General features: G+C 68.0%; 33 protein-coding genes. 14 read left to right on the forward strand and 19 right to left on the reverse strand.

Features of this window, described 5'->3' with window-relative positions; genetic code table 11:
- On the reverse strand, window positions 1-1,330 hold a 1,330-nt coding region (locus tag FJ386_06690), incomplete at its 3' end, for a hypothetical protein (GenBank protein MBM3876390.1).
- Between the two features lie 99 nt (window positions 1,331-1,429).
- Between FJ386_06690 and FJ386_06695 the strand changes: the two genes are divergently transcribed.
- The 4 genes from FJ386_06695 (at window position 1,430) to FJ386_06710 (ending at window position 4,088) form a co-directional block, all read left to right on the forward strand.
- Window positions 1,430-2,044, forward strand: coding sequence for a hypothetical protein (locus FJ386_06695; protein MBM3876391.1), 615 nt, complete (start codon window positions 1,430-1,432; stop codon window positions 2,042-2,044).
- 10 nt (window positions 2,045-2,054) lie between these two features.
- Window positions 2,055-2,540, forward strand: coding sequence for a metallophosphoesterase family protein (locus tag FJ386_06700; protein ID MBM3876392.1), 486 nt, complete (start codon window positions 2,055-2,057; stop codon window positions 2,538-2,540).
- A 64-nt stretch (window positions 2,541-2,604) separates the two neighbouring features.
- Window positions 2,605-2,919, forward strand: a complete 315-nt coding sequence (locus FJ386_06705; GenBank protein MBM3876393.1) for a hypothetical protein — start codon at window positions 2,605-2,607, stop codon at window positions 2,917-2,919.
- 329 nt (window positions 2,920-3,248) lie between these two features.
- On the forward strand, window positions 3,249-4,088 hold the full coding sequence (locus tag FJ386_06710; GenBank protein MBM3876394.1) for a hypothetical protein: 840 nt from the start codon (window positions 3,249-3,251) through the stop codon (window positions 4,086-4,088).
- Window positions 4,089-4,130: 42 nt separating this feature from the next.
- Here the strand turns inward: FJ386_06710 and FJ386_06715 are convergent, their stop codons facing one another.
- Both FJ386_06715 and FJ386_06720 read right to left on the reverse strand, forming a co-directional pair.
- Window positions 4,131-5,069: a response regulator gene (locus tag FJ386_06715; GenBank protein MBM3876395.1), complete on the reverse strand. Its 939-nt coding sequence runs from the start codon at window positions 5,067-5,069 to the stop codon at window positions 4,131-4,133.
- Between the two features lie 9 nt (window positions 5,070-5,078).
- Entirely contained in the window at window positions 5,079-8,780 is a 3,702-nt protein-coding gene (locus FJ386_06720; protein ID MBM3876396.1) for a PAS domain S-box protein, read from the reverse strand.
- Between the two features lie 152 nt (window positions 8,781-8,932).
- Between FJ386_06720 and FJ386_06725 the strand changes: the two genes are divergently transcribed.
- The 4 genes from FJ386_06725 to FJ386_06740 all read left to right on the forward strand — a co-directional run bounded on the left by FJ386_06725 (window position 8,933) and on the right by FJ386_06740 (window position 12,487).
- On the forward strand, window positions 8,933-9,544 hold the full coding sequence (locus tag FJ386_06725; protein ID MBM3876397.1) for a hypothetical protein: 612 nt from the start codon (window positions 8,933-8,935) through the stop codon (window positions 9,542-9,544).
- A gap of 43 nt (window positions 9,545-9,587) precedes the next feature.
- Window positions 9,588-10,046, forward strand: a complete 459-nt coding sequence (locus tag FJ386_06730; protein MBM3876398.1) for an acetolactate synthase — start codon at window positions 9,588-9,590, stop codon at window positions 10,044-10,046.
- Window positions 10,047-10,061: 15 nt separating this feature from the next.
- Complete coding sequence (locus tag FJ386_06735) at window positions 10,062-11,276, forward strand: cysteine desulfurase (GenBank protein MBM3876399.1); 1,215 nt, start codon at window positions 10,062-10,064, stop codon at window positions 11,274-11,276.
- A gap of 131 nt (window positions 11,277-11,407) precedes the next feature.
- The gene (locus FJ386_06740) at window positions 11,408-12,487 is read left to right on the forward strand and encodes a hypothetical protein (GenBank protein ID MBM3876400.1); all 1,080 of its coding nucleotides are present in this window, start codon (window positions 11,408-11,410) and stop codon (window positions 12,485-12,487) included.
- A 38-nt stretch (window positions 12,488-12,525) separates the two neighbouring features.
- On the opposite strand, the gene FJ386_06745 is transcribed toward FJ386_06740, so the two are convergent.
- The 4 genes from FJ386_06745 to FJ386_06760 all read right to left on the reverse strand — a co-directional run bounded on the left by FJ386_06745 (window position 12,526) and on the right by FJ386_06760 (window position 19,608).
- Complete coding sequence (locus tag FJ386_06745; GenBank protein ID MBM3876401.1) at window positions 12,526-13,881, reverse strand: preprotein translocase subunit TatC; 1,356 nt, start codon at window positions 13,879-13,881, stop codon at window positions 12,526-12,528.
- Window positions 13,882-14,186: 305 nt separating this feature from the next.
- Window positions 14,187-14,474 (reverse strand): twin-arginine translocase TatA/TatE family subunit, encoded by a 288-nt coding sequence (locus FJ386_06750; GenBank protein ID MBM3876402.1) that lies wholly within the window; start codon window positions 14,472-14,474, stop codon window positions 14,187-14,189.
- 135 nt (window positions 14,475-14,609) lie between these two features.
- Window positions 14,610-17,708 carry a vitamin B12-dependent ribonucleotide reductase gene (locus FJ386_06755; GenBank protein MBM3876403.1) on the reverse strand — a complete coding sequence of 1,033 codons (3,099 nt, stop codon included), beginning with the start codon at window positions 17,706-17,708 and terminating at the stop codon, window positions 14,610-14,612.
- Between the two features lie 355 nt (window positions 17,709-18,063).
- Window positions 18,064-19,608 (reverse strand): thymidine phosphorylase, encoded by a 1,545-nt coding sequence (locus tag FJ386_06760; GenBank protein MBM3876404.1) that lies wholly within the window; start codon window positions 19,606-19,608, stop codon window positions 18,064-18,066.
- On the opposite strand from FJ386_06760, the gene FJ386_06765 reads away from it, so the two are divergent.
- A complete protein-coding gene (locus FJ386_06765; GenBank protein ID MBM3876405.1) occupies window positions 19,349-21,802 on the forward strand; it encodes a DUF1549 domain-containing protein in 2,454 nt (817 codons plus the stop codon). The two genes, FJ386_06760 and FJ386_06765, sit on opposite strands and share 260 nt — an antisense overlap.
- A 13-nt stretch (window positions 21,803-21,815) precedes the next feature.
- On the opposite strand, the gene FJ386_06770 is transcribed toward FJ386_06765, so the two are convergent.
- From FJ386_06770 to FJ386_06780, 3 genes are all read right to left on the reverse strand, one after another.
- The gene (locus FJ386_06770) at window positions 21,816-22,781 is read right to left on the reverse strand and encodes an FAD:protein FMN transferase (GenBank protein ID MBM3876406.1); all 966 of its coding nucleotides are present in this window, start codon (window positions 22,779-22,781) and stop codon (window positions 21,816-21,818) included.
- Window positions 22,782-22,935: 154 nt separating this feature from the next.
- Window positions 22,936-24,312 (reverse strand): Gfo/Idh/MocA family oxidoreductase, encoded by a 1,377-nt coding sequence (locus FJ386_06775; protein ID MBM3876407.1) that lies wholly within the window; start codon window positions 24,310-24,312, stop codon window positions 22,936-22,938.
- Window positions 24,313-24,438: 126 nt separating this feature from the next.
- Window positions 24,439-25,785, reverse strand: a complete 1,347-nt coding sequence (locus tag FJ386_06780) for a pyrrolo-quinoline quinone (GenBank protein ID MBM3876408.1) — start codon at window positions 25,783-25,785, stop codon at window positions 24,439-24,441.
- Between the two features lie 94 nt (window positions 25,786-25,879).
- Between FJ386_06780 and FJ386_06785 the strand changes: the two genes are divergently transcribed.
- Window positions 25,880-26,641: an SDR family oxidoreductase gene (locus tag FJ386_06785; GenBank protein ID MBM3876409.1), complete on the forward strand. Its 762-nt coding sequence runs from the start codon at window positions 25,880-25,882 to the stop codon at window positions 26,639-26,641.
- 100 nt (window positions 26,642-26,741) lie between these two features.
- On the forward strand, window positions 26,742-28,271 hold the full coding sequence (locus FJ386_06790; protein MBM3876410.1) for an acyl CoA:acetate/3-ketoacid CoA transferase: 1,530 nt from the start codon (window positions 26,742-26,744) through the stop codon (window positions 28,269-28,271).
- A 282-nt stretch (window positions 28,272-28,553) separates the two neighbouring features.
- Here the strand turns inward: FJ386_06790 and FJ386_06795 are convergent, their stop codons facing one another.
- From FJ386_06795 to FJ386_06805, 3 genes are all read right to left on the reverse strand, one after another.
- Window positions 28,554-29,945 (reverse strand): DUF1501 domain-containing protein, encoded by a 1,392-nt coding sequence (locus FJ386_06795; GenBank protein MBM3876411.1) that lies wholly within the window; start codon window positions 29,943-29,945, stop codon window positions 28,554-28,556.
- 42 nt (window positions 29,946-29,987) lie between these two features.
- Window positions 29,988-32,939 (reverse strand): DUF1549 domain-containing protein, encoded by a 2,952-nt coding sequence (locus FJ386_06800; GenBank protein ID MBM3876412.1) that lies wholly within the window; start codon window positions 32,937-32,939, stop codon window positions 29,988-29,990.
- 220 nt (window positions 32,940-33,159) lie between these two features.
- The gene (locus FJ386_06805; GenBank protein MBM3876413.1) at window positions 33,160-37,401 is read right to left on the reverse strand and encodes a hypothetical protein; all 4,242 of its coding nucleotides are present in this window, start codon (window positions 37,399-37,401) and stop codon (window positions 33,160-33,162) included.
- 98 nt (window positions 37,402-37,499) lie between these two features.
- On the opposite strand from FJ386_06805, the gene FJ386_06810 reads away from it, so the two are divergent.
- Window positions 37,500-38,279 carry a class I SAM-dependent methyltransferase gene (locus FJ386_06810; protein ID MBM3876414.1) on the forward strand — a complete coding sequence of 260 codons (780 nt, stop codon included), beginning with the start codon at window positions 37,500-37,502 and terminating at the stop codon, window positions 38,277-38,279.
- Window positions 38,280-38,289: 10 nt separating this feature from the next.
- Here FJ386_06810 and FJ386_06815 read toward each other — a convergent pair whose 3' ends face one another.
- From FJ386_06815 to FJ386_06825, 3 genes are all read right to left on the reverse strand, one after another.
- Window positions 38,290-39,660 (reverse strand): hypothetical protein, encoded by a 1,371-nt coding sequence (locus FJ386_06815; GenBank protein ID MBM3876415.1) that lies wholly within the window; start codon window positions 39,658-39,660, stop codon window positions 38,290-38,292.
- Between the two features lie 290 nt (window positions 39,661-39,950).
- Window positions 39,951-42,365, reverse strand: coding sequence for a DUF4131 domain-containing protein (locus FJ386_06820; GenBank protein MBM3876416.1), 2,415 nt, complete (start codon window positions 42,363-42,365; stop codon window positions 39,951-39,953).
- The gene (locus FJ386_06825; protein MBM3876417.1) at window positions 42,362-43,042 is read right to left on the reverse strand and encodes a VanZ family protein; all 681 of its coding nucleotides are present in this window, start codon (window positions 43,040-43,042) and stop codon (window positions 42,362-42,364) included. Before FJ386_06825 ends, FJ386_06820 begins: the two co-directional genes overlap by 4 nt.
- Between FJ386_06825 and FJ386_06830 the strand changes: the two genes are divergently transcribed.
- Window positions 42,882-43,658: a leucyl/phenylalanyl-tRNA--protein transferase gene (locus FJ386_06830; GenBank protein MBM3876418.1), complete on the forward strand. Its 777-nt coding sequence runs from the start codon at window positions 42,882-42,884 to the stop codon at window positions 43,656-43,658. The two genes, FJ386_06825 and FJ386_06830, sit on opposite strands and share 161 nt — an antisense overlap.
- A gap of 9 nt (window positions 43,659-43,667) precedes the next feature.
- Here FJ386_06830 and ald read toward each other — a convergent pair whose 3' ends face one another.
- From ald to FJ386_06845, 3 genes are read right to left on the reverse strand one after another with little or no spacing between them, the layout of a single operon-like run.
- Entirely contained in the window at window positions 43,668-44,771 is a 1,104-nt protein-coding gene (gene ald, locus FJ386_06835; protein ID MBM3876419.1) for an alanine dehydrogenase, read from the reverse strand.
- Between the two features lie 50 nt (window positions 44,772-44,821).
- Window positions 44,822-45,547 (reverse strand): hypothetical protein, encoded by a 726-nt coding sequence (locus FJ386_06840; GenBank protein ID MBM3876420.1) that lies wholly within the window; start codon window positions 45,545-45,547, stop codon window positions 44,822-44,824.
- Between the two features lie 39 nt (window positions 45,548-45,586).
- Entirely contained in the window at window positions 45,587-47,833 is a 2,247-nt protein-coding gene (locus FJ386_06845) for a tail-specific protease (GenBank protein MBM3876421.1), read from the reverse strand.
- Window positions 47,834-47,953: 120 nt separating this feature from the next.
- Between FJ386_06845 and FJ386_06850 the strand changes: the two genes are divergently transcribed.
- A partial coding sequence (locus tag FJ386_06850; GenBank protein ID MBM3876422.1) for a hypothetical protein occupies window positions 47,954-48,236 on the forward strand: 283 nt, incomplete at its 3' end.

Genomic DNA, 48,236 nt, shown 5'->3' on the forward strand with positions numbered 1-48,236 from the left:
AGCAGGGATAGCGGTCGCACCAGTCCATCACCCACAGCGCGCCGTCGGGACCGGTCTGCACGCTCACCGGCCGGAACCACGGGTCGCCGCTCACGAGGAAGTTGCCGGGGCCGACGTGCCGCCATTCCTCGCCCTGCTTGATGGTCGCGCCGGTCTTCGCGCGCAACGCCTCGCCCGCGGGCCCGAGCAGCGTGCTTTCCTTCTCCGCGCGATAGGTCGAGCCGAGCGGCGTGAGGCGGTCGCAGTTGAGGGCGTTCTGGTGGATGTTGCCGAGCATCACGAGCCCGCGCCACTCGGGCGGAAACTGGTCGCCCTGATAGATGCAGATGCCCGCGTGCGCCGCGCGGTAATGCCGCCAGTCCACGACCGCGGGCAGGCCCTTGGTGGGCAGGTCGCCGACGTAGCCGAAGGGATTGGCCCACGTGCCGCCCTGCCGGTTGTATTGGCCGCCAGGCGCCATGTGGAAGAGGTGCTGGATGACGCACGCGCTCACGAACGCGTCGCCGCGTTCGTTCCAGTCCACGCCCCACGGATTGCTCGTGCCGTCGGCGAAGACTTCGAACTTCTTCGTGCGCGGATGAAAGCGCGCGAGCGCGGCGTCCATCTGCACGCCGAAGCCGTCGGGGTCGTGCGCGTCGCGGACCTTCGAGCGAGTGAAGACGCCGTGCGTCATGTAGAGCCAGCCGTCCGGGCCCCACGCGAAGCCGTTGAGCAGCTCGTGCCGGTCCTCGAGGCCGAAGCCCGTGAGCAGCACGGTTTGTTTGTTCGCCTTCTGCAACGCGCCCGCGCCGGAGCCTGCGGGCGCGTTCGTGTCTTGAAGAAAATAGAGGTTCGGCGCTGCGCCGAGATACACGCCGCCGTTGCCGAGCGCGAGCCCGGTGGCGAGGTTGAAGCCGTCCGCGAACACGGTGACCTTGTCCGCCACGCCGTCGGCGTCGGTGTCTTCGAGAATCTTGATGCGGTCGCGGGGCTTCTCGCCGGGCTTGGCGCCGCGTGGGTATTCGTAAAGTTCGAGCACCCACAGACGGCCGCGCTCGTCCCACGTCATCGCGACGGGGTTGACGACCATCGGCTCGCTGGCAAACACGCGCACCTCGAAGCCGGGCGGCACCTGGATGAGCTTGCGCGTCTCGTCCGGATGCAGCGGCGGCGTGGTGGCCCCGCGGCGGACGGGGTCATTGGGAAGCGTGTTGCCGGGCGGGTGGTTGGTGTAGATGGGGAAGTCGAAGCCGGACTTCGCGGGCGAGTAGGGCGCGGGAGTCTGCGCGGACGATTGCGAAGCAGAGAATGCAATGGCGAGCGCGGGCAGAAGGGAAATCGCGGGGCCCATACGAGCCGACAATAGGCTCGCGGCCCGGAGGGTCAATCCGAAGTCCGTCCGCACTTGGCGATTGGCAACGGGAATTCCGCGGCGGTAGAGTGCGACGCGTTGAAGGCCCGACTCAAACAACACTGGCCTGCGGCGGCGCTGCTCACGCTGTTCGCGCTCCTGCGGTGGCCGGACCTGCTCAAGCTGCCGAACTTCAGCATGGCTTACGCGCTGGTATTCTGCGCGGCGGCGTTCCCGCGCCGGCTGCCGTGGTGGCTCGTGCTCGGCGTGATGGTCGGCACGGACCTCGCGCTGAATCGCTTCCACTATCGCACCGAGTCGCTGTTCAGTGATTATCAGGCGGTCAACTACCTCGCGTATGCGGGCATCTTTCTGCTCGGCCGCTGCTTTGACCCGCGGGCGCACCCCGGCAAACTCATCGGCGGCGGCGTGCTCGGCGCGCTGATTTTTTATCTCGTCACGAACACCGCGGCGTGGCTGCAGAATCCGGAATACGCGAAGACGCTCGGCGACTGGATTCGCGCGCTCACGACGGGCACGACAGGCTGGCCGGAGACGTGGACGTTCCTGCGCAACACGCTGCTTGGCGGCGGGCTGTTCACCGCGTTGATCGCCTCGACGCTGCAAGCCACCGAAGCCGAGGCGCCCGAACCCGAGGAAGCCGAGGAATCCGCGCCCGAAGGCGAGCCGGCGAAGGAGGAACAGAAGGCGTGAGGGTTGCCTGATGTTGATCGGCGTCATCTCGGACACGCACGGCTACCTCGATCCCGCGGTGGCGGGGCTCTTCGAGGGCGTCGAGCACATCCTCCACGGCGGCGACATCGGCTCCCCCGCAGTCATCGCAGAGCTGGAGCCCATCGCACCGGTCACGGCCGTCCTCGGCAACACCGACACCGATGGCGGCTGGCGGGAGACGGAAATCCTCGCGCTCGCCGGGCGGAAATTCTTCGTGCATCACATCGTGGACCTCGCGGACGCGGGCGCCGCGGTCCATGGCCGCATCGCGAAGCTCCGGCCCGATGTCGTCGTCTTCGGCCACACGCACACGCCGCTGAACGAAGCGCGCGACGGCCGCCTCTATCTGAATCCCGGCTACGCAGGCAGGCCGCGTTTCAACATGCCGCGCTCGGTCGCGTTGCTGCGCGTGTCCGCCGACGGTGTGCGGGCCGAGTTCAAGGAACTGCCCAACCGCGGGCCTGCCCGGGATTGACCGGAATCGATCCATCCCATCGGATCGCATACGCCCCACAGTCCGCGCGTCGAAGGCTCCGATGATGTCCCGGCTCACGATCCACGGCGCGCTCGCGCTCGCGTGCTGCGTGTTCACCGCGCGCGGGGGCGAAGTGTCGTTCCGCCATGACGTGATGGCCGTGCTCTCGAAGGCCGGCTGCAACGCCGGCACCTGCCACGGCAACGCGAACGTCAAGGGCGGCTTCAAGCTCTCGCTCCGCGGGCAGGACCCCGACCTCGACTTTGCCGCGCTCACCCGCGACCAGTTCGCGCGCCGCCTCAATCCCTCCGCGCCCGACGTGAGCCTCATGCTGCTCAAGGCCACGCAGGGCATCGCGCACGAAGGCGTCCGTCGCTGAACGAACTTGTCGCGCGCAAGGACAACCGCATCGGCCGGCTGCTCGCTGCAGGCCGGTCCGGCCGCGAGATTCTCGTCGAGCTGTGCTGGTCGGCACCATCGCGCGCCCCGGAGGCTGCGGAGCTCGACGGGACGCTCGCTCGCGTCGCCCGCGCAAAGGACCGCCGCGGCGCGCTGGAAGATGTGTTGTGGGGTCTGCTGAACGCGAAGGAATTCGTGCTGCGGAGGCAGGCGCACGTCCCCGAACTCCCGGTCCATCCTGATTCAGCGCCGGCGTGAGCGGTCGGCGCTTTACGATTCCAGCGGGCCACTTCACGATGGCGTCGATTCATGGGACTGATCGACTTCCTGCTGAACCTGGCCTGCCTCTGCCTCTGGATCGGATTCCGGGCGTCGTGGTTTCCCGCCGGTCCCGAGGCGGCGTCGGTTTCGCTGCGCTCGACGCTGCGCCGGGCGGACGCGCCCGACCGGCGGCGGTGGTCGTGGCTGATCGCGCTGGCGGCGGTGCTTTTCTCTCGCGCGTATCTTTACTCGCAGCTCGGCGGCGCGGTGAACTGGACACCGCAACTCCAGCTCGGCGTGATCGTGGTGAACCTGCGCGTGGACTCGTTGTCCGCGGCGCTCGGCTGCTCGTGGCTCGGGTTCGCCGCGTTCTGGCTCGTGTTCCATTTCTGGCTCGTGCTGTTCTCGCTCGTGAACGGCCCGGCGCCACCGCACGACCCTGTGCAGCGGCTCGTGCGGCTGCATCTCGGCTGGGTGGACCGCCTGCCGTCCGTGGCGAAGTTCGCGGCGGCGCTGGCGGCGGTGGCGGTGGCATGGTGGCTCGCGCACGGCGCGCTCGCGGGGGCGGGCGCCATCCCGGCGGCGGCGGGTTCGCGCGTGTGGCTGCAGGGGCTGGTGCTGGGCGGCGGCGCGGTGCTCTCGTGGAAGATTCCCATCGTGGCGGTGCTGTCCGCCTCGGTGGTGAGTTCCTACATTTACTTTGGCGAGGCGGCGGTGTGGAAATGGGTCGAGTCGAGCGCGAAGCATCTGCTCGGTCCGCTGCATCGCGCGCCGCTGCGGGCGGGCCGGGTGGATTTCGCGCCGGTGGCGGGGATGGCGCTGGTGTGGCTGGCGGCACACTACGCGGAGCGCTGGTTGACGGATCTATTCCAGAAGCTCGTGGCGTGAGCGAAGGAGGGGGCGGAGTTGAACCGGACCCGCCGGAAGGACTCAGGTCGCCGGGGTGCGGACGCGGGCGGAGAGGAGGTCGTTGATCGTGACGAGGAGCTTCTCGGTGGTGAAGGGTTTCTGCATGAACACAATCTGGCCGGGGCGGCCGAGTCCGGCGACCTTCTCGTTCTCGATGAGGCCGCTGATGGCCACAAGCTTGGTCGCGGGGTCCACCTTGAGCAGGGCGCGGATGAGCGCGGCGCCGTCCATGATGGGCATCATCATGTCGGTGATGATGACGCTGATCTCGGCGCGGTGGCGCATGAAGGCGGAGAGGCCCTCGGTGCCGTCGTGGGCGGTGAGGATGCGGTAGCCGTGTTTCTCGAGCGTGGCCTGGATGATCTCGCGCATGGCGACCTCGTCGGCCACGACGAGCACGCATTCGCCGTGGCCCCACGGACGTTTGGCCTTGTGCGGCAGGGCGGGTTCGCCGGGCGCCGGAGCGCCCGCGACGGGCGGCGGCGGTTCGTTGAGCACGGCCCAGAAACGGCCGAGGTCCTTCACGGTGCGGACGTATTCTGTGAAGTCCACGGGCTTGACGATGTAGGCGTTGGCGCCGAGCTCGTAACTCCGGGCGAGGTCACGTTCCTCGCGCGAGGAGGTGAGCATGACGACCGGCACGCGGCACAATTCCGGGTCGCTCTTGAGATGCCCGAGCACCTCGAGTCCATCCATGCGCGGCATCTTCAAATCGAGCAGCACCACGGCGGGCAGCGCACTGCCGTCTCCTTCGAAGCGCCCGCGGCCGTGCAAATAATCCAGCGCGTCCACGCCGTCGTGCGTCACCGCGACCTGCGAGTTGAGGCGCTGCTCCTCGAGCGCGGCGAGGGCGAGTTCCACGTCGTAGGGATTGTCCTCGACCAAGAGGATGCGCTTCAACCCGGCCCGTGTGTGCGGACTGGGTGCGGTGGTGTGCCGGCGTTCCCTCAACGGAATCATGCTGCGCGATCAAGCCGCGGACTTCACGAACAATTCTTCCGCGACGGGCTGCTGCCTGGGCAACGTGAAGGTGATGGTCGCGCCGTGGTCCACCGCGCCCTCGGCCCACGTGCGGCCGCCGTGGCGGGCGATGATGCGGCGCACGTTGGCCAGCCCGATGCCCGTGCCCTCGAACTGGTCGGCCCGGTGCAGCCGCTGAAACACGCCGAACAACTTGTCCGCGTAGCGCATGTCGAATCCCACCCCGTTGTCGCGCACGAACAGCACGTGCTCGGTCGCCGTGTCCGGCATCGCGCCGACTTCGATCACGGCCCGCGCCCGGGTGCGCGTGTATTTCACGGCGTTGCCGACGAGGTTGATGAGCACCAGCCGCAGCAACGCCGGGTCGGCCTGCACGTCGGGCAGCACGCCGACGCGCCATTCGATGTCGCGCGTGCGCGTCTCCAGCTCGAACTCCCGCCGCGCCGCCTCGACGAGCTCGGCCACGCGCACACGCGTGGCGCGCATCTCCGCGCGGCCCATCCGGCTGAAGGCCAGCAGGTCGTCGATGAGCTTGCCCATCTGCTGCGTGCTCTCGGCGATGACAGTCAGGTAACGGCGGCTCCGGTCGTCCAGCGCCGGGCCGGCCCCGCGTTGCAGCAGGTCGATGAAGCCGTCGATGTGCCGCAGCGGCGCGCGCAGGTCGTGCGAGACAGAATACGAGAAGGCCTCGAGCTCCTTGTTCGCGGACTCGAGCTCGCCGGTGCGCGTGGTGACGCGGGCCTCAAGGTCCTCGTTGAGCTGCTTGAGGTCGGCCTCGGCGCGCTTGCGCTCGATGGCGATGGCCGCGAGCCGGATCGCCATGTCCATCAGGTGGAAGTCCGCCGGGTCGGGCGAGCGCGGCTCGCGGTAGTAGCACGCGAAGGTGCCGAGCACCTTGCCCGCGCCGGAGAAGATGGGCGACGACCAGCACGCGCGCAGGCCGGCCTTGAGCGCGAGGTCCTTGAAGTCCACCCACAGCGGGTCGGTGGCGATGTCGCTGACGACGACGAGCTTTTCACAATGGGCCGCGGTGCCGCACGAGCCGACGTGCTCGCCGATGGCCAGCCCGTCGAGGGCGTCCGAGTAGTCCTTCGGCAGGCTCGGCGCCGCGCCGTGATGGAGGCGGCGCGGGTCGCCCTCAAGCAACAGCACCGAGCAGAGCATCCCGTTGGAGTGTTCCTCGATGACGCGGCAGAGGCCGTCGAGGATGTAGTTGAGCGAGTAGCCGGTGGCGATCATCTCGAGCACGCGCTTCTGGCCGCTGAGCAGCGCCTCGGCGTGCTTGCGCTCGGTGATTTCCTCGACGAGCGACTGGTTCACCCGCTGGAGCTGCGCCGTGCGGTCGCGGACGCGCTGGTCGAGTTCGTCGTGCGCGCGTTGCAACGCGTCCTCGGCGAGCTTGCGGGTGGTGATGTCCGTGGAGACGCCGCCCACGGCGTAAATGCGGCCCGCGGCGTCGTGCAGCGGGAACCTGATGGAGATATAAGTGTGGGGTCCATCCTCGTGCGGCGCGGTTTCCTCGAACTCCATGACGGACTCGGTCTCGATCACCTTGAGGTCGTTCGTGCGGAAGGCGTCCGCCACGTCCTTCGGGAACCACGCGGTGTCGGTGGTGCCGACGATCTTGCGGCGGGTGACGTTGAAGAGGCGCTCAAACCGCTGGTTGATGAGCAGGTAGCGGCCCTCGGTGTCCTTGAGGTAGATGACGGCCGACGAGTTGTCGAGCACGGCCTGCAGGCGCTCCTGGCTTTCGCGCAGCGCCTCCTGCGCGAGCTTGTGGTCGTGGATGTCGATGAGCGAGCCGGCCATGCGGACGGGTTTGCCGTCGGCGTTGCGGGTGGCCTCGGCGCGGGCGCGATACCAGCGGAACTCGCCCGACCGCGTGCGCAGCCGGTGCTCGACATCGTAGGCAGTCGAGCGGTCGAAGTGCCCGCGCAACGCGAGCAGCACCCGCTCGCGGTCGTCGGGATGCAGCCGTGTCTCGAGCGCGGCGAAGTCGTTCGCCATCTCGTTGTCGGCGAAGCCCAGCAGTTCCTTGAACCGCGGCGAGAAATAGACCGACCCGCGCGCGAGGTCCCAATCCCACAGCCCGTCGCTCGAGCCGCGCACCGCGAGCTGGAAGTGCTCCTCGCTCGCGCGCAACGCCTCCTCGATTCGCCGACGCTCGAGAATCTGCGATTCGAGCGCGCGGTTGCTTGCCTCGCTTTCCCGCGCGCGCAGCCGGGCGGTGCGGCCGAACTGCACCGCGAGGCCCATCAGCAACGCCAGCAACGCGCCGGCCACGAGCACCATCGCCGGCAGGCCGGACCGCGCGACCTCGAGCGTTTCCGGCTTGGGGCAGACGTGCAGCGTCCAGGCGAAGCCCTGCATGCCGCGCAGCGACAGGTCGATGATGTTCGTCCAGTCCTCCAGGTCGCGGTCGGATTGCGTGCGGCGGTAAACTGCCTCGGCGCCGTCCCACAACACGACGGAGTAACCGCGGAGCGCCTCGGCGAGCGTGGTGTCGAGCAGTTCGCCCCAGCGGAACGCCGCCACGATCGAGCCGCGGGGCTGGTCCTCCACGAACACCGGCACGATGGCGTAGAAGCCGCGGCCGCCGTGCATCAGGTCGAGCGTCCGCGTGAGCACGAGCGAGCGCTGGATTTGCGCGCGGTTCAGGCCCGTCTTGAGCGTGCGGTCGGCGTCGATCTGCAGGTTTTGCAGCGCCTCGTTGCCCTCGCCCGGGACGATCCATTGGACGCGGTTCCCCACGTCCAGCCACGCGATGCTCTGGCAGTCCGGATAGTGGTTTTGAAGCAGCAGCGAGTCGTATTCCCAGTCTTGGCGGTTGGCGCCGGCTTGCGTCTCCCAACGGCGCGCGAGGCGCTCGACGGATTGCAGGCGCACCTGCGCCTGCGACTTGATTTGCGTCTGCGTGTTGCGGGCGACGAGCGAGACCGTGCCCTGGATGTGGCGCAGGTCTTCCGTGCTCAAGCCCTGCCACAGCAACAGCGTGGCGAGCAGCACCGCGAACGCGACGAGGAACGGCAGCCAGCCAAACACGTCCGATGTCTGCTCGCGGCTTTCCCTGTAGGCGATGGCCATCACGCCGAAGGCGAGCACCATGAAGCACACGGACGTGTGCACGGTCATCCGTGTGAGGCTTCCCCAGCCGGCCGCCCCGGGGACTTCCATCACGAAGCCCGCGAACGCCACCGCGCCGAGCGCCAAAACGGCCGCCGCCAGAAATCCTGCGATCACCGGGCGCATCCGGAACCGCGCCACTTCGCCCAGCAGCAGGATCGCCGCGCCGCTCAACATCAGGCCCACGGCCGAGCTGAGCGACATCCGGCCGGGAGGCAGCTTGTCCTCCGGGTCTGTGTCGCGGAAGAACAACTGGTCAATCCGCAGGTCCACGTCGAACAGGTGCTCCGCGAGCGTGAGGCTGCCGAGCGCGAAGACACCGAGGGCGAGCACGAGCGCCGATTGACGGCGGCGCGAGTCCACCGGCTGCTGTTGCAGGAGCCACAGGGACAGCCCGGCGAAGATGAAGCCGACGGCGGTGTTGGCCTTCATCGTCACGAGCCCCGGAAGCAGCGTCTTGAGCGCCGTGATGTCCAGGAACCACCCTGTCAGCACGAGGACGGCGACGAGGACAAGGAAGACCAGCCCGATGCCGGCGAGCGAACCGCTTTTGACGTCCAGCTTCATCGTGGTGAATGGACCGGGTTGCTGCGACGGCACCGACCCGCGCCGTCGCGTGCGGCACCTTGGTAAAGCGAGGCGCGGTTTCCCGCAATTCCAAACACCGCGCGCCGCCTCGCGAGCCTCGCATTCTGGCGCCGCGCGCCTACGCTTGGGCCGTGAGCGCTTTCGAGAATCCCGCACTCGCCGCCTTCGTCGCCCGGCTTGGCGGTGAACGCGTCGTCGCGCAGGTGCGCGTCCGGCGCGAGGCCACCGGGTTCGAGGTGCGTCACGCCGACGACCGGGACACGCCTGCGGAAGCCCTTGAACGGGTGTCCGCGTGGAATGCCCGCGACCTCGCGCAGGCCGCGGTCGGCGGCGATTTCCGCCCGCTCAAGTCCGCGCCCACGCTGCGTCGCGGCTGGAGGATTCTTGTGCGCGACGCGGGCGAACTCGGCGTCGCGCTCGACCGGCTCTATCCGGGGGCGGTTGCGGACTGGTTTGCGTCCACGGCGGCGGACGTGCCGGTCACGAACTGGACAGAGTTCACCGCGCGGCAGAGCGGGATGTATCGCATCACGACCCTGCTGGGAGGGCCGTCACTCGCGGCGTTGGTGGCGGAGACTTGCGCCCCGGCCCGCTGTCTCAAGCGCCGGCTTTGGTGCGCTCCATCCGCGCCGGCCGATGGTGACGCGGGCAAGAGCCTGATTCCCTGCCTCGAACCCTGCGCGCTCATGCTCGAAGCCGCGCGGGCGCGGGTCCGCGTCGAGCAGGACAGTGCGCGCGGCTAGATTTCGGCGTGCAAACGGCCCGCGTTTCGCCGAAGCTTGCGCCATGGCGACCGAGACCCTCCGGCTGCGGCCGAGCGAGCCGGTGGTGCAGTTTTCGGTGTTCACCGCGAACAAACTGGGCCGGCTCCACGACCTCATCCAGCACTTCGCCGAGCATCACGTGCACGTCCTCGCCATCACGGTGCTGGACACCACCGACAGCGCCATCCTCCGGCTCATCGTGGACGATCCCGCCAAGGCGCGGTCCGTCCTGCGCGAGGACGGCTTTGCGTTCACCGAGAGCGAGGTGCTGGTGTTCGAGATGGACGCGGTGACGCAATTGCACGAGGCGCTGCAGGTCCTGCTCGAGACCGAGATCAACATCAACTATCTCTATGCGTTCCTCGCGCGGCCCGGCGGCAAGACCACGCTGGCGTTGAGCCTCGAGGATCGCGAGCTCGCCGAGTCCGCGCTCGCGCGCCACCAGTTCCGCGTGCTGCATCAGGGCGAAATCTCCCGCTAACGCCGCCGCCGAGCGATGAGCGAGCCGACCTCCCCGCCGCCGACCGTGGGGCCGCGCGTGGTGCTGGATCACCAGTCCGCGACGCCGTTGCTGCCCGAGGTGCGCGCGGCCATGGAGCCGTTCCTCGGCGCGGACTTCGGCAATCCTTCCTCACTCCACCGGCTTGGCCTCTGGGCGCGCGACGCGCTCGACACCGCGCGCGAGCAGGTCGCCGCGTTCGTCAACGCCCGTTCGCCGGGCGACGTTCTCTTCACGAGCGACGGCACGGAGTCGGCGAACCTCGCCGTGAAAGGCGTTGCGTGGGCGGTCCGCCGGCGCGCAGGGCATTTGGTGGTTTCCGCGACCGAGCATCCGGCCGTGATCCAGTCGGTCGCGTTCCTCGAATCCCACGGGTTCACCGCGACACGCGTCGGGACGGATGCCGAGGGGATCGTCGACCCGGCCGCGGTCGGCGCCGCGATCACGCGGGAAACTGTGCTCGTGGCGTTGCACCACGCGAACCACGACACGGGAGCGATCCAACCGTGCGCCGAGGTCGGCCGCCTCGCGGCAAAGGCGGGCGCGCCGTTCTTCGTGGATGCCGAGTCGAGCGCGGGCTGGCTGCCGCTCGACGTGCAGGCGATGGGCGCGGGCTTGATGTCGTTTTCGCCGCACCGCTTCGGCGGGCCGCGCGGCGTCGGCGTGCTCGTGCGCGATGCGCGGGTGAAACTCGCGAGCCTCATCCACGGGGGCGCGCAGGAGGGCGGTTTGCGCGCGGGGGTTGAAAATGTCGCGGCCATCGTCGGCGCGGGCGTGGCCTGCGAAATCGCCTCGAAACAACGCTCGAACCGGGCTGCGAACGCGGCGCGGTTGCAGGAGAAGTTGTGGCGCGGCGTGCAATCCGCGGTGGCCCGCGTGCAGCTCAACGGGCCCGCGCCCGGTCCGGGGCGGCTGCCCTCGAATCTCAACGTCAGCGTCGAGGCGACGGAGGGCGAGGGGCTCATGTTGCTGCTGGATTTCCAGGGCGTCGCGGTGTCGGGCGGGACGATTTGCGCAAGCAAGGAACTGCGGACATCGCCTGTATTGCAGGCGATGGGCATCGGGCACGCCCGGGCGCAGGCGGCGGTGATCGTATCGTTCGGCCCGCCGAGCACCGAGGCGGACGTGGACAGGTTTCTCGAGGTCTTCCCCGGCGTGGTGGCGAAGCTGCGCGCGATGTCACCGCAGTGGGACGAGGGGCGGATGGGTTGAAGCGGGCGCGTCTGTCGCGTTCGGTTTGAACGGCCCTGACGGTCCACAGTCCAACGCCGCGGATGCCGGCGACCCGCAACCCGCCACTTCCCCGCTTGTCGCGCGGGCGGACTTTGCTACGCTGGCCGCACATGGCTCGATACTTGTCCGCCGGGTTCATTGTTTTCGCCGCGCTCGCCGCGGGTGCTGCGGAGCTGGAGTTTGATTTCTCCCGCATGGCCGTGGGCGCGCCGGTCCGGGGGTTCCGCAGCGGCGTGCCCAGCATCGGCAAGCCGGGAGACTGGCGCATCGTGTCGGACATCGTCCCGCCGGAGCAGAAGCGATTCTCCCCCGCGGACAACGTGACCGACCGCCGCCCGGTGCTCGCGCAGACGTCGCGCGACACGACGGGCGAGGGTCCGCCGGACCGCGAGCGCTTCTGCGTGTTGCTGCGCGAAGGCGCGTCGTTTGGCGATTTCAAGTTCACCACGCGCTTCAAGCTCGTGGAGGGCGACAAGGAACGGATGGCGGGCATCGTCTTCCGCGCGCAGGACGAGAAGAACTTCTATTGCCTCCGCGCGAGCGGGCTTGGGAACACGATCCGGTTGCTCGTCTTCCAGAACGGCGACTACATCCCGGACGTGGTGACGAACATGCCGGTGGCCTCCGGCGTGTGGCACTCGTTGAGCGTGGAGTGCAAGGGCAACCAGATCCGGTGCTCCTTCAACGGCCAGCAGGTGTTTCCCGACCTCTTCAACTCGAAGTTCTCCTCGGGCGCGCTCGGCTTCTGGACCAAGTCCGACGCGGTCAGCCACTTCACGGACGCGACGGTGAGCTACACGCCGCGCGAATCCGTGGCCCAGGTCGCATTGCGGGACATTGTGAAGGACAACCCGCGGCTCGTCGGGCTCAAGCTCTTCGCGCCGCCCGTGCCCGGGTCAGACGACGTGCGGCTCATCGCGAGCAACGACGAAACGGAACTCGGCCGCGGGGCGGACCAGCTCGAGCGCGACGTGATCGCGAAGGACGTCATCCTGTTCGGGCGCGGCCGCAAGTTCGTGCAGGTGACGCTGCCCTTGCACGACCGCAACGGCGAGGCGATGGCGGCCGTGCGCGTGATGCTTTCGGATTTTCCGGGGCAATCCGAGCAGGGCGCCATCCAGCGGGCGATGCCCTACGTGAAGCTGATGCAGACGCGCGTGCGCTCGCCGCGCGACCTCTACGCGCATTGAGGCTGCCGTGGCCCCGTTTGGCAGCGCCGCGGGTGGCGCTACGACTGAGCCTTCAGCCACGGCAGGCCGAATTGGATGAACAGCCAGACCAGTTCAGCCAGCAGGAGGATTCCGCCGACGACCATCACGGCGCGCTTGCGGGCCTTGCCGCGGTCTTTCTGCTCCATGAACCACGCGGCCCAGATCGTCAGCTCGTAGAGGAGTTGGAGTGGGAAAAAGATGATGATTTGTGTGACCACCTCGGGCGCGAGCATCGCGGCCAGGACGAAGTTCACCACGATCATGTAGCGCCGGAACGCGGCGAGCTTGCCGTAGTCGAGGACGCCGATCTTCACCAGCGCGAGCAGCACCACCGGCATCTCGAAGCCCAGCCCCATCGCGAGCAGGAATTTCACCACGAAGCCGAAGTAATCCTCCGCGCGCCAGAACAGGAACTCCGCGCCCATCCAGTTGGCGTAGCTCTCGGCGGCCTTGAGACCGAGCGGCAGCAGCAGGAAGTAGCACAGCGTGACGCCAATGATGAACAGCGCCACGCTCACCCAGAAGGCGCGCAGGAAATACTTCTTCTCCTTCACCCGCAGCGCGGGCATCACGAAGTCGATGATCACGAACAGCACGAACGGGCACGCGAGGAGGAACCCGCCGAAGAACGCGATCTTGAGCGAGGAGAAGAACGGCTCCATCGGCGACTGGAACACGATGGGCAGCGGCTTGAGCGGCGGAAGGTCCGCGCGCGGCTTGAGCGCGAGCACCTGGTTGGTGCCGACGGTCACCGTGATCAGTTCGAAGGCGACGTGCTTGTTGGTGCCGAGGGGCAGTCCGGCGGGTTCGCCACCCTTCAAACGGAATGACCAGAGGCGCTGGTCGCCCGCCATCACGTCCACCAGCTTGCCGGAGCTGGTGGGCAGGAACGCGAGTTCGAGCTGGGCCGCGCGGTCGAGCGGCCACGACATGAGCGCGACAATCTGCGGCACCGCCAGCAGGCACACGACCATCGCGACGGCGACGGACGTGACGCACTTGATGATGACCCACCGCATGTCCTCGAGGTGTTCGAGGAAGGACTTGACCGGTCCGCCGCCCTCCTCGGTCTCGGGACCGTGCAGCGGGTCGGGTTCGTCCGCGGGCGCGGGCGCGTCACTGCCACCGCTGCCGCCACCCGAACCACCGTCGTTGGCGTGATAATCGTGGTGGTATTCGTCGTGGTGATACTGGTCGTGGTAGGGGTCGTGATGCGGGTCGTGATGCGGGTCGTGATGCGGGTCGTGATGCGGGTCGTGATGCGGGTCGAGATGATGATAATCGGTGGTTGCGGTGTCGGCGGTTTGGGCGGTCGCGAGTTCCCCACCGTCGACGACGGCGGCGGCGGGTGAAGTATCTTGCGGCGAATCCAAGGGGGCCGCTGCCGAAGTTTCGGCGGGCGGGGTCGCGGTGGCTTCTGCGGTTGGCTGCGCCGCGCCGGGTTCCGCCGGGATGGGGGACAGAGGTTCCGCCGCAGGCATCGCGTCGGCGGGGGGCGACACGTCACCTGTTCGCGGAACCGCCGTTGGGGCGGTCGTTTCCGAGGGAAGAACCGGCGCGGGCGAGGACGATGCGTTGTCTAGGCCTCGCGCAGGTTGGATCGGATCCCGTTCAGTCGACTGAGGGTTCGCCTCGTCGTGAGCCATGGCACACTACTATCCTGTTACTGACGCGTGCCTCAGGCTTTGGGCGCAGGAGTCGAAGGCTGGCTCGGTGCAGCACCCGGGGGCGCTGACGAGGCAGTCGGACTCGAGGGCGGGCTGCGCCGTGGAGGTTCCTCGTGCATGGAGCGCTCCAGTTCGCTTTGAACGTCGCTGGAGGCCTTCTTGAACTCCTTGATGCCCTGGCCTAGCCCCTTCATGAACGTGGGGATTTTGTTGGCGCCGAATATGACCAGCGCCACGACGGCGATGACCAGCAACTCCGTGCCGGTCAACCCCATCAATGCCAGTGTTGGGTTCATCATAGGTGTTTCTCTTTCACCCGGCGACATGCCGGGCGTTCGTTTCGACCGGACACTAGTCCGGGCTATTCAGGCTGTCCAGCGGCAAGACGGCGTCTCCAACGCCGTCCGGGTCCCGTCCAGGGGGCCGGGCGGCGCTCAGGAGCAACCGAGGCTCTCGCCGCAGTTGAGGCACTTGAAGCACGCGCCGTTGCGCACGGCGAGGTGGCCGCACTTCGGACACGTCGGCGCGTCGTGCATGAAGTGTCGCACGGCGTCGCTGAGCGAGGCGATGGCGCGGCTGGCGGTGACTTCGACGGAATCATCCGTGACGGAGTTGACGAGGATGTCGGTGTCGCCGGTGGGCGGCAGCTCGGGCGAAGGGCGGTTGATGCTCTTGGCGAGCGTCTCACGCAGGCCGGGTATGGGGAGTTCCTGCTGGCCGTGGTTGGACAGGTGTTGCTCGCGGTAGCCCGGCAGGAATTGAAACGCCATCCAGCGGAAAACGTAGTCAATGATCGAGCTGGCCTGCCGGATGTCGGGGTTCTTGGTGAAGCCGCTCGGCTCGAAACGCTGGTGGCTGAACTTCTTCACGAGCGCCTCGAGCGGCACGCCGTATTGCAGCGCCATGCTCGTGAGCGTGGCGATGGAGTCCATGAGGCCGCCGATGGTCGAGCCTTCCTTGGCCATGGTGATGAAGACTTCGCCGGGCTGTCCGTTCTCGAAGAGGCCGACGGTCAGGTAGCCCTCGTGGCCTGCGATGTCGAACTTGTGGTTCAGCGCCATGCGCGTCTCCGGCAGTTTGCGGCGCAACGGCTGCGCACTCGCGGCGCGGAGTTTGTCGAGGTCGGCCTGAAGTTCCGCGGCGCGCGCCTTGAGTTGCTCGAGTTCGACGGCCGCGGCGGATCGCTCGCCACCGTCGCCGCCGGCTTTCGTGTTCAGTGGCTGCGAGCGCTTGGAGCCGTCGCGGTAGATGGCCACGCACTTGAGGCCCATCTTCCATGCCTGCACGTAAGCGTCGCGGATGTCGGCCACGGTCGCCTCGCGCGGAAGGTTCACGGTCTTGGAGATGGCGCCGGAGATGAAGGGCTGCGCGGCGGCCATCATGCGCAGGTGGGCCATGTAGTGGATGCTGCGCTTGCCGCGCGCGGCCTGGAACGCGCAGTCGAACACGGGCAGGTGCTCGGGCTTGAGCCCGCTGCGGACGGTCTGGCCGTTTTCCTCGACGTCCTCGATGGTGTCGAATTTGCCGACGTGGGCAATGATGCCCTCGATTTCGGACTGGGAATAGCCGAGCCGATTGAGCGCGGCGCCAACGGTGTTGTTGACGATCTTCAAGTTTCCGCCGCCGGCGAGGACTTTGTATTTCACGAGCGCGATGTCGGGCTCGACACCGGTCGTATCGCAATCCATGAGGAACGCAATGGTGCCCGTGGGCGCGAGGACGGTGACCTGCGCGTTGCGGTAGCCGACCTGCCTGCCACGCGCGAGGGCGCGGTCCCAGCAGCGGCGGGCCTCGTCCTTCAGGTAACCGAATTCGGCGCTCGGATGAATCTCCTCCACGGCGTCGCGGTGCAGCTTGATGACGCCGAGGGTGGACGCGACGTTGTCCTTCGCCGCGGGCTTGGGCACACCGGCGCATCGCGCCTCGCGATAACCGGGAAACGCGCCGAGGTGCGCCGCGATTTCCGCGCTCTGCTCGTAGGCGTGACCGGTCATGATGGCGGTGATGGCGCCGGCGAGCGCGCGCCCCTCGTCGCCGTCGTAAGGCAGCCCGTAGCTCATGCAGAGCGAGCCGAGGTTGGCGAAGCCGAGCCCGAGCGTGCGGAAGATGTGTGAGTTCTCGGCGATCTCCTTCGTCGGGTAGCTCGCGTTGTCCACGAGGATTTCCTGCGCGGTGATGTAGATGCGGACGGCGGCCTTGAAGCGCCCGACGTCGAAGGAGCCGTCTTCGCGCTTGAACTTCATGAGGTTCAGCGAGGCGAGGTTGCAGGCGGTGTTGTTGAGGAACACGTATTCGCTGCACGGGTTGGTCGAGTGGATCGGCTCGGTGCCCTTGCAGGTGTGCCACTTCTGGATGGCGCCGTCGTATTGCAGGCCGGGATCGCCGCAGATGTGCGTGCCCTCGGCGATTTTCTCGAGGAGCGCTGACGCGTCCTTCTTCTGGATCGGCTTGCCCGTCGTGCAGGAGCGGGTCCACCACTCCTTGCCGTTGAGCGCGGCGTTCATGAACTCGTCACTCACGCGCACGGAGAGGTTCTCGTTCTGATACATCACCGACCCGTAGGCTTCGCCGTTGAAGTTGCCGTCATAGCCCTGCTCGATGAGCGCCCACGCCTTCTTCTCCTCCTTCTGCTTGCAGTCGATGAACTCCTCGATGTCGCCGTGCCAGTCGCGGAGCGTGTTCATCTTCGCGGCGCGCCGGGTCTTGCCGCCGGACTTCACGACGTTCGCGACCTGGTCATACACGCGGAGGAAGGAAAGGGGTCCGCTCGGCTTGCCGCCGCCGGAGAGCTTTTCGCGCGAGCTGCGAATCGGCGTCAGGTCGGTGCCGGTGCCGGAGCCGAGCTTGAAGAGCATGGCCTCGGAGTGGGCGAGGTGCATGATGGACTCCATGTTGTCCTCGACCGTCTGGATGAAGCATGCGCTGCCCTGCGGGTATTCGTATTGCGTGCGGGCGCGCTCGGCCACGCACGTCTTCCGGTTCACGAACCAGTTGCCCATGCCGGACGTCTTGCCGACACCGTATTCGTGATAGAGCCCGACGTTGAACCAGACCGGGGAGTTGAACGCGCCATATTGGTTCACGCACAGCCACGTGAGTTCGTCGTAGAACACCTCGCCGTCGGCCTTGCTGAAGTAGCCGTCCTTCACGCCCCAGTCCGCCAGTGTGCGCGTGACGCGGTGGATGAGCTGCCTGACGGAGTGCTCGCGCTCGGACTTCGAAATGTCACCGTAAAAGTATTTGGAGCAGACGACCTTCGTCGCGAGCTGCGACCAGGAGGCGGGGACTTCGACGTTCTCCTGGCGGAAAATCGTCTTGCCGGTGTCGTCGGTGATTTCGGCGGTGCGTTTGCTCCACTCGATCTGGTCGAACGGCGCCGTGCGCGCGTCGCTGAACACACGCTCGACGCGCATGAGTTTGCGGCTCGGACTGGCGGCGGGTTTGTTTCGAGTGGTGGACACGTCGGCGGCAGTAGTACGGCGGCGGCGGGCCGTTGGAGACGAAGACACGAGGGCGTCGCGGGTGTCAATCATGGCGGTGACGGGTTGGAAGTTTTTGGTTCTTGTCGGTCGCCCGTCGCGGCGCATTCCAGCCCGCAAATCCAACAAGGCGACAGCTTCCCCAAAGAGTGCGGCAGGGTTCGAACTCTCTCCCAACCCCATCCCGTGGGGGAGCGCCGGCGAGACTACCACTACAGGTTGAGCCTACAAGAGTTTTTTCCAAAAAAGTTACAAAGAACTTATTCTCACGGAAACCTCGATGGTTTCGAGGCTCAATCCGGATTTCGCAACGGTTGTTCACATCCGTGAACAACCCCGGTGCGAACAAGTGCGACGCCCGCCGGACAACTTCGTCCGGCTTCGTTCCGAGGCCAATGACGGTGCGAATTCACAGAACTTCCACGACCAACGGGGTCGCGCTGGGTGGTTCGTCCGCGAGTTCGATCGCCGCACGAAGCCGTTGCAAAGCGCATGCTGCGTCGTCACGCGTCCGCGCGTGCACTCGCGCAAGGATGGAGCCCGGTTCAATGCGGTCACCTGGCTTTGCAAGCTGGTCCACTCCGACGTCCGGTTGGATCGTCGATTCCTTCGTGAGTCGGCCGCCGCCCAAGTCGCGCACCATCTCGCCGACAACCCGCGCCTCGCATCGCGTGACGAATCCCGCGGAACCGGACTTCAACTCAACCCGGACAGGCGCGGCGTGATCCAGCGCGAGCTTCCTTTCGAAGGCCCGCAGGTCGGCGCCCTGCGCTTCGATGAGTTCGTTCCACTTCGCGCGCGGCCCGCCCGAGGCGAGTCTGGTCGCGGCGGCGGCGCGCGCCGGTTCGAGTTCGCGCTCGCGCTGTGTGAGCACGAGCAGGTGCGCCGCGCACTCGACGACGAGTTCGCGCAAGTCCTGCGGACCGCGGCCTTCGAGGCAGGCGATGGCTTCCTTCACTTCAAGCCAGTTGCCGGCCGAGCGGCCGAGCGGCGTGTCCATGTCCGTGAGCAATGCGCGGGTGCGGACGCCGCAGTCGTTCGCGAGCGAAACGATCGAGCGCGCGAGGTCGCGCGCCTCCTCGCGCGTTTTCATGAAGGCCGCGGCGCCAAACTTCACATCCATCACGAGCGCGTCGAGTCCCTCGGCGAGTTTCTTCGAGAGGATGGAGCCCGTGATGAGCGGGATGCTGGGCACTGTCGCCGTCACATCACGCAACGCGTAGAGCAGCCTGTCCGCGGGAATCATCGTCGCCGTCTGTCCGCCCATCGCGACGCCGATGCGTTGCGTCTGCTCCACGAGGCGCGCGGGGCCGAGTTGCGTCGTCAACCCCGGGATGCTCTCGAGCTTGTCGAGCGTGCCGCCCGTGATGCCGAGCCCGCGGCCGGAGATCATCGGCACGCGGAAGCCAAGACACGCGAGCAGGGGCGCGAGCGGGAGCGAAACCTTGTCACCAATGCCGCCGGTCGAGTGCTTGTCCACGACGGGCCGCGGGTCCGAGGGCCACTTCAACACCTCGCCCGAGTCGCGCATGGCGAGCGTGAGGGAGCGCGTTTCGTCCGCGGTCATTCCACGGAAGAACACGGCCATCAGCATCGCCGACATTTGGTAGTCGGGAATCCCGCCCGCCGCGAACTCCCGCACGAACCTGGTGATCTGCTCCGGCGTGAGCGCCTGGCCGTCGCGCTTGGCTTCGATGAGGGAGAGGAAGCTCATGTCCAACTCGTGCGTGCCATCGAGTGGAACACGGCGAAAGTCCAATGTCCAACGGCCAATCCGATCGCCGGTCATGCCGGGCGCAATTGACGCTTCCGCGTTGGCAAGGCGGCGGCTACAGTCCGCCCCGCTGAACACACGCGCAAGCCGTCCAACCCCCGCCGCCGCGCCGCGCTGTCGCGCCCGATGCTCCGCGCGATGGCTCGCTTGCTGCACGGGTTCGCTGTTCGTCCTCGGCATTGCGCGCAATGCGCTTGCGGGAGATGCTTTGGCGCCTTCCTTCCGCAACGAAGTCCAGCCCGTGCTCTCGAAGGCCGGTTGCAACCAGGGCACGTGCCACGGCAACGCAAACGGCAAGGGCGGCTTCAAGCTCTCGCTGCGCGGCGAAGACGCGGACTACGATTTCGGCGTGCTCACGCGCGAGGTGTTCGCGCGCCGCGCGAATCCGCTCGACCCGGGGCGGAGCCTGCTGCTGCTCAAGCCCACCATGCAGGTCGCGCACGAGGGCGGGCTGCGCTTTGCCACCAATTCGCCAGAGCACGCCGTCATCCTCCGATGGATCGCCGCGGGAGTGCCGGCGGACCCGCCGGATGCGCCGCGGCTCGCGCGACTCGGAGTCACGCCCGTCGAGCGCATCCTCGTGGAGCCGGAACGCGAGGCGCAGATTCACGCACGCGCCGTGTTCAGCGACGGCTCGCAGCGCGACGTGGGCGCGCTCGCGGTTTACGAATCCTCCAGCGCGACGGCCACGATCACCCGCGAGGGACTCGTGCGCCAGGACAAGCCCGGCGAAGTGACCGTGAACGTGCGGTTCCTCGACCAGCAGGCGCCCGTGCGGCTCGCGTTCGTGCCGGCGCGGCCGGGCTTCGCGTGGAGCCATCCGCCGCGCAACAACTTCATTGACGACCACGTCTTGGCCAAGCTGCGCCAGCTCCGCATCAACCCGTCCGGCCTGTGCAGCGACACGGTGTTCCTTCGCCGCGCGCACCTCGACCTGCTCGGCCTGCCGCCGACGGCGGACGAGGCGAAGGCGTTCCTCGGCGACCGCCGGCGCGACAAGCGCGCGCGGCTCGTGGATGCGCTGCTCGAACGGCCCGAGTTCGCCGACTTCTGGGCGCTCAAGTGGGCGGACCTGCTGCGTGTGGAGGAAAAATCGCTCGACCGGAAGGGCGTGCAGAATTTCCACCACTGGATCCGGCAGGCCGTGGCGGAGAACAAACCTGTGGACCAGTTCGTGCGCGAGGTCGTGGCGGCGCGCGGCAGCACCTACTCGCAACCCGCGGGCAACTACCTGCGCGCGCTGCGCGATCCCGTCTCGCGCGCGGAAGCCACGGCGCAGGTGTTTCTCGGCACGCGGCTCCAGTGCGCGCAATGCCACAACCACCCCTTCGACCGCTGGACGCAGGACGATTACTACGGTTGGACCGGCCTGTTCTCTCGCGTGCAATACCGCGTGCTCGAGAACAACAAACGCGACCGGCTCGACTCGCACGAGTTCATCGGCGAGCAGATGGTCGTGATGGCGCGCGAGGGCGCAACGAAGAACGCCCGCACCGGCCGGGACGCCGCGCCGAAGTTCCTCGGCGCCTCCGCGCCGCAACCCGGGACTCAAGACGCCGGACCCGGGGCCGATTACCTCGAATCGCTCGCCGCGTGGCTGACGAGCGCGGACAACCCGCGCTTTGCGAAGGCCCAAGTCAACCGCGTGTGGTTCCACCTCATGGGCCGCGGGCTCGTGGACCCGATTGATGATTTCCGACCAACGAATCCCGCGTCCCACCCGGCGCTGCTCGACGCGCTGGCGAAGGATTTTGTCGCGGGAAGGTTCGACCTGCGCCGGCTCATCCGGCTCATCATCAACTCGCGCGCCTACCAGCTTTCAAGCGATACGAACGACACCAACGCCGAGGACGAGGTCAATTACTCGCACTCGATCCCGCGGCGGCTCGCGGCGGAGCCGTTGCTCGACGCGCAACATCTCGCGCTTGGCGTGGCGTCGAAGTTCAGCGGTTACCCGGACGGCCTGCGCGCGTCGCAACTGCCCGGCGTGACCACGGCGCAGCGGCGGCTCCGGCGCGACACGATGGATGACCAGTTCCTGCGCGTGTTCGGCAAGCCGATGCGCCTGCTCACCTGCGAATGCGAGCGCTCGGGCGGGACGACGCTGGCGCAGGCGTTTCACTTCATCTCCGGTCCGGGCATCAACGCGCTGCTCACCGCGCCGGACAACCGGATGGGCGCGCTCCTCGCAGCGGGCCGTTCTCCGGGCGAACTGCTCGACGAACTTTACTGGAACGCGTTGAGCCGGCCGCCGACCGACCGCGAGGTGGCCGCGGGCGTCGCGCACCTCGAGCGCTCGAAGGACCGCCGCGCCGCGCTCGAGGACATCGCGTGGGGCCTGCTCAATGCGAAGGAATTCGTGATGCGCCCGTGAGTCCGCGGCGGGTTTATCCGGGGCTGGTCTCGATTCCCTTCGAGGCGACGGCCAGTCCACCCCCGCTGCGGCATTCGGTGAGGAGCAACGTTTTCATTCCCGGCCGGAGCGCGGCGAGGGCATCGTGACCCTGCGGGCCGGCCGTAAGCAGTGCGGTGGAGAACGCATCTGTTTCCGCCGCGGAAGGCAGTGCGACGGCAGCCAGCAACGCGCCCTGCGCCGGCTCGCCCGTGCGCGGGTCGATCACGTGGCCAAAGACGCGCGCGTCCACGGTGAAGGATTTGCCCCACACGGCTGAGACCGAGAGGGACTCGTCGCGCAGCGGAACGGTGGCGAGCAGGCCCGCGGGCCCGGCGGGCGGCGGTGTGCCGGGCGGACGCGGCCGTTCGATCGCGACTTTCCAGGGTTCGCCATCAGGAGTCGAACCAATCGCGCACGCGGTGCTGGTGCCGCCGTGGATCAGTGCGCTCGTGACGCCATCCTCGCGGAGAATCTCGGCGGCGCGCCCGAGGGCATGTCCCTTGCCGAGGGCGCCGAGGTCGAGCATCACGCCAGGGCGCGCGAAGCGAACCGTGGACTCGCGTTCGTCGAGTTCGACATTCCGCCAGCCGGTGCAGGCTTTCGCCTCGGCGAGCGTGCGCGGGTCGGGGCATTGCCCGGTGCTGCGCGTGAACCCCCACGCGCGCATGAGCGGGGCGACGGTGAGGTCGAAGGCGCCGCCGGTTTCGCGCGCGAGTTGCAAGGCGTGGCGCAGCAATCGGAAGAGTTCCGGGTCCACGCGGACGGGGGCATCCGCGGCATGCGCATTGAGCCGTGAAACCTCGCTTGTCGGCCGGTAAAAGCTGAGCTGCGCCTCGATGCGCTCGATTTCGGCGAGCGCCTCCTCGCCCGCGGCGCGCAGGCGGGACTCGTCCGCGCCGTGGAGGATCATCTCAAAGCGCGTCGCCATCGCGTTACGGGCGAGGGCGACGTGGGGCATGCGGGCAGTATGCGGGTAGAGGGATGAGGGGTGAAGGAGAATGACCGGCCGCGCATCGCCGGTTGCACGGCTGACGGCGGCAACCGGGGGGTCGGGAAAAGGGAAAACGGGCTTCGCGGCGGAACCGCGAAGCCCGTTGTGAGAGGGGATGTGCTTACGACTCCTTGGTCGAGCCGTAGGTGAGCGCCTTGATTTCCTTGCCGGCGGCGTCGGTGACCTTGCGGGTCTTGGCGTCGAAGTAGCACATCACGCCGAGGCGGTCGGACATCTCGGCGAGCGAGATGACGGTCTGCACCTTCACGGCGAGGTCGATGTTGCCGTTGGGCGTGCCGCCGTTGCGGATGCAGTCGAGCCAGTTCTTGGCGTGGACGACCTGGTTCTCGGGCTGGAGGCCCTTGAGCGAGATGGCGTCGAGTTCGTCGGCCTTGTGGCGCTCGGGGATCATTTCGACGGCGTTGCCGGGGTCGGCCAGGTCGAGCGTGGCGTTGTGGCCGAAGATGGAGAAACCCGGCACCTTGCCGCTGACGGAGCTGGAGTTGACGACGAGCATGTAGCCGCTCGGGAACTCCGCGGTGAGCTGCACGTATTCGGGCACGCTGCGCATCTCGGCACCGGGCGTGTTCTTGTCCGACTCGACGTGGCGCGTGCCGAGGCACACGACGCGGCGGGGGAACTCGGGATTGCCCGAGGCCAGCATGAGCGGGTGCAACCGGTGCGGGACGAGGTCGCTGAGCAACCCGCCGCAATACGGGTAATGTTTGCGCCACCGGAAGAAGTGGTCGGCGTTGAACTTGGCGGGCTTGTGCTTCACCGGGCCGAGCCAGGCGTTCCAGTCAATGCTCTGCGCGCCGTCGGGTGTGGAGTAGTTCCATTCGCCCTTCGGGTTGTTGCGCAGGTAGGCGCCGCGGCCCCAGATGAGTTTGCCGAGCTTGCCGCTCTTGATAATCTTCGCGGCTTCGTGCCAGCCGCCGGCGGAGGTGCCTTGCGCGCCGACCTGGAAGACTTTGCCCGTGCGTCGCACCGCATCGTAAACCTCGAACGCCTCGCCGAGGTAGCGGGTCATGGGCTTCTCGCAATAGACGTGCTTGCCGGCTTCCATCGCCTCGATGGAACAACGCGCGTGCCACACGTCGTGCGTGGCGATGAGCACGGCGTCGATGTCCTTCCGCTCGAGAATGCGGCGGTAGTCGGTGCACGTCTGCACGGCACCGTTGCCGATGACTTCCTTGGCCTTGTCGTTTCGGACCGTCCACAGGTCGCACACAGCGGCCATGCCGATGTTGAGCTCCGCGGCCTTCGGAACGTGCTGGCGGATGTGGCCAAGCCCCATGCCGGGGCAGTTGGAAGGATAGCCGCCGATGCCGATGTAGCCGATGGCGACCTTGTCGTTGGCGCCCTTCACGTTTGCGGACGGGGCTTGGTTCTGGCCGTAAACCGGCGTCTTGAGCACGCCGACGGACGCGGCGGCGACGGCGGCGGTCTTAAAAAACTCGCGGCGGGTGCCGGAGCTGGGGGTTGGATTCGAGTTCATGATGGCAGTGGTGCTGGGATGTCTGCGATTTCGAGCGAGCGTAGCCCAATGCCGGGGTCGGTCAACTCCGCAATTTGTGTTCCGGCGCGTCGGCAAGCTGCACCTTGCCCTGACGCGCGGGGCGGCTCACTTCCGCAAGTCCACGGAGAGGATCTCCTTGTCGTTCCGCGCGAGGATGTGCCCGTTGGCGAACGCCGGGTGCGCCCACGCCACGTCGCGGCCCTGATACGAAAAGGTCGGCGCGATGAGTTTGGTGCGGCTGAGTTCCTTCGCGCCCGCGGGGCTGAGCGTGGCGAGGATGAGGTCGCCGTTCTCCGCGAAGAGGAAGAAGCGGTCGCCGTTCTTGACGATGTGCGCGTTGCCGCACTCGAGTTCCTCGCCCTTGGCCACGAGATCGAGGTTTTCCCATACGCGCCCCCCGGTCGTGGCGTCGAGCGCGCGGAACTGCCCGTGGTTGCACACGCCGTAGATGTGGCCGCCCTCGACAAACGGCGTGGTCATGAGCGCGTTCAAGTGCGTGGTGTCCTTCTCGCTCACCTTCTTCGTCTCCCACAGCACCGTGCCGGCGGGCTGGCGCGCGTCGAGCTTCACCATGAGCGAACCGTTGTAGAACGAGGACACGTAAAGCAGGTCGCCCGCGTGGCGCGGCATGGTGATGGAGACGTTCTGCCGGATGTTCTGCGGCACGCTCCAAAACACCTGCCCCGTCGCCGGGTCCAGCGCGCTGAGCGCGCCGGGATGCCAGATGATGAGTTGCCGGCGCCCGCCGGACTCGATGATCACGGGCGGCGCATAACCGGGATCCTTCGCCGTGAGCGCGCGCCAGAGTTCCTTGCCGGTGTCCTTGTGGAACGCGACGACCACGCTGCCAGCGCCGCCCACAAGGCAGATGAGCTTGTCGCCGTCGAGCAACGGATGCGCGGCGAAGCCCCACAGCGGCGTCTTCACGCCGAAGTCCTTCTTGAACTGCCGCGACCAGACGACCCTGCCGTCCTTCGCGTCGAGGCACAACAGGTCGCCCTCGGTGCCGAGCGTAAACACGCGGCTCCCGCCGGCCACCGGCGTGGCGCGCGGGCCGGAATTGTAACTTACGCCGTAGGCCGCCGAGTATTCGTGCTGCCAGAGCGGCTTGCCCGTGCCCTCGTCCAGACACAGCACGCGCTCGGAGCCCGCCACCACGCTCAAGTCGAACGGATCCTCCTCGTTCACCTTCGCGCCCTTGGCCAGCTTGCGGTCGGTCACGAAGACGCGGCCTCCCGCGACGGCCGGGCCGGAGAAACCCGGATTGACCGGCGCGCGCCAGCGGACCTTCGGCCCTCCCGCTGGGAAGCGCTCGAGGATGCCCCGCTCGCGCCACACGGCGTCGCGCCCCGGACCGAGCCACTGCGGCCAGTCGTCGGCCGCGAGGCGCGCGGTGGTCGAAACCAAAACCAGCAAGGCGATCCATCGCGAGGCGCGAAACAAGGAGTGCATGGCAGACTTGTAGGCGGGCGCCGCCGCGCTGGCAACTATTCAGGGGAGAACAGTTGAATTCACGACATCGCTCGGCTTTCATCAGGCGTCCCGCATGAGCATCGCCATCGACCTCACCGGCACGGTCGCGCTCGTCACCGGCGCATCCCAGGGCATCGGCGCGCAGATCGCGCGCACGCTGCACGCCGCGGGCGCGACGATTGTGCTCAATCATCCCGGCCTCGCCGCCACGGGCGCGGACGCCGGTCGCATCGCCGCTGGATTGAACGCGGCCCGGCCCGGCAGCGCGGATGTATTCGCGGCCGATGTCGCCGTGGCCGACGCGGTACGCGCCATGATGCAGTCGGTCAAGCAACGGCGCGGCGGGCTCGACTTCCTCGTCAACAACGCCGCGATCCTCCGCGACCGCACCCTTTCCAAGATGTCGCTCGACGAATGGCACGCGGTGGTGGGGGTGAACCTCACGGGCGTCTTTCATTGCTGCAAATTCGGCCTCGAAGTGATGCGCGACGGCGGCGCCATCGTGAGCCTGGGCAGCATCGCGGCGCTCCAGGGCTTCTTCGGACAGGCCAACTACGCCTCCGCGAAAGCCGGCGTGCAGGCGATGATGCGCGTGCTCAGCCGCGAGACCGCGCGCCGCGGCATCCGCGTCAACGCCATCGCGCCCGGCGTGGTGGACACCGCGATGGCCGCGACCATTCCGGAGTCCGTGCGCGCCGAGATGCTGAAAAACATCCCGCTCGGCAGGCTTGGTTCCACTTCGGAAGTCGCCAACGTCGCGCTCTTCCTCTGCTCGCCGCTGTCGAGCTACATGACGGGGCAGACGCTCGAAGTCAACGGAGGCTGGCGCGGGTGAGAGCCTTGCGGATTTCGGATGGCGGATTGCGAAGCGGGAAACCGCGCCCGCCCTTTCGTCCGGCCAACCGGACGTCGGCCATTGGCAACCGCCAATTCCCATGAGGGCTCCCGCGCGCATCGTCACCGCGGATGAAGCCGTGGCCGCGATTCCGTCCGGCGCGACCGTGGCCGTCGGCGGTTTCGTCGGCGCGGGACATCCGGAAGCGCTGACGGCCGCGCTCGAGGCGCACTTTCTCCGCACCGGCGCGCCGCGCGACCTCACGCTCGTGTATTGCGCCGGCCAGGGCGACCGCGGGGAGCGCGGACTGAACCACCTCGCGCATCGCGGGTTGTTGAAGCGCGTCGTCGGCGGCCATTGGGATCTCGCGCCGAAGCTCGGCCGGATGGTTCTCGCGAACGACATCGAGGGCTACAACCTCCCGCAGGGCGTGCTCTGCGCGCTGCTTCGCGAGATCGCCGCCAGGCGCCCCGGCATCTTCACGAAGGCCGGCATGAACACGTTCATCGACCCCGCCCACGGCGGCGGCCGGTTGAATGCTCGAACCACCGAGCCCCTCGTCGAGCGCGTCCGCCTCGATGACGGCGACTGGCTCCGCTACCGGTCATTCCCGGTGCATGTCGGCCTGATTCGTGCGACGACTGCGGACGCGCGCGGCAACCTCACGCTCGAACGCGAGGCGCTCATCGGCGAAGTCCTGCCCATCGCGCAGGCCGCGAAAAATCACGGCGGCATTGTCCTGGCCCAAGTCGAGCACCTCATCGATCGCATCGCGGACCCGAAGTCCGTGCGCGTGCCGGGCATCCTCGTGGACTTCGTCGTCGAATCCCCCGGACACGGGCACGAGCAGACATTTGGGGAGAGCTTCAACGAAAGCTATGTGACGAGCACGCCGGGCGCGGCCATGGCGGCGGCCAGACTTCCCGCCGAGCGGAGAATCATCGGCCTGCGCGCCCTCATGGAAATCCGGCGCGGCGACATCGTAAACCTCGGCATCGGCGCGCCCGAGGCCGTCGCGGCCGTCGCGGCGCAGGCCGGCCGGCTAGGCGAATTCACGCTCACGCTCGAAAGCGGGCCCATCGGCGGCGTGCCCGCGGGCGGGCTCAGCTTCGGTTGCAGCGCGCATCCCGAGGCGGTGGTGGACCAGCCGGCGCAGTTTGATTTCTACGACGGCGGCGGACTGGACGTGGCCGTGCTCGGCGCGCTCGAGGTGGACGCGGAAGGCAGCGTGAACGTGAGCACGATGGGCGGCGGCAGGTTCGCGGGCGTCGGCGGGTTTGTGAACATCACCCACAGCGCGAAGCGCGTGGTCTTTGCGTGTCCGTTCCGCGCGGCCGGCCTCGAGGTCGAGGCGCGCGACGGCTTGCTGCGCATCGTGCGCGAAGGCGCGAAGGCGAAGTTCGTCCGGCGCGTGGCGCAAGTGTGCTTCCACGGACCCTCCGCGCTCGCGCGCGGGCAGCGTGTGCTCTACGTCACGGAGCGCGCCGTGTTCGAATTGCGCGAAGATGGCCTGCACCTGGTCGAAGCCGCGCCCGGCATCGACCTCGCCGGGGACGTGTCGGGGCGGATGGAGTTTCCCGCCCGGATTTCGTCGCCGGGCCGGATGCCCGGGGCGTGCTTCGCGCCGTGAACCGGCGGGAACGATCGGCCCGCCGCCCCTACCGTCCCCGCGTCAGCGACGGCGGCGCCCAGCAAGGCGGGCGGCTGCCTCAAGCTGGGCGCCTACGCCGGCGTTGGCGGCAATTACACCTCGGCCCACGTGCGCCTTGGATCGGCGTGGAAGTTCTGGCACGGCACGCCCGTCCTCGTCATTGGACGTCTGGCTCCGGCCGCGCCGCAACCGGTGTTGAGCGATAACTCCTCACGCCCGTCCCGCGGCCTGGAATCCGACCACGCGGACAAGGACGAACCGCTATGCGATCACGCCCTTCACCACTTCGCCCTTCACGTCTGTGAGCCGGAAGTCCCGGCCGGCGTAGCGGTAGGTGAGCTTCTCATGGTCGAGCCCGAGCAGGTGCAGCATCGTCGCGTGCCAGTCATGGATGTGCACCTTGCCCTGCACCGCCTCGGCGCCGTGGTCGTCGGTCGAGCCGTGGCTCGTGCCGCCCTTCACGCCGCCACCCGCCATCCAGAGCGTGAAGCCCTTGTTGTTGTGGTCGCGGCCGTCGCTGCCCTGCGCATACGGCGTGCGGCCAAACTCGCCTCCCCACACGATCAGCGTGTCCTTGAGCAGGCCGCGCTGCTTGAGGTCAGCGAACAGCCCGGCGATGGGTTTGTCAATCGCGGTGCAGTTGTTCTCGAGCGCGCGCGTGAGGCCGAAGTGCTGGTCCCAGTTGCCATGGCAAATCTCCACGAAGCGCACGCCCGCCTCGAGATAGCGCCGCGCGAGCAGGCACTTGCGCCCGAAGTCGTCCGTCGCGTTCGTGCCGAGGCCGTAGAGTTTCTTGGTCGCGTCGCTCTCCTTCGTCAGGTCCATCAGGCCGGGGATCTGCGTCTGCATGCGGAACGCGAGTTCGTAGCTCTCGATCACGCCCTCGATCTCCGTGTTGTTCGGATCGCGACGAAGCGCCTCGCGGTTCAGCGTCTGCACGAGGTCGAGTTCGAGCCGCTGCGCCGCGGTGGTGACGGGCGGCTTGATGTTCTTCACCTCGGCCTGCGCGATGGGCCGGTTGTCCGCGCCGATGCGCGTGCCCTGGTAGATCGCGGGCAGGAAGGAACTGCCGTAATTCTGCGCGCCGCCAAATCCCGACGGAGGCGTGATCGTGATGAAGCCGGGCAGGTTTTCGTTCTCCGTGCCGAGCCCGTAGAGCGTCCACGCGCCAAGCGACGGCCGCACGAACTGCGAGCTGCCCGTGTGCAGCCGCAGGAACGCCTGCGGATGCGCGGGCAGATCCGTGTGCATCGAGCGCACAAGGCACATCTCGTCCGCGTGCGCGGCGAGGCTCGGAAACAGCTCGGAAATCCACAGGCCGGACTTGCCGTGCTGCGCGAACTTCCACCTCGGCGCCATCCACGTGCTGCCGGGGCGCGAGCCGGGCTTGCCGTCATCGGCGACGAGCTTGGGCTTGTAGTCGAACGTGTCCACATGCGACGGCCCGCCGCGCATGCAGAGGAAGATGACTCGCTTCGCTTTCGCGGCGAAGTGCGGCTGCTTGGGCGCGAGCGGCTTGTCGGCCGCCGCCGCGCGCGTGGCGATGCCGGCGAAGGCGAGATAGCCGAAGCCGCAGGAGACGCCCTTGAGCGCGTCGCGCCGCGTGAACAAGGGCGCGAGGCGCTGGCAGGGGAATGCCGGATGTGTGTTCATGTTGAGATAGGTCGTATCAGTCCTGCGCGTCTGTGCCGGCTGCTAGTTCAAGTAGCGAAACTCCGCGCTCGCCATCAGCGCGCGGCAGAACCCCGTCCACGCGGCCACCTGAAGCGCGGGGCTGTTCGCGCTGCCCCGGCCGGGGCCGCTGTTGAACTTCGTGAAGAAATCCGCCGCGGCCTGCTGCTCGTTCGCATTCGGCGGACGCGTGAACACCAGCCAGTAGGCCACGTTCACGCGCTCGCGAAACTGCGCGGCGGCATCGGCCGGAGTTGTCGCCGACTTCCAGCCCGTCACGCGCTGCGCAAGCTGCTCGGCGCGGTGGCGCACGAAGTCGCTGTTCATCATGTAGAGCGCCTGCACGGGCACACTGGTCGTCTCGCGTGCGCCGCTCACGAGGCTCGGCTCGGGGAAGTCGAACAGCGCGAGCGTGTCCGGCACCATGTCGCGCACAATCGGCAGATAGACCGAGCGGTGAAGATCCTCCGCGTTGATTTGCGACTCACCGAGCCCAAGCAGGCGCGGCCCGCCGATGGGCATGTCGCCGGCACGCGCCACGACCGAGCCGACCGGCGGCTTGAGATCGAGGGCGCCGCTCACCGCGAGCATCGCATCGCGGATGCACTCGGCGTCGAGCCGCCGCGTGCTCGCGCGCCAGGTCAGCGCGTTGTCGGGGTCGGCCTCATGGTTCGTTTCGTTGAACGCGCCCGAGAGCTGGTAGGCGCGGCTGAGGACAATCTCGCGGATGAGCTTCTTGGTGGACCAGCCGTTCTCGATGAAGCGCACCGCGAGCGTGTCGAGCAACGGCGGGTTCGCGGGCTTGGCCCCTGTCGTGCCGAAGTTGTCCGGTGAATCCACGAGACCGCGGCCGAAGAGCCAGCCCCACACGCGGTTCACATACACGCGGGCGGTGAGCGGGTTGTTCGAGTCCGTGAGCCACTGCGCGAGTTCCCGCCGCCCGCTCGCGCCCGCGGGGATGCGCGGCGGGGTCGAGTGCGTGAGCGCGACGGGAAAGGCGCGCGCGACCTTCTCGGCGGGCTTGTCCACATCGCCGCGCGTGTAGAGCGATGCGTCGCCGATGGCGCCGAACTCCGGGGGCCGGATGCCGCCGAAGCGTCCCTGCCCGAGGCGCTGCAATCCGCCGACCATCGCCGTGGCGCGGCTCGCGGTGAGGTCGCGCACGCCCATCGCGAGCGCCTTCTCCTGGCCGGATTCGTCATACATCTTGAGCTTCGCGTCGAGCGCGCCGGACTCGGCGATGAGGCGGAGCCGTTCGAGCTGGCGCTGCGGGTCGTTGTCCTGCTTCGTTGGCGGGCCTTTGCCTTTCTGCTTCGCCATGTCGCCCAACATGCCGCGCTGCTGCTCGCGATAGTCGGCGAGCTTCTTCTGCGACTTCTGCAATTCGTCCGCCGACATCGCCCGGCCCAGCGTCGGCGCGGCGGCGCCCTTCGGAAGCTCGACGAGCTCGGTCGCGTGGCGGTTCTGGATGCCCTGCGCCGTGCCGTAGCGTGTCTCGGTGGACGTGAAAATCCCGGCGAGCGCGTAGTAGTCCTTCTGCGCGATGGGGTCGAACTTGTGGTCGTGGCACCGCGCGCACGCGATGGTCGTGCCGAGGATCGCCTGCGACATCGTGTCAATCTGCTCGTCCGCGACGTCGAGGTAGAACTGCCGCGGGTTCTGCTCGTTCATGGACTTGGTGCCGATGGCGAGGAATCCGGTGGCCACAATCTGCTCGGCGCTCTTGCGCGGGTCCGTCGCGGGCAGCAAGTCGCCCGCGATCTGCTCCTGCACGAAGCGGTCGTAGGGCTTGTCGGCGTTGAACGCGGCGATGACGTAGTCGCGATAGCGCCACGCGTGCGGGAAGGCCACGTTCACATCCTTGCCGGAGGACTCGGCGTAGCGCGCGACGTCGAGCCAGTGGCGGCCCCAGCGCTCGCCGAATTGCGGAGACGCGAGCAGCTTGTCCACGACTTTGGCGAAAGCCTCGGGCGACTTGTCCTCCACGAACGCCGTGATCTCGGCGAACGACGGCGGCAACCCGATCAAATCGAAGTAAACCCGTCGCACGAGCGTGAGCTTGTCGGCGTCGGACACGGGGGCGAGGCCCTTTGACTCAAGCGCAGCGAGCACGAAGCGGTCAACGTCTCCCCGCGGCCATGAAGTGTTCTTCACGGCGGGCACGGGAGATTTCTTCGGCGGCTGGTAAGCCCAGTGATCTTTCGCCTTCGAGGCGTCGTAGTCCTTCTTCGCCACGACGCCACCCGCCCGCGGATCGGGCGCGCCCATCGCGATCCACGCTTCGAAATCCTTGATGACGGTGTCCGGGAGTTTGCCGCCTTCCTTTTCGGGAGGCATCTGGAGGTCCTTGTTCGCGTAGCGAATCGCGTCGAGCAGCAGGCTGCGGCGGGGGTTGCCGGGAACGACCGCGGGCCCGGAATCGCCGCCCTTGCGCGTGCCTTCGCGCGAGTCGAGCGCGAGGCCGCCCTTGACCTTGCTGCCCTCGGCGGCGGAGTGGCACTTGTAGCACTTGTCGGCGAGCACGGGCCGGATCTTCGACTCGAAGAACCTCGATTCTTCCGCCGTCGGCGCGCGCTCGTTGGACGCCGTCGTCGTCGGAGCCGTGGCTGTCGAGGCCTTCTTCGTCGGGTCGTCGAGCATGCGCTTGCCGGCAAGCTGGAGCGCGGTGACGCCGCGGTATTCGTCGAGCGTGAGTTGCTTGTCGCCGTTCTTGTCGAGCGACTGGAAGATCGCATCAAGCCCGTCACGCTGGCCGCTGAAGCGCGGTGAAATCTCCGCGATGCGGCCGAACTCGGCCTTGTCCACCCGGCCGTCGCGATTTGAGTCGAGCAGGCGGAACGCGCCGTCGGGGTCGCCGGGCGCGCCCTTCTGGATTCCCTTCGGGCCAAAGGTCGGGCCCTTCTGCTGCTGCGCGAGGACGAGGAGCGGTGCCGCCAAGCCGAGGGCGAGGCAGAGGGAGAGAGACTTCAGGTTCATGTTCTGGGGATCAGGGATTGCGCAGGTGCAGTGAGCAGGCGGCCTGCCAAGGTCTTGCGCGAACTCATGTTTGCCCGAAATCGATGCAAGCAACGCTGCATATGCATGACGACGCGGTGGAACGGCTTCGGTTACGCGGATGATCCCGCGCGCAAACCTTGCGCAGGTTCCACCCGGGTGCGCAACCACCGGTTCGCCCCATTTGCGCACGGGCGCGGGTTCACCGACCGCCCGGAATCCCGTTTGTGCGCACGACGGTGACTTTCAGGTCGCGCAAGGTCCGGCCCCATTGGTTGGCGCCGATGATCGTGAAGGTGTTCTCGCCCGGACTGAGCGCGACTCGAGGCAGGATCCACGCCGTGTCTCCCGGCCACTCCGCGCGCTGCGTCGGGCGCGAGGCCACAAATACGTGCACCACGCCGTAAGGCGCGACGCCGCGAAGCGTGACCGACTCCTCGTGCGTCGAGACCGGCGCGGGAGGGTTGGGAATCGGAACGCCGTTCGTCGTCGCAAGTGAGAAAGCCAGCCTGGCATTCGGCCCCAGCGCGCCGAGCGCCTTGCCTTCGCGGACGGCGGCGAAGTTCCGATACTGGTTCGCATCCACGGTGAAGGACGCGCTCGCGTCCTCCTCGGCTTGCAGCCACGCATTGAAGCGCGCGGAGTTCTTCGTGTAGTTGTCGAGCATCTCGACCATGTAGCCAGCCCAGAGGCGGCGGTTCCACGGCTTGTTGACCCACCATTCGACACGCCCGCCCCAGAAGCTGCCGTTCGCATCGAAGCCCAGGTCGCTGTCCCAGTGCAGGAACATGAAGCGCCCGTCCGTGGGCCGCCGGTAGAAGTAGCCGTTCTTGCCGCGGTGCATGACGAACGTGTCCCAGTCGCCGATGTAGCCACGCACCGCGATGGTTTTGGCGAGCGACTCCGGGTCGAGCACGCGTTCGATCTGCTCGCGCGTGGACTTCGGGTCGCTGATCAGTTTGAAGAGCCCCACAAGCGCCGTGAAATCGTCCTCCGCCTCGTTCGTGCGCTTCATCCACTCCGTGCGATAGCGGATGGCATGGTCGGTGCCCTTGTAAACCCAGTTCGCGTCCTGCGGCGCCTGGCCCCATCCATCGGTGAACCACCACTCGTCATCGATGCGATAGAGATCCCCGTTGCGGCCGCGCGGAAAGATGCGGTCAAGAAACTCGTTGCCCACGGGCTCGGTTTCCTCGCGGAAAAGCGTGGCCCAGCCGTTGAGCACCACGCGGATGAACTCGTTCTCACTCGCCGGTTCACCGAGCAGGTAGAGCCAGTAGCGGGTGATGCGATTGTGGAAACGGTTCCCGCCGTCCGCGTCGTTGTCGTAGGTGAACTTGGTGTGGCCCCGGAACGGCCGGTCGCGCGGCAGCTTGAGTTTCCCGCGGCTCAAGTCGCCGCCCCGCGTCCACGGGCTGCCCGCCGTCCGCACTTCGCCGCCGTAAAAGATGTCGCGCTCGTCGTGGATGAACGTGCAGTTGAAGTAGTGATTCGAGAGCCGCGGGAACCTGCCCGCATACTTCGCCGACGCGCCGTTGTTGATCGCGCCGTAGTCGTAGGCCGAAACGACGTAGCGCGCCACGCGCAGGTCGCGCGGCACCGCGCGGTCGTCCACCACGAACATCGCCGGCCACGCCGCGCCGCGCCTCGGGAGCCGCGTGCCCGCCGCGGGCTCGCCCGCCTCCACGAAGAACTGCACCACGCGCCCGTTCGCGCGATGCTCGGTCAACTCCGCGGTGAACACGCCGTCGTCCGCGAGCTCGTCGCCGTTCGTGCCGTCATCGAACATCGGCTTTGATTCCCACGGCAGGTTGCCCGCGTCGCTGTCCGCGCGGTGGAACAACCTGACCGCGCCGGGCGCGAGCGGCACCGCGCCCGCGACTCTCGCGGTGATCTTCACGGCGTCCCTGCTCTTCGGCACCGCGGGGCTGTGGCGAAGGTCGTCCACCTGCGGCGGCGGCGCCGCGAGCTGGCGGGAATTCGGCCGGCCCGGCGTGCCGAGCGCCATCGGCGGCGCGATGAGAAACGAATCGCCGAGGCTGTGGTCCCACGACTGCGCGATGAGCCGCGGCGTGCCCGAAACCCACCGCGCCTCGAACCGAAGTTCGTAGCGCTGGCCCCTTTCGATCGCGGGACAGTCAAGCTCCGCGCGGTTCGGCCGGTTGTCGCCGTGGCCGTCCGCGACGAGGTGCAGCTCGCCGTTCGTCGCGAAGCTCGCCCAGTGATTGCCCTGCGCGAGCCATCCGTTCGCGCCCGTGCCATTCGTCGAGAGACGGCCCGCGTTCGCGAGCAGGTTCGTGCCCTCGCCGTTTTTCAGGAGCTGGATGTGTCGCAGCGCGATGTGAGCGTCGCCGACGAGGTGGAAGTGCAGTTCCTTGAAATCGGCCGGCGCGCCGTCCGCGCGAAGCTGCTGGTAGATTCCCGAGCACTTGAATTCTCGCCACTCGCTCTTGGCGGATTCGTCGCTGTCGCGCCACGCCGAGGCGCGCGCGTTGTCGAGCGCGGGATGGAGCAGTTCCATGCTGCTGCCGCCGCCGCGCGTGAGTTCGGGCCAGTCGCCGCCGACGCGGAAGTCCACCTCGTCCGCGAGGTTGCCGCGGTCATCCACGAGCCGCACGAGGTCGCCGTCGTGGTCGAGCCTGCCGCTGAAGTTCCCGGTGGCCTCGATGTTCCCGTGCACGCCGCGCAGCCGCGACGCGTCCTGCGCCACCACAAGGAACGCACCGGGCGCGAGCTTCGCGCCGCGCGGGAATGTGAACGAGACGCCCTCCGTAAACGCCCAGCCGCCGAGGTTCACCGGCGCGCGGCCGCGGTTGTAGAGCTCGATGAACCCGAGTTTCTTGTGCGGATACGGCGGGTCAAAGAACAGCTCGTTGATGACGATGTCGGTCTGCCGCGAGGGATGATTCGTCGCGTCGCGCGTCGGCTTGTCGCCCGCGAACCACTCCTTCGCGCCGTCGGGAAACGCCTGCACGTTCCGGCCCGCGCGCGGCTGCACGAAGGTCTCGGCATCGCGCACGCATCCCCCGGCGTCGACGATGAACAGCGTGATCTCGTTGTCGCGCGTGTAAAACGGCGCGGCCCAACTCCGGCACGCCCCCGCGGCCAGCGTGCCGCCGAGCGGGACCTTGTCCGCGAAATCCGCGCGCGAGGCGAGGAAGAGGCCGTCGAGCGGGACGGCCTGCTTGGACGGGTTGCACAGCTCGACCCACTCGACCCCGCCGCGCGGCGCGAATTGCAGCTCGTTCAATCGCACGGGTCCGAGAAGTCCGGCTGGACTGGGCATCGCAATGGGCGCGTTCGTCGCGCGCGTGGCCGCGTCGAGCGTCGCCCGCAGCCCGAACACGATGTCCGAACTCTGCGGTCCGATCTGGTGCACCTCGACCGCGAGCACGTTTGCGCCGCGCACGAACGCGCTCGCCGGCACCGTGAACACGCCGCGTTCTTCCTCCGCCGTGCCCACGCCGGCTTCCGCGGGCGTGTCGCGCGCGACCGCACCGGCGGGCATCCGCACGCGCGCGACTTCGCGGCCGTTCAAGTGGATCACCGCGCCGTCGTCGAGGAACGCATCGAATGTGACCTGCCCTTTCGACGTGTCCCCATTGAACACAAAGGCGCGCCGGAAATAATACGCGAGCGGCCCGGGCTGCAGCCGTGTGCGCAGTCCCGGCGCGGGAATCTCGACCCCTGCGAACCCGAGCAGGCCCGCGCCCTGCGGCCACGCCGCGTCGTTGAAGTTCGCTTCGCGCCATCGCGAATCCACCGGCGCGGCCGCGCCCCAGTAACGCCACGAGTCCGTGAATTCGAGCAGGCGCGTGCCCGCGGCGTTTGTCCCAGGTGCGGAGCTTCGCGCCGTCTCGGCCGTGCCCGGCGGAGGTTCGAAGCCCGGCGTGCCGAGCGGCCGCGCGCTCACGCTCCAGTTGCGCCAGTCGTCCACGCGCTTGTTGCTGTCGCGCAGCACGAGCGTGTGGCCCGTGCCCTTCGCCGCGGGCGACCACCGGCCGCGGTCGGACCACTGCACGGTGCAGACCGTGACGCCATTCCGGTCCTTGAGCGAGAGCCGGTCTCCCGCGGGCAGGAGCCGCCCCGTCCACGGCCCGAAGACGCGCGCGTTGGGCGGCAGATTCGTGTAGGCCGCGCGCATGGCCTCGGGCGTCGCGCTGGAAACCACGATGCGTTCGAAGGCGCGGAGGAAGGACGCGCCCGCGTTGGTCGCGTTAAAATCCGGGAACGCGAAATCAATCGAGCCGGTGAGCCGCCAGTTCGCGATGTCGAACGGCGTCGCCGTCTGGTTCCACACCTCGACCCACGCCGGCTGCCCGCGCGGCGGGTCGTGCATGACTTCGGTAAGGACGACCTGGTCGGCGCCCGCGGTGAAGCGAAGCGCGCACACCGCCGCGAGGGCCGCGGCGCGGCGAAGCCGGCGCTGGAACAGCGGATTCAAGGGCGAACGGCTCACACCGTAGGCGCGAGACTCCGTGCCGTCGAGCCAACTCGATCCGTGCTGGACGAATCCTACGTCCACGAAGCATCGTGACCGGCATGGAACTGGACCCCATCCAACAAGCCGCGCAGGAGCAGTTTGGCAGGCGCAGCCATCGCTGCGGCGCGGGGCACGTGTTGGAAAACGTGTCCGACGTGCAGGCGGCGGTTCCCTGGCTCGAACTCGCGCCCGGCTCGCGTGTGCTCGATGTCGCATGCGGCGCGGGCCACACGGGACTTTACTTCGCGTCGCTCGGCCACCGCGTCACGCTCGCGGACAGCGCGGCGCCGAGGCTCGAGCGGGCAAAAGCCGAGGCCTTCGAACGCGGGTTGGACGTCGAAACGCGCCGGCACGCGGCGGAGGAACTGCCGTATGCCGGCGCGAGCTTCGACCTCGTCAGTTGCCGTGTCGCCGCGCACCACTTCCGTTCGCCGGAGAAGTTCGTGCGCGAGTCCGCGCGTGTGCTGCGCGTGGGCGGGCGCTTCCTGCTCATTGACGGCAGCGTGGAGGACGGCGAGCCCGAGGCGGAGGCGTGGATGCACCGCGTCGAAAAGCTCCGCGACCCGAGCCACAACCGCCTGCTCACACCGGGCGCGTGGGCCCGACTGTGCGAAGCGGCCGGGTTGCGCGTGGCTTTCGCCGGATTGCACGGCTTCAAGATGCCTGACCTTGAATCGTATTTCGAATCCGCCGCCACGCCGCCGGAAAACCGCGCGCGCGTGCGCGACCTCGTCGCCAACGCCCCGGAGGCCGCGCTGCGTGTCTTTCGGGTGTCGGACGAAGACAGCTCGATCGTCTGGTGGGGGCAGCGGCTCACCCTGGTGGCGCGGAAGCCGTAGCCACCGACGATCACTTCGCGAGCAGGCGCTTGTTCAGTTCGTGGACCGTGTCCACGATTCTCTCCTCGAGCGTCAGCGCCCACGGCCCGGGGTGCGTGGCACTGAACCGCATCGCGCCCCCGGCCTCGTAGCCGCCTTCCTCACGGACGCGGCGGCTCGGGATGTAAGCCATCACGTCGTTGGAGTAGCCGGCGACCCACACGCTCGCCGCGCCCGCGCCGAGCTCCTTTTTGAGCCGCGTCGCGTAGTCCACCACCACCTCGCCGCCCAGCGCCACAAGCGCGAGGTCGTTGCCGAAACGCACCACTTGCACGGGATACGGATACGTCGCCGGCAGCGTCCCGCCCTCGTCGAGCTTCGCGAGCATCCGCTCGGCGTGCTGCTTCTCGTAGCGGTCCTTCGAGTCGAGGCGCTTCGTGAACTCGTCGCGAGTCGGCAGCGGCGCGTAGGCGATGTCAATCGTCGCGAACGCCGCGCGCAGGTTGCCCGCGAGCGGCTTCGGCTTCGGCAACAGCGCGGCGCCGACCGCCGTGGCCAGCGTGCGGCCGTGTTGTTTCGCGAGGTCCACGGTGCCGCGCGGATACGGGTTCTGGTCGCCGCCGCAGCCCGTCATGAAGAGCGCGGTGACGCCCGGGTTGTCCGCCTCGATGAACTCCTGCGCGAATCCCGCGTAGTCGCCACTGAACTTGTAGAGCGCGAGCGTCGTGTTGTGGCACGCATAGCCGAAGAGCACCGCGCGCAGCGTGCCGTCCGCGGCGTCCACGCGCAGCACCGGCACGTCGTGGTCCACGGGACCGTCGGGATTCGGGCTGTTCGCGTAGCCGGTCGGCGTCGGCAGGCGGCGGTTCATCGCGAAGCCGCAGCGGGCGCGCGTGAAGCCGACCCTCGCGGGCGCGCCCGCCGCCAGCGCGTCGCCGATGAGCTTGAACAACTTGGTCTCCAGCTCCACGCCGTAGCGTTCGCCGAGCGTGCTCGGTTTGAACTCGCCGTCGTCCGCGGGCGCGCGCCCGACGCGGAACTCCGGCCCGCTGTGCGTGTGCGAGGCGTTGAGAAGCAGTCCCTCCGGCGGGAGATTGAATGTGTCTTTCAACCGCTTCTCCAAGCCGAGCCGCAGCGAGCGCGGCACGCCGATGAGATCAAGCGTGACGAAAACGATTCGCGCCCCGCCGGCGTCCTCGATCGCGAGCGCCTTGGCGCGGAGTTCGTTGAAGGAGCCGCTCGAAGTGTTGGTGCGGCTTGCGTAGCCGGCCATCCACATGTTCGTGCCGGGGGTGATGACGACCGTGGCGACGCCGGCCTTCCACGGCGCCGGTGCGGGCCCGGCAGCGGACGCAGCAAACGTGGCGAACAGGCAAAGCACGAAGCGCAAATGGGGTTTCATGATGACCGAGTTTGAAACGGACGCGCCGGGATGTCCACTCCGCCAGTCGTGAGTGTGAACCTCATCCAGCTGATTCGAGTTTCCCGTCACTCCTCACCCGCCCTTCGGGCACCCTCTCCCCTCGTCCGACAAGGGGAGAGAGATGGGGCGAGAGGTGTCGAGCGACTGAACACAGGGACTCGCGGCCTGAAGCGCTTCCGTGAGCGTGCGGCTGACCGCGAAGCACCTTCGCACCGCGTGGGAGGAGCCCGGCAACCGCGGGCCATCGGAGGCAGGCATCCTGCCTGTCGCTACCAATTCACCGCCGGCCGGCCGGGGGCGCGGACGGTGACTCCACCAGGCTTCACTTCAATCACCGTCGTCCCGTCCGCCGTTGCGATGAACAGCGGGACACCGTCGCTGGCGAGACGGTCGCGCAGCTGCTTCGGGGCGCGGCGCTGAGCCGGATACTCGCTGTCCTGAAGCACAATCGCCCGCGGCTTCACGGCGTCGAGCAGCGCAACCGCCAGCGGCTCGCCCTGCGTCGGCATGCCGGCGACGACGATGGCCGCGCGCAAGTCCTGCCCGCTGTCGAGCAGCGCGAGCTGGCCAGGCTTGCCGAGGTCGGAGAGCAACAGCACGCGGGTGCCGTGGAATTCGCCGCGCAGCACGAGCGCGCTGTCGTCGCCCTGCGTGAATCTCTCCGTTCCTTCCGGGTGGAGCACGGTCCAGCCGGACACGGTGTCGCCGCGCTTCACTTGTCGCCAGCGGCCGGGCGAACTTTCAAGCGAGGCCGCAATGCCCCGATACGCCGGCGACCTGAACCGCACGCCGCTTGTGACCACGCCGACGGGTTGGAACACGGCGGCGATGTTCGTGAACCCGCCGACATTCCGGAGATCACCGTGCGTGAGGGCGAGCGTCGTCACACGGTTCGCGCCCTGCCCGCGGAGGAACGGCTTCACGATGAAATTCGCCGCGCCCTCCGCGCCGGTATCCACCAGCAAATCGTCCGCGCTCCCCGGCGCATCGGCAAAGATCGCGTTGGCACCCGCCAGCACGGTGATCTTCGCCGTCGCCCGTTCGCGGAGGAGCCCCGCGCCCCAGCACACCACGAGCAGCGCGACCGCCACGGCGACGCGCCGCCGCCGCCCGGGCGCGAACAGCCAGCCGCTCACCGTAAGCATCACGAGCGCATAAAACGCGATGAACTCAAACGCCGTCGGCGGGCGCGTGTAAGTCCACGCGCCGGGCAGCGTCGCGGTCCACTCGCTGACGCGCACCATGAGCGACATCCAGAGCCACGCGCTGTGGTTGAAGAGCTCCGTGAGCCACGGCAGCCAGCCGCCGCACACGAGCGCGCCGAGGTTCGCCATGAGCGCCAACGCGCTGAGCGGCACGACGAGCACGTTCGCGACGAGGCTCCCGGGGGTGAACAGGTGGAAGTAATACGCCGTGAGCGGCAGCGACCCGAGCCACGCCGCGAGCGATGTCGCGATACTTGACGCCAGCCAGTGCAGCGGACGGTCCAGCATGCGCCGCCAGCGCGGACGCAGTTCATCCGGCAGCATCGGGTCGTGCTTGAGCCATTTCCAAGACCGCTCCTCGAACGGCGGCACCAGCAGCGCGATGCTCAGCACGACGAAGAACGAGAGCTGGAAGCTCGCCTGGAAGAGCTGCTCCGGCTGCCACACGAGGATGATGACGCCCGCCGCTGCGAGCGAGTTGAGCAAGTCGCCCGGCCGGCGCAGCGACCAGCCGGCGATGATGACGGTCATCATGATGGTCGAGCGGATCGCGCTCGCCTGCCAGCCCGTCGCCCCGGTGTAAAACCAGATGAGCGGCACCACCACCAGCCCGCACCACGCGCGCGGCACCTGCGCCACGCGCAGCAGCGCCACGAGGATTCCCGCGATGAGCGCGATGTGCAGCCCGCTGATGGCGAAGATGTGCATCGTGCCCGAACGCATGAACGGCTCGCTGACTTCGTCCGTGAGCGCGGTCTTCCACCCGAGCGTCATCGCCCAGAGGAGCCGCAACGATTCGTCCTCGGCGGCCAGCCCGCGCGCCAGCGTGCGTTGCGCCCAGTTGAAGAACCGGTCCGTCATCGGCGGCGCAGGCGCGGCGGCGGCGGGCGCGAGCCGCCAGTCGTTCGTGCCCTTCGTGTCGAGCTGGAAGTGAATGCCCAGCCAGCGCAGGTGCTCGCGATAGTCGAACAGCCCTTGAGCCGCCGCCGCCTTCGGGCGATGCAGCACGCCGAACGCCTCGACGCCGCGCCCGCCGAAGAACGCCCCGTCCATCGCGCCGGGAGTCGTCACCGCCACGCGGCCGGTGGCGGGAAGCCACGCCCCGTCGCGGCGAAGTTCCGTGACCTCGATGACGGCATGCGTGCGGACGGCCTCTTCCTCGTGCTGGATGAACACGCGGTGCTTCGGCGTTTCGGCAAGCGAGCCGCGAAGCGCGACGAGTTCGGCCGCGGACCCGGCCGCCGCGCGCAGGTCGTGCCGCGAGAGAATGGCCGTGCGCGAGGTGAGATTCGCGCAACCGGCGGCGACGAGCAGCGGCCAGAGCAGCCGGGCGCGCCATGAGGCCCGCGCCAGCGCGAGCGACGCGATGAGCGCGCCGGCCGTGATCAGCCACCACAGCGGGAGTTCCACCGGACACGCCCGCGCCGCGAGCACGCCGCCCGCGTAAGCGAGCGCGATGGGAACGAGCGGGCGTTTCATTCGCTCCGGCGGTTGACCGTCCCCGGCCACCAGCCCCGACGCAGGCCGGCGCGCCACAACACCACGAGCCCGAGCGACGCGCCCGCGGCATCGAGCAGCACGTCCCACGCGGAGCCTTCGCGCGACGGGATGAACGATTGGTGCCACTCGTCCGTCGCGGCATAGAGCACGGCCACGAGCGCGGATTCACCGGCGGCGCGCCAGTCCCACGGGCGCGTGTCGCCGGGCTGCGGTTTGCGGCGCGCGCGCCACCAGAGGCACGCGAGCACGGCATACACGGTCACGTGCCCGGTCTTGCGGATGCAGAATTGCACGGCGCGGATGGTGTCGTCGGTGACTTCCGGCTTGAACCACCGGAGCAGCGGCCCGATGACGCGCGACGTGCGTTGCGCGGACAACGCGCCGGTGGACCCGCCGAAGATGACGGCCATCCAAAGCACGACCGGGAGCCAATACTTCACGAGGGGATGGAGCCGGGCCACGCCGCGATGAGAGCCACGCCCGTGACATGGGGCAATGCAATTCAGGGCTCGCCTGCCCATTGCGCTTCCCGGCGATGGGACCTTGGGCTTCAATCCCCGCGTGGCGACCGCGGATTCCATTCCAGCGTTGCTCGACCGGGGGCTGTGGTTTCCCGATCCGCGTGAAGCGCGGGAGACGCACGGCCTCGGCGGCATGGTGGCGATCGGCGGCGACTTGCAGCCGGAGCGCCTGCTGCTCGCGTATCGCTCGGGGATTTTCCCGTGGACGGTGGATCCGGTGACGTGGTGGTCGCCGGACCCGCGCGCGGTGTTCGAGCTCGACCGGATGCATGTGCCGCGCAGCCTCGCGAGGGTGATGCGGCGCGGCGCGTTCGAGGTGACGGAGAACCGCGCCTTTCGCGGGGTGATGGAGGGGTGCGCGCGGGCGCGGCGGTCGGGGAATTGGATCAGCCGCGATTTCATCGAGGCTTACACGCGGCTGCACGAACTCGGCCACGCGCACAGTGTCGAGTGCTGGCAGGACGGCAAACTCGCGGGCGGAATCTACGGCGTGGCCGTCGGCGGGCTGTTTGCCGGGGAGTCGATGTTCCATCGCGTGAGCGACGCGTCGAAAGTCGCGCTCGTGTCGCTCGCGGCGCGGCTCCGCGAGCGTGGCTTCACGTTGTTCGACATCCAGATGATGACGGACACGACGGCCCGGTTTGGGGCGGTGGAGATTTCGCGCGACGCGTATCTCGACCGGCTGGCGGCGGCCGTGCGGGTGCCGTGCGAGTTTGCGACGGGAGGGTCGCCGCGGGCCGGAACCGCATGAACGCGGCGCCTACGAAAGAACCGCCGGCCCGGATGGAAGTCCGTGCGCCTCGGCGACGGCCTTGCAGGTGATGCGTCCGGACATGACGTTGATGCCGCCGGTGAGCGCGGGCATCCGGTGGCAGGCCTCGGCGAGGCCGAAGTCCGCCAGCAGCTCGATGTAGCGGTGGGTGACGTTGGTGAGCGCCTGCGTCGCGGTGCGGCCAAACGCGGCGGGCATGTTCGCGACGCAATAGTGGGTGACGTCTTCCTCGACGAAGACCGGGTCGTGGTGCGTCGTCGGGCGGGACGTCTCGCAGCATCCACCTTGGTCGATGGCGATGTCCACGACGACGCTGCCGGGACGCATCCGGCGGAGCATGTCGCGTCGGATGAGCTTCGGCGCCTTCGCCCCGGGGACGAGCACGGCGCCGATGAGAAGGTCCACGTTGGGGAGAAGTTCCATCAGGTGCGCCTCGTTGGAGTAGAGCGTGTGCGCGGTGTGGAGCGTGATGTCAAGGAAGCGCATGCGCTCGACGTCGACCTCGAGGATGGTGACGTCCGCGCCGAGTCCCGTGGCCATGCGGGCGGCGTTCACGCCCGAGACGCCGCCGCCGATGACGATGACTTTGCCGGGCAGGACGCCGGGCACGCCGCCCAGCAGGACGCCGCTGCCGCCGCAGTGTTTGGCGAGGAAGTAGCCGCCGACGAGGACGCTCATGCGGCCGGCGATTTCGCTCATGGGCTCGAGCAGCGGGAGGCGGCGGTTGACCTCGATGGTTTCGTAGGCGAGGCATGTCGCGCCGGAACGGACGAGTCCGTCGGTAAGCGCGCGGCTGGCCGCGAGGTGGAGATACGTGAAGAGCAGTTGTCCCGGGCGCAGCAGCGGAATCTCGGAGGGTTGCGGCTCCTTGACCTTCACGACGAGGTCGCCCGCGGCGAAAACCTCGGCGGGCGTGTCGAGCAGTTTCGCGCCGGCCTGCTCGTAGTCAGAGTCGGGATAACCCGAGCCCACGCCCGCGCCGCGCTGCACAACGACGGCGTGCCCGCGCTTGATGAGCTGGTAGGCGGCGGAGGGCAGGAGTGCGACACGGTATTCCTGATCCTTGATCTCCTTGGGGACGGCGATGGTCATGAGGACGGCGCGTGGTGACTTGGGCGAGTGGACGTGGCAAGACGCGCGGCTCAAACGATCTGGCGCCAGCGCGAGGGCGGGAGCGGGCGGGCGGGTTCGCGCCGCAGTTCGAGGCAATGGCGGAGCATCTGCCGCGCGTTCGGATCGAACGGCATCAGCCGGAGCGAGGTGCGCCACGAGCGGATCGCGGCGTCGTATCTGCCGAACTTCATGTAGCAGATGGCCATCTCCTGCCACGCGGCGAAGTTGGCGGGGTTGAGGATCGCGGCGCGCTGGGCATCCTCGAGGGCGAGGTCGAACTGGCCAAGATTGATGCGCAACGCGGCGCGGCGGCTCCACGCCTCGGCAAACTGCGGGTGCATTTGGATGACCTGCGTGAGGATCGCGAGGGCGTGGTGGTGGTGCTTCTTCTGGATGGACTGGAATGCGTCGAACAGGTCGGCGCGCGCGGCGGCGCCGGCGGAGCCGAGCCAGAGTTCGAAGAGCGCGCCGGCCGCGAGCTGCCGCAAATCCTGATTCGGCGCTTGCAGGGCGCGGAGCAACTGCTCCTCGCCGCCGACGTGCGCGAGCGCGATCGCGGCGTGCTTGCGGGCGGCGGGTTCGCCGGTTTCGAGCACGCGATACAGCCGCTCACAGTTCCACCGGCTCGCGAGCAGGCGCGGCATCGAGTGATGGCCGATGAGCACGATGGCCAGCAACCCGTAAAGAACCCGGAGCAGTGGCGTGAAGAAACGGTGCATGGTCGCGGCCTGCGTCTGAAATGCTTCAGTGGTCAACACCCGGGTGGATGGTTCGTTGCGCCGCCCGGCCCGGCGTCACTTCGCGGCCGGCGTGAGGACGAGTTTCTCGCCCTTCAAGCGGCCCGCCTTGGCGAGCAGTTCGCAGTAGTCGCCGAGGATGTTCAACGTCTCGAGCAGGTGCGGGTCAACCGTGGCCACAGCCTCGCTCTCGGGGTCGGCATCGGGGTCGGCGGCGGGGATGGCGGCGGCGGCGATGGGTTGGTTGTCTTTCGCGGCGCCCGAGGCGCCGCCGGGCGGCGTTTTGCGGGCGAGCACGAGGGGCTTGTTCTCCTTCACCGTGTCGAGGGTGATTTCGAAGACCTTGTCGTCGGCGGTGGCGCGGGCGGCGCGCTCTTTCTTGCGGGCTTCGGCGCGGGTCTCGATTTCCTTCCTTTCCGCGACGCGCTGCTGCTCGTTCAACGAAATGGTCTTGTCGGCCTGCTGTTTCTTCACGCGTTCGATGTCCTCGCGGAGGTAGTCGAAGTCGCGCGCGGAGGCGACGCGCCCGGCGGAGCGCTTCTTGAGTTCGGCGGTGAAGGGTCGGGCGAGTTCGAGGTCGTCGTGGCGGACGGCGTTGATGCTGTCGGCGGGGAGGCAGTTGGGGAGGCTGGCCTCGCCGATTTCCATGACGTCGTAGATGGATGGAAGGGTGATGGCGGGCGAGACGCCGATTTTCTGGGTGGTGGTGCCCTCGACGCGGTAGAATTTTTGCACGGTGAACTTGAGCTTGCCGGGGTCCTGGGCGACGGCGCCGCGGAGATACTGGTTGAGCGGGAGGAGGGTCTGGACGGTGCCCTTGCCGTGGGTGGTGGAATCGCCGACGACGAGGGCGCGACCGTGATCCTGCAAGGCCGCGGCCACGATCTCGGAAGCGGACGCGCTCAGGTGGCTCACGAGGACGATCAGCGGGCCGTCGTAGGCGACTTTCGAGTCGTCGTCCGCGAGGACTTGGGTCTCGCCGCGGTGGTTGCGGACTTGCACCACGGGCCCCTTCTTGATGAAGAGGCCGGTGAGTTCAACGGCCTCGGGGAGCAGACCGCCGCCGTTGCGCCGCAGGTCGAGGACGAGCCCGGTGATGTTTTCCTTTTGGAGCCGGCCGATGAGCTGGCCGACGTCGCGGGCGCAGTTGTCGTAGAACTGCGGGAGGTTGATGACGCCGAGGCGCTGCGACTTGCCCGCGGGATCGGGGTGCTCGATGAGCCGCGCCTTGGCCTTCTGGTCGGCCAGGGGGATTTCCTTGCGGATGAGCTTGATGATGCGGTTCTCCCCGCCCGTGCTGCCGGCGGGAATGATGGTGAGGCGCACCTCGGAGTCGAGCTTGCCTCGGATGAGGTTGACGACCTTGGTGAGCGGCATCTCGACGACATCCACCGCGTCCGCGGCGCCTTGCGCGACGGCGATGATGCGGTCGCCGGGCTTGAGCAGCTTGCTCTTCTCGGCGGGTCCGCCGGGCGTGAGCGCCTTGATCTTGGTGTAGCCGTCCTCGTATTCGAGCAGCGCGCCGATGCCGGTGAGCGAGAGCTTGATGTTCTTGACCTCGAATTCCTTCGCATCCTCGGGCGCCATATACTCCGAGTGCGGGTCGAAGGCATGCCCGAGCGACGAAAGGTAAGTCTGGAGGATTTCCGAGGTCTCGAAGTCGCGGAAGTTTTTCTGCACGCGCAGGTAGCGCTTGCGGAGGTTTTCAACGGTTTTCTCCTGCGGGTCCTTGTTCAAGCGGCCCTGCAGGAGGTCATACTTGATGCGCGCGCGCCAGAGTTGCTCGGCGTCGGTCTCGTCCCGGGGCCACGGGGATTTGTTGCGCTGGATGGCGATGGTCTCGTTGCGGGTGAAGTCGTGCGTTTCCTTCAACAGCCGCAGCGCGAGGTCGGTTCGCTCGTCGGAGCGCTTGAGGAAGCGACCGAAAATCTCGAACGCCGGCGACGCGTCGGCCTTGTTGGTGAGGTCGTCGAGGTTTCGGCCGAAGCGCTTGTAGAATTCGTCCACGTCGCTCTGCAGAAAGTAGAGGTGGTTGTAATCGAGCGAGTCCAGGTAGTTCTTGAGGAAGGATTCCGAGATGGTGTCGTCGAAGCGGGCCTTGCGGTTGTAGTGGGCGGTGTCAAGCAGCGTGCCAACGGCTTGGGCGATCTTGCCGGCCTGCTCCTGCGTAAACTGGACGGCGGATGCCGCCAGCGCGAGAATGCAGAGCGCGAACACTGGAACGGGGGTTCGTTTCATGGTTGCGGCGAAAGATGGCCGTTTCCGCGCCGGAAGCAACTCAGAATGCGAACGGTTCATGGCCATCAGACCCGGCGCCGCCGGGCGTTGTTCAATCCCCGCACAGGGGCCGCGGCCGCCGGCGCGTCCGGATCAGAATCCGCTTGCCGGGAGGGATTTCCTCCGTCATTCCGTCTGATGCGCCGGATGCAATACCGCCCTGGCCCCAACGACGACCCGATGACTTGTTCAATGCGCGGTGGCTGGAGTCCCGGTGGCACCGGGCTTTCGCTCGCCTTGGCCGTGGCGCTCCTGTTCGCGCCCGGCGCCTCCGCCCGCATCAACGTGGTCACTTTGCCCGGGCGCGACACGGTCCAGCTGACCATCTACAACTCCGCCGATCTCACGCTGGTGAAGGAGACGCGGGTGCTCACGTTCCGCAAGGGCATCAACAAGCTCGAGTTCTCGTGGGCCAACACGCTGATTGATC

Source organism: Verrucomicrobiota bacterium (assembly GCA_016871675.1).
Taxonomy (GTDB): Bacteria; Verrucomicrobiota; Verrucomicrobiia; order Limisphaerales; family VHCN01; genus VHCN01.

Excerpts from the sequence above, each read along its gene's own strand:
- FJ386_06755 (MBM3876403.1), bottom strand. The coding sequence starts at position 17,708 with ATGATTGACACCCGCGACGCCCTCGTGTCTTCGTCTCCAACGGCCCGC.
- FJ386_06785 (MBM3876409.1), top strand. The coding sequence starts at position 25,880 with ATGAGCATCGCCATCGACCTCACCGGCACGGTCGCGCTCGTCACCGGC.
- FJ386_06815 (MBM3876415.1), bottom strand. The coding sequence starts at position 39,660 with ATGAAACCCCATTTGCGCTTCGTGCTTTGCCTGTTCGCCACGTTTGCT.
- FJ386_06720 (MBM3876396.1), bottom strand. The coding sequence starts at position 8,780 with ATGAAGCTGGACGTCAAAAGCGGTTCGCTCGCCGGCATCGGGCTGGTC.
- FJ386_06820 (MBM3876416.1), bottom strand. The coding sequence starts at position 42,365 with ATGAAACGCCCGCTCGTTCCCATCGCGCTCGCTTACGCGGGCGGCGTG.
- FJ386_06830 (MBM3876418.1), top strand. The coding sequence starts at position 42,882 with ATGCAATTCAGGGCTCGCCTGCCCATTGCGCTTCCCGGCGATGGGACC.
- FJ386_06750 (MBM3876402.1), bottom strand. The coding sequence starts at position 14,474 with ATGATGAACCCAACACTGGCATTGATGGGGTTGACCGGCACGGAGTTG.
- FJ386_06710 (MBM3876394.1), top strand. The coding sequence starts at position 3,249 with ATGGGACTGATCGACTTCCTGCTGAACCTGGCCTGCCTCTGCCTCTGG.
- FJ386_06810 (MBM3876414.1), top strand. The coding sequence starts at position 37,500 with ATGGAACTGGACCCCATCCAACAAGCCGCGCAGGAGCAGTTTGGCAGG.
- FJ386_06775 (MBM3876407.1), bottom strand. The coding sequence starts at position 24,312 with ATGAACTCGAATCCAACCCCCAGCTCCGGCACCCGCCGCGAGTTTTTT.
- FJ386_06760 (MBM3876404.1), bottom strand. The coding sequence starts at position 19,608 with ATGCCGAGGACGAACAGCGAACCCGTGCAGCAAGCGAGCCATCGCGCG.
- FJ386_06715 (MBM3876395.1), bottom strand. The coding sequence starts at position 5,069 with ATGATTCCGTTGAGGGAACGCCGGCACACCACCGCACCCAGTCCGCAC.
- FJ386_06795 (MBM3876411.1), bottom strand. The coding sequence starts at position 29,945 with ATGAACACACATCCGGCATTCCCCTGCCAGCGCCTCGCGCCCTTGTTC.
- FJ386_06740 (MBM3876400.1), top strand. The coding sequence starts at position 11,408 with ATGGCTCGATACTTGTCCGCCGGGTTCATTGTTTTCGCCGCGCTCGCC.
- FJ386_06765 (MBM3876405.1), top strand. The coding sequence starts at position 19,349 with ATGAGGGAGAGGAAGCTCATGTCCAACTCGTGCGTGCCATCGAGTGGA.
- FJ386_06780 (MBM3876408.1), bottom strand. The coding sequence starts at position 25,785 with ATGCACTCCTTGTTTCGCGCCTCGCGATGGATCGCCTTGCTGGTTTTG.
- FJ386_06730 (MBM3876398.1), top strand. The coding sequence starts at position 9,588 with ATGGCGACCGAGACCCTCCGGCTGCGGCCGAGCGAGCCGGTGGTGCAG.
- FJ386_06705 (MBM3876393.1), top strand. The coding sequence starts at position 2,605 with ATGTCCCGGCTCACGATCCACGGCGCGCTCGCGCTCGCGTGCTGCGTG.
- FJ386_06825 (MBM3876417.1), bottom strand. The coding sequence starts at position 43,042 with ATGCCGCCGAGGCCGTGCGTCTCCCGCGCTTCACGCGGATCGGGAAAC.
- FJ386_06800 (MBM3876412.1), bottom strand. The coding sequence starts at position 32,939 with ATGAACCTGAAGTCTCTCTCCCTCTGCCTCGCCCTCGGCTTGGCGGCA.
- FJ386_06770 (MBM3876406.1), bottom strand. The coding sequence starts at position 22,781 with ATGCCCCACGTCGCCCTCGCCCGTAACGCGATGGCGACGCGCTTTGAG.
- FJ386_06700 (MBM3876392.1), top strand. The coding sequence starts at position 2,055 with ATGTTGATCGGCGTCATCTCGGACACGCACGGCTACCTCGATCCCGCG.
- FJ386_06735 (MBM3876399.1), top strand. The coding sequence starts at position 10,062 with ATGAGCGAGCCGACCTCCCCGCCGCCGACCGTGGGGCCGCGCGTGGTG.
- FJ386_06845 (MBM3876421.1), bottom strand. The coding sequence starts at position 47,833 with ATGGCCATGAACCGTTCGCATTCTGAGTTGCTTCCGGCGCGGAAACGG.
- ald (MBM3876419.1), bottom strand. The coding sequence starts at position 44,771 with ATGACCATCGCCGTCCCCAAGGAGATCAAGGATCAGGAATACCGTGTC.
- FJ386_06790 (MBM3876410.1), top strand. The coding sequence starts at position 26,742 with ATGAGGGCTCCCGCGCGCATCGTCACCGCGGATGAAGCCGTGGCCGCG.